Here is a 54995-nt window from a genome sequence, read left to right on the forward strand (position 1 = left end):
GCGCGGCGGCCACCTGCGTGGCGGTCTCCGCGCGCAGTTCGGCGAGCTGCCGTTCCACACCGGCCGGGGACAGTTCGGCGTGCAGCGCCTCGGTGAGCGTCTCCACGATCTGGTCGAGCCGGTCCACCGCCTCCCAGGTGCGCGCCACCTGACCGGGCAGGCCGGGGGAGTTGCGGTGGCGCATCCGCGAGTTGCGGGCGGCCCGCTGGCAGGCGCCGTCGTTGTCCCGGCAGTAGCGGAACGGACGGCCCGCGCCGACACGTTGCGGCACGTCGCGTCCGCAGTGGGCACAGGGTCGGATGTCGGTGGCGGGCTCGGCGTCCATCGGGGGCGAAGTCTATCCGGCGGCGTCCGCGCGGGCCGCGCCGTCGAGGGTGTAGCGGCGTTGCAGCAGCACCGCCACCACCATCACGACGGCGGGCAGCAGCCCGAAGCCGTAGCGCAGCGCGTCCAGCGCGGCCGGGGACTGGGTCACGCTCTGCCCGGCGGTCGAGGCCACGAATCCGCCGGCGGCCAGGCACAACGCGTACGCGTAGGGGCCCAGCGCCGCGCCGGTGGCCTCGGTGGCGGTCCACACCCCGGTGTACGTGCCGGCCCGCTCGGTGCCGCCGGCCGCGCGGATCACGTCGGGCAGCATCGAGAACGGCAGCAGCTGCATGCCGGCGAACGCCACCCCGAGCACCGCCACGGCGGCCACCAGCACCGGCAGCCCGGCCGGACGGCCGATCGCCAGCACCAGCGACCCGGCGGCGAACGCGGCCTGCCCGGCGAGCAGGGCACGTTGCTTGCCGATCCGCCGCGCCACCGCCAGCCAGCCCGGGGTGACCAGCAGTGCCGGCGCGACGAACGCGGCCACCAGCACCGTGGTGAGGCCGGGGCGGCCCAGCTCGTACTCGGCGTAGTAGGGCACCCCGGCGAGCACCAGGTGGGTGGTGGTGGACATGGCCAGGTACGCGCCGACCAGCCAGCGGAACTGCCGGTCCCGCAGGCTCGCGGCCAGTGCCCGCCACCCGCCCGGGCCGTGCGGCGGGACCGCGTCGGCGGCGGTACGGCGCAACCGGCCGATCCCGGCGACGCCCACCAGCATCGCGGCGAGCATCCCGGCCGCCAGCACCACGCCCATCAGCAGGTACCCGTCCCGGGTGGCGTCGTCGCCACCGGCCAGCAGCGGCGCGAGGAGCCCGGAGACGAGGATGCCGAGGGTCAGCACCACCATCCGGAACGCCATCAGCCGGGTCCGCTCGTGGTAGCCGATCCGCAGGTCCGCCGGGGTCGCCAGGTAGGGCACCTGGTAGGCGGCGAACAGCAGGTTGCCGGCGACGAAGAAGACCGCCACCCAGCCCGCGGCGGCGGCGCCGGTGAGGCCGCCGGGCACCGCGAACAGCGCGGCGAACGCCAGCGGCAGCACGCAGCCGGCCAGCAGCAGCCGGCGCCGGTGTCCCCGGCGGGCCTGCTCGACGTCGCAGCGGTGCCCGATCCACGGGTGCAGCAGCACGTCGGCGATCTTCGGCAGCAGCAGGGTGAGCCCGGCGAGCCACGGCGCGACCGCCAGCACGTCGGTCAGGAAGTAGAGCAGCAGCAGGCCGGGCACGGTGACCCAGACGCCCATGCCGAGCGAGCCGGTGGCGAACCCGACGAGCGGGCCGCGCGGCAGGGTGACCGCGTCGGAGCGCTGATCCAGCCCGGTCATGGCGGTCTCCTGTCCTCGGGGCACGCCTGCCCCAATCCAACGGTTGCTGGATTGTAGGGGGAACAATGGCCGGATGACCACGCCTCGCCGCCGTCCGGGCCGGCCCCGCCGCGACGACCAGCGGCCGACCCGTGACCTGGTGCTCGCCGCCGCCACCGCGTTGTTCGCCGAGCGGGGCTTCGACGCGGTGAGCGTCCGCGACGTCGCCGCCGCCGCGGGCGTGGACGCGGCCACCGTCGCGCACCACACCGGCACCAAGGCGCAGCTCTACGACGCCTGCTTCGCCCGGGTGTTCAGCGCCGAACGGGAGGTGATCGAGGCGGCCGGGGAGCGCGCCCGGGCGGCCCTGGCAGCGGGCCCGCAGGACGCGCTGCGGGCGCTGCACGACCTGGTGGACGTGTTCGTCGACTTCCTGGAGGACCGGCCGGAGACCACCGCGCTGTGGCTGCGCCGCTGGCTGGAGCCGCAGCGGCACGGCGAACTGGACCGCCGCTACGCCGCGCCGCTGTACGGGCTGGTCGAGGAGCTGCTGCTGGCCGCGGCCGAGGCGGGCGCGCTGACCGAGCCGACCCCGCACGTGACGGTGCGGTCCCTGGTCTGGGCGGTGCACGGGCACGTGGTGACGCTGGCCGCCGGGGCCGGGTCCGGCGCGCGGGAGCGGCGCGAGTTCCGGGCGTTCGTGCACCGGTTCCTCGACGCGCTGTACCAGGGCGGCCCGGACGGCACCCGGGCTTGACGCCGGCCCGCGCTCCGGAGATTATCCATCGGTCGTTGGATTAAGGAGGCGGGCATGGCCACACCGAGGGTCGCTGTCGTCGGCGCCGGGGCCGCCGGACTGGCCACGCTCAAGGCGCTCGCCGACGCGGGTGTCCCGGCGGTGGCGTTCGAGGCCGCGGACACGCTCGGCGGCCTCTGGGTGTACGGGTCGCCCGGCTCGCCCGCGTACCGCACGCTGCACCTGAACACCAGCAAGGGGCGTACCGAGTTCGCCGACCACCCGATGCCCGCCGACTGGCCGGACTACCCCGACCACACCCGGATCGCGGGCTACCTCGGCGACTACGCCGACCGGTTCGGGCTGCGCGAGGCGGTACGGCTGCGGCACACAGTCGACCGGGTCACCCGCACCGGAGACGGCTGGCGGGTACGTGCCACCGGGCCGGACGGCCCGGTCGAGGTCGACGTCGAGGCGGTGGTGGTCGCCAACGGGCACAATCGGGTGCCGAAGCGACCCGAGCCGTACCCGGGCGAGTGCACCGCCGAGCAGATGCACAGCCACGACTACCGGGGGCCCGAACAGCTCGCCGGACGCCGGGTGCTCGTGGTCGGCGGCGGCAACTCCGCCATGGACATCGCCGTCGACGCCTCGTACGCCGCCGAACGCACACTGCTGTCGCTGCGCCGGGGCGTGTGGGTGGTGCCGAAGTACCTGCTCGGCCGCCCCTCGGACACGCTCAACGGCGCACTGGCCCGGCGGCTGCCGTGGCGGCTGCGGCAGCGGATCAGCCAGACCATGATCACCACGGCGGTCGGTCCGCCCAGCAGGTACGGGCTGCCCGCACCGGCGCACGGCTTCCTCCAGGACCACCCGACGCTGTCCGACGCGCTGCTGTCCCGGCTGACCCACGGCGACATCCAGGCCCGGCCCGGCATCGCCCGCCTCGACGGCCACCGGGCCGAGTTCACCGACGGCCGCCACGACGAGGTCGACCTGGTGATCTGGTGCACCGGCTACCGGGTCGAGGTGCCGTTCCTCGACCCGGCGCTGCTCGGCGACGGCGCGGACCGGCTGCCGCTGTACCGGCACGTGTTCCACCTGGACGCCCCCGGGCTGGCGTTCGTCGGGCTCATGCAGTCCACCGGCGCGGCGTTCCCCCTGGTCGAGGCGCAGGCCCGGCTGGTGGCCGCGCGCCTGGCCGGCACCTGGGCGCCACCGGATCCGGCCCGCCAGGCCGCCGCCTGCCGCGACGAGCTGCGCGCCGCCACCGCCCGGTGGGGCCAGCGCCGCCCGCACATGCGCGTCGACTTCGACGTCTACCTGGCCGAACTGGGCCGGGAACTGGCCGCCGGTCGGCGTCGCGCCGGAGCGGCCCGATGAGCGGCCGGGACCCGGCCGCCGGGGCGCGGCGGACCGGAACCGGCGCGGTGCGCGGGCTGGCCGGGCGGCGGGTGCTTGTCACCGGCGCCCGGGGCACGTTCGGGCAGCACCTGGGCGCGGCACTGACCGCCGCCGGTGCCCACGTGGTCGGGCTGGACCTGCACGCCGACCCCGACGCCACCCCGCCGGTGCTCGGCGTCGACCTGACCGATCCGGCCGCGACGCCACCGGCCGTGGCGGCGGCCGTCGACCGGCTCGGCGGGCTCGACCTGCTCATCAACAACGCCGGTGTGGGCGGGCCCGCGCCCGCCGAGCTGCCACCTGACGAGGTGGTACGCCGCCAGATCGAGGTGAACCTGCTCGCCGCCTGGCGGACCACAGCCGCCGCGATGCCGGCCCTGGAGGCCGCCCGCGGCCGGGTGATCTTCGTGGCCAGCCGGATGGCAGTCCTGCCGCTGCCGCTGGCCGCCGCGTACGGGGTGAGCAAGCGGGCGCTCGTCGCGTACGCCGACGCGCTGCGCCACGAGGTCGGCACGCACGTCGGCGTCAGCGTCGTCTACCCCAGCATGGTCGCCTCCCCGATCCACGACAGCACTGTGGCGGCCGGGCTGTCGCTGAACGGGGTCTCCCGCCCGGAGCCGGTCGACGGGGTCGTCGCGGCGATCCTGCGCGCCGCCACCGCCCGGCGCGCGCCACGCGACGTGGCCACCACCCGGCGCGGCCGGATCGAACTGGCGCTGGCCCGGCACGCTCCGGCGCTGGCCGACCGGATGGTGCGCCGTACCGTCGCCGGGCGGCTGGCCGCCGGTGACCTGGACGGCGCGACGCTGGCCGAGGGGATGGTCCGGCGGCACCGGCAGGACCGCCGGTAGCGTGCTCGTATGGCCGTCTCGCCCTACATCGCCCGGCTGCGCCGGCACGTCGGCCACGACCTGCTGATGCTGTACGGCGTCAGCGGCGTGGTCACCGACGACGCGGGACGGGTGCTGCTGGCCCGCCGCTGCGACAACGGCCGCTGGTCGGTCCCGGCCGGCACCGTGGACCCGGGTGAGCAGCCCGCCGACGCGCTGGTGCGCGAGGTCCGCGAGGAGACGGGCGTGCGGGTGGCCATCGACCGGCTCGCCGGCGTGGCCACCCACCCGGTGGTCTACCCCAACGGCGACGCCTGCGAATACCTCAACATCTGGTTCCGCTGCCGTGCGGTCGGCGGGGCGCCGACGGCCGACGGCGACGAGTCGCTGGCGGTGGCCTGGTTCGCCCCGGACGCGCTGCCCGACCTGGACGACTGGTCCCGGCTGCGGATCGGCACCGCGCTCACCGACGACGCGCCGCCCTGGTACGCCGCGCCGGGGCAGCGCCACCCGGCGCTGCGCCAGCCCGACAACATCTAGCCGAACACCACCTCGTAAGCCCGGTCCGGAACCAGATCGACCGCGTGACGGCCGCTCGGGCCGTACACGGTCACGCGCTGCGGAACCGGCGACACCAGCCGCGCCCGGACCCGGCCCGGCGCCCAGGTCAGCTCCTCGACGGTGACCCGGCCCCGGCAGGTGATCCCGCGTAGCGTCCCGGCGGGCAGGTCCGGCAGCGGCGCGGGCAGCAACCGCAGCATCCCCGGACGGGACCGCACCAGCGACTCGATCAGCACCGCCGGCAGCGCGTGCGCGGCGTCGGCGTTGTACGTGGTCCGGCCCGGGTTGTGCGCGCTCATCAGCGACCGGAAGAACATGTCCGCGCCGACGATCTCGCGCACGTTCGCCGCTACCAGCCCGCCGTCGCGCAGCCGTGCCGCCGCCAGGGCCCGGTGCAGGCTGCCGTGCGCGGACCGGTCCTCGTCTCCGCGTAAGGTCAGCGCCCGGTGCGCGGCGGCGGCCAGCTCCGGGGTGTCGTCCGGATCGATCTCGTCCAGCGGCCACACCGGATACAGGTGGCTGACGTGCCTGTGGTCCTCGTCGCCGGCACTGCCGGGCCACGCCCACTCGGCCAGTGCGCCGCGCCCGTCGACCAGGTAGCCGGGCGGCCGTACCCCGGCCCACCTGTCGTCGCCGGTCACCTCGGCGGCCAGCCGCAGCGCGTGCCGGGCGGCGGCGACGTCCATGGTGGCGTTGACGGCGACGGGCGCGACGCGGCCGGTGTCGTCGTAGGGGCCGGTCTCCGGCGAGTACGACGGCACCAGCGCCGGCCGGCCGTCCACGACGGTCAGCACGTCGGCGAAGAAGTCCGCCACCTCGGCCAGCCAGCCGGCCACCTCGCCCAGCGGCTCACCGGTGACCAGGTGGTGTTCGTGCAGCGGATGCAGCAGCCAGTCCGCGCCCGCGAGCCACGCGGTGAACGGCCAGTCCGGGTGGACGTGGAACAGGTGCCCGTGCTCGCCGTCGGTGCGGCTGGGCGCCAGCAGCCCGCGTGCCCCGTACACGGCGCGGGCGTTCGCGCGCCAGTGGTCCACCTGGGCGGCGACCAGCCGGGCGTGCGCGGCGCTCACCTCCGGCAACGCGCCCACGTTCGCGCCGGCGAGTTGCAGGTTCAGGTTCGCGTCGGTGGTGAAGTCGCCGGCCCACGCCGCGTCCCAGGAGCCCAGCCACAGCCCGGTCAGCCGGGGCGGCAGCACCCCGCTGGCGCTGAACAGCAGGTACCGGCCGGAGTGGAACAGCCGTTCCAGCAGCGCCGGGTCCAGCCGGTCCGGCGCGGCGGCCTGCCGGGCCAGCAACTCACCGACTGGTAACGCCCGGTCGGCGGCGGGCACGCCGAGGTCCAGGCCGACCCGGGTGTACGGTCCGGCGTGGCGGGGCACGTGCCGGGCCAGCAGTTCGTCGTAGTCCCCGGCCAGCGCGGCGAGTCGCCGTTCCGATCCCCGGGTACGCCAGGGCGGCGCGTCGGGCCGGTCCACGAGCGTGGTGAGCAGCGCCGGTCCGCGTACCCGCACCCGGTCGCCGTCGACGCTCACGTCGCCGCGCAGCAGCGTCAGCCCCTCGAAGCCGTACGCGCCGCCGGCGTCCGGGTAGCGGGCGCGTACCCGCAGGAACACCAGCCCGTCACGGCGGTACGCGGCGTGCTCGTAGACCACGTCGGCCGGCCGGCCGGGCAGTTCACCCGTCGCCCCCACCACGCAGTCGCCCTGGTCGAGGTGCAGCACGGCGACGCCGTCGGCGCGGGAGGCGAAGCAGCGCCGCCGCCCGCCCGACCACTCGACTGTCACCTGCCCGGTGGTGAAGTCGGTGTCGCGCCGGTAGTCGCGTACCGGTCCGGGCACGGCGTCGACGGTGAGCGCGTACCCGGGGTGGAACGACTGGGTCCACTCCAGATCCCGGCCGCCGGTGAGCAGCCGGGCGGCCTCGGCCCGCCGCCCGGCGAGCACGAGCGCGCGGATGTGCGGCATCCGGCCGGCCAGCTCGGGCGCGCGGGCGTGCCGGCTGCCGTTGGGCAGGACGAGCCGGTGGTGGTTGACCACGATCCGTTCCGCGTGCGGCAGCCCGTGGACCATCAGCCCCAGCTCACCGTTTCCGGTGAGGAACGCGTCGGTCCAGTCGGCGGCCGGCGCGGTGTCGTGGATGCCGTGCGCGGTCACCTGCTGGTGTCCCGCACTGTGAGGTGCGGTTCCAGCAGCGTCACCTCCGGCACCGGCTCGCCGCTCAGCCGCCGCATCAGCAACGCCACCGCCTGCCGGCCGACCTCCTCGGCGGGCACCGGTACGCAGGTGAGCCCTGATTGCTCGGCCAGCTCGTCCGGGCAGATCGCGACGACCGAGGTGTCCCCGGGCACCCGGCGGCCCAGCAGGGGCAGCGTGGCGAGCACCGGCCCGACCGCCGACTCGTTCTGCACCACCAGCCCGGTGACGTCCGGATGGTCGGCGAGCAGCGCCTCCAGGTCGCGGCGTACCGCGGCCGGCCCCTCCTCGCAGGGCCGGGTCACCGCGTCGACGCCAAGCCGCTCGGCCGCGGCGCGTACCCCGGCACGGGTGCGGTGGGCGAACCCGGTGCCCCGGTCGTAGACGGCCGCCGGGGCGCCGAGCAGCGCGATCCGCCGGTGCCCGGCGGCGGCCAGGTGTTCCACGCACAGCTCGCCCGCGCGCCGGAAGTCGAGGTCCACGCAGGCCAGCCCGGTGCTGTCGGCGGGATGCCCGATCAGGACGCCGGGTAGCGCCAGCTCGCGCAGCAGCGGCACCCGGGAGTCCTCCAGCTCGACGTCCATCAGCAGCACGCCGTCGACGAGCGCGCTGCCGGCGATCCGGTGCAGCCCGGCCGGTCCCTCGTCGGCGGTGACCAGCAGCACGTCGTGGTCGTGGCGGCGGGCCGTGGTGACCACCGCGGTGGCGAAGCGCATCACCACCGGCACCTGCATGCCGGTACGCAGCGGCAGCACCAGCGCGATCACGTTGGCCTTGCGGCTGGCCAGCGCGCGGGCCCCGGCGTGCGGGTGGTAGCCGAGTGCGCGGACGCTGGCGAGCACCCGGCCGCGGGTGGTGGCCGAGATGGTGCGTTTGCCGCTGAGCACGTACGACACGGTGCTGGCGGCCACCCCGGCGTGGCGGGCCACGTCGGCGATGGTGACCTGCTCACCGGGGCTCCGGCCGGTCACCGGGCCGCCCCGAAGCTGGCCCCCGCCGGTTCGGCTGTCGCGTCGCCGCCGGTCACGGTGAGCGCGCCGACGAGCCGGATGTCGCGCGCGGACCGGCCGACCAGCACCGAGTGGACGGCGTCCTCCACCACCATCGCGGCGCGCGTCTCGTCCCACCAGGCCAGGTCGGCGGTACGCACGCGCAGCGTCACCCGGGTGGCGCAGCCCGGATCCAGCGTGACGCGGGCGAAGTCGCGCAGCTGCCGCAGCGGCTGCTTGACCCGGGAGTGGCGCTGCCGGGTGTAGAGCTGCACGACCTCGGTGCCCGGGCGGCGGCCCGTGTTGGTGACCTCGACGCTCACCTCCACCTCCTCGCCGGCGCGCGCCGTGGCGGTGCTCAACCGGAGGTCAGCGTAGTCGAACTCGGCGTAGCTGAGCCCGTGGCCGAACGGGTACAGCGGGTCGCCCCGGTGGTAGAGGTACGTGGCGTCGGCGCCGATGACGTCGTAGTCGAGCAGGTCGGGCAGTTCGGCGGCGTCGGCGTACCAGGTCTGGGTGAGCCGCCCGCCCGGGTCGGCGGCGCCGAGCAGCACGTCGGCGAGCCCGTTGCCGTGTTCCTGACCGCCGTGGGCGCTCCACAGCACGGCCGGCAGGTGCTCCTGCGCCCAGCCGGCCGCGTACGGGTAGCTGCTGGTCAGCGCCAGCACGGTACGCGGGTTCGCGGCGTGCACCGCCCGCAACAGCTCCGCCTGACCGGTGGGCAGCGCCAGGTCGGCGCGGTCCTCGGTCTCCCGGCCGTTGACCATCGGGTGGTTGCCGAGCACCACCACCGCCACGTCGGCTGCGGCGGCGAGCGCGGCGGCGGCTGCGGCCCCGTCCGCGAGCAGCGTCACCGTGAACGCGGCCGGGTCGCCGGTGGCGACGCTCAGCCGTCCGTGCGGGTCGACGGCGACGTGCCGGCCGGTGGCAAGGTGGTGCAGCAGCGCGGTGCCGTCGGGCCGGTGGTGCAGGCGGAACGTCTCGCGGACCACCCAGCCACCGGGTCCGTCGCGGTCGGCGACGAGCGCCCCGGCGTCGTCGGCGCCGACGTACCGGCCGGTGTCCACGGCGCGCAGCGCCACCACGTCCTGTCCCCAGTCGACCACGTCGAACTCGGCCGCCGTGCCGCCGAGCGTCAGCGCGCCACCCTCGTCGTGGCGTACCGCCCGGTCGCCGGCGTGCAGCGTGATCCGGTCCGTGCCGGGGTGGGTGGTCACCTCGGGCAGGCGCCCGAGCAGCCCGGCGTAGGCGCTGATCGCGTACGGCGGGGTGCCGCTGTACCAGTCGGTGAGCACGGAGTCGGCGAGCGGGCCGAGCACCGCGACCCGGGTGCCGGGGCGCAGCGGCAGCAGGCCGTCGTTGCGCAGCAGCACCACCGACTGGCGGGCGGCCTCGCGGGCGAGTTCCCGGTGGGCGAGGCTGTCGAGCGTGTCGGGCGGCACGTCGTCGTGGGGGTCGGGGTCCAGGTCGCCCAGGCGCAGCCGCACGGACAGGATCCGGCGCACCGCCCGGTCCACGTGGGCGGGCTCGATCAGACCGCGTGCCAGCGCCTCGCCGAGCCGGTCCACTGTGGGGGCGCTGTCCTCGTCGTCCTCGGTGAAGCTGTCGATGCCGGCGCGCAGCGCGGCGGCGAAGCCCGCTACGTGGTCGGGCAGGTACTCCTGCACTCCGGCGATGTTGCCGACGGCTCCGGCGTCGCCGACCACCATGATGTCGTCGTTGGCGTAGCCGCGCAGCTCGCCCTCGATCAGCGGGCTCAGGTGCGCCGGTACGCCGTCGACCAGGTTGTACGACGCCATCACTGCCACCGCCGCGCCGGCGGCGAGGGGGGCGCGGAAGGCGGGCAGCTCGTACTCGTGCAGTACCCGCGGCGGCAGGTCGCTGGAGGTGGTGGCCCGGTCGGTCTCGTTGTTGTAGCCGAGGAAGTGCTTGAGGGTCGGCGCGGTACGCAGCCGGATCGGGTGGTCGCCGCGCAACCCGAGGCCGTACGCGGTGGCGAGCCGGCCGGTCAGCCACGGGTCCTCGGACCAGCCCTCCTCGTTGCGTCCCCAGCGGGGGTCGCGCAGCGGGTTGACCACCGGCGCCCACACGTTGAGCCCGACGCGGTCCGGGTCGGCCCGGTGCTTGACCCGCACCTCGTCGCCGACGGCGGCGCCGACCGCCCGGATGAGGTCCGGGTTCCAGCTCGCGGCCAGGCCGATCGCCTGGGGGAAGACGGTGGCGGTGCCGAGCCACGCGACGCCGTGCAGCGCCTCGGTGCCGGTGCGGAACGGGCGCAGGCCGAGCCGGGGCACCGGCGCCTGCCACTGGTGCAGCAGGCCGAGCTTCTCCGGCAGCGTGAGCCGGGCCAGCAGGTCGTCGAGACGGTGGGGGACGGGGTCGGTCATGGTGGGCGCCTCCGGTCGGCGTACGGGTCGCCGCTCGACCGTCGAAGCGCTTCGACGATCGAGCCGGTGGGACGGCGGCGCGCACGCGAGTCAAGGGTGGTGGTGGCCGGTCGGCGGGGTCGGCCCGGAGCGGTGGTGAAGCGCTTCGACAACCGCCGAAAAACACGCCGCTTCGGGATTGCCCGGTCCCGGAACGCGGCGCTACCGAGGTTGACACCTTCCGGCCGGTGCGGTCAAGAGGTCATCCGGCGGGCAGCCGCCCCGCCTCCACCCCGGCCAGCGCGGCGGTGGCCCCGCCCAGCGCACCCGCAGCGGACCCGAGCGTGCTGGCCTCCAGCCGCACGCCGGGCGGGACCGGTGCGCGGGACGCGATCTCGGCGTGGGCGGCGGGCAGCAGCCACGGCGCGAGCGCCGCCAGGTGGCCGCCGACCACCACCACCTCCGGGTCGAGCAGCCCGGCCAGCACCGACGCCGCCTGCCCGAGCAGCCTGCCGATCTCGGTGAGCCCGGTGCGTACCGGCTCGTCCCCGGCGCGGGCCAGGGCCTGGACACGTTCGATCTCCGGCAGATGGTCGGTGACCCGCCCGGCGTCCGGCAGCAGACGGCCGATCACCGCGTCCACGCCGAGCAGCGCGGTGAGGCAGCCGCGCCGTCCGCAGTCACACGGCGGGCCGTCGGCGGCCAGTGGCAGGTGGCCGATGTCCCCGGCGAAGCCCCGGCCGCCGCGCAACAGCCGGCCGCCGCTGATCAGGCCCGCGCCGATCGCCGGGCCGCCGGTGAGGTGGACCAGGTCGGTCGTGGCGGCGTACGGGCCGTGCCGCCGCTCGGCCAGCACGGCCAGGTTGGCCTCGGTGTCGACGGCGACGGGGAAGCCGGGATCACGCAGCGCGCGGCGGACCGACGCGGCCAGCGGCACGCCGCGCCAGCCCAGCGCCGGGGCGGCCGGCACGTCGCCGTCGGGGTCCACCAGCCCTGGTACGGCGACTGTCAGGCCGAGCACCGTACGGTCCGCCCCGACCCGGGTGACGGCACGCCGGGCCAGCGCGGCGAGCGCCTTCACCGTCTCCTCGGGAGCGGCGGTGGCGGCGGGGAACGCGCGCCGCCAGGTGAGCACCGGGTCGCCACCGAGTCCGGCGGCGACCGCCACCAGTTCGTCCGCGCCCACGCGCAGGCCGAGCCCGACGTAACGCGCGCCGTCGAGGACGAGCATGGTGGCCGGGCGGCCCACCCGGTTCTCGGTCAGCCCGGTCTCGCGCAGCAGGCCGTGCTCGATCAGCTCGGCGACCAGGCTGGAGACGGTCGCCTTGTTCAGGCCGGTCCGCGCGGCCACATCCGCCCGGGAGCAGGGGGCGTGCCGGCGGACGTGCCGGAGCACGGCGGCCCGGTTGGTCACCCGCACGTCGCCGAGGTCGGCCGTCGGCCGGTCGATGCTGATCACGTACTGCCCGCCTCCTGCGCCCGGCCGTGGGTTCGGCTACAGCTTAAACTAAATAGGGGAGATCCCGGCCGGCCGGTCCCCGCCGCCGAACCACTGCGCGAACGGTGTCAGCGGCACCGGTTCGCCGTCGAGCACGACCCGGCGCGGCGGGTCCGTCCCGACCACGCTGACGCGCCGCACGTCCAGCGGCCCCTCCACGCGTACGCGCAGCGTGTCGCCGTCGCGCACGGCGGTGACTGTGGTGTCGCCGTCGGGGTCCCGCACCACGCTCACGCCGTCGACGCCGCCCCAGGCCACGAGCGTGACGTCCCGGAACGGGCCCGTCCCGACCGTCGCGGCGGGCGCCACCACGGGGACCAGCGCGCCGTGCCGCACGTACAGTGGCAGCCGGTCCAGCGGCACGCTCACCCGCAGGTGCCGTCCGCCGGGGTGCTGCTGCCCGGTGTACGCGTCGAGCCAGTCGTCGCCGGCCGGCAGGTAGACGGCGCGCTCGCCGGACGGGTCGAGCACCGGCGCCACCAGCAGGTCGGGCCCGAGGCGGTACTGGAGGTCGGTGGCCCACGCGACAGGGTCGTCCGGGGTGTCGACGAGCAGCGCCCGCATCATCGGACCGCCGGTACGGGCGCTCGCCACCGCGGCCGACCAGAGGTACGGCAGCAGCCGGTAGCGCAACCGCAGCGCGTCCACCGCGTGCCGTTCCGCCTCGGGCGGGAACTCCCACGGCAGCCGGCTGGTGGTGCCGTGCAGCCGCACCAGCGGGGAGAGCGCGCCGAACTGGGTCCAGCGCACGTAGAGGTCCGGCTCGGGGGTGCCGTTGAAGCCGCCGGTGTCGTGGCTCCAGAACGGCACCCCGGACAGCCCGTGGGACAGGCCGCCACGCAGCGTGCTGGCCATACCGGGCCAGGTGGCGTTGACGTCGCCGCTCCACTGCGCGCTGTGCCGCTGCCCGCCCAGGTACGACGAGCGCGCCCACACCGCGCGGTGCCCGGCGACCTCCTCGGTGACATCGGCCACCGCGTCGTTGTACAGCAGCGCGTACACGTTGTGCAGTTCGACGCCGGTCAGGCCGTTGTGTGCCACCGCGTCGGCCGGCACACCCTCGGCGAAGTCGGTCTTGAACACCGCGACGCCCTGGGCCAGCAGGGGCCGCAGCAGCCCCTGGAACCAGCGCACCGCGGCCGGGTTGGTGAGGTCCACGATGGCCCCGGCCGGGTAGCTGCCGTGCCAGGTGTCGGCGACGTACGTCTCGCCGTCGGGGCGGCGCAGGAAGTACCCGGCGGCCTCGGCCTCGGCGTAGAGCGGGCTGCCGGTCATCAGGTACGGGTTCATCCACAGGCACACCCGGAAGCCCTGCTCGGTGAGGTCCTTGAGCATGCCGTCCGGGTCGGGGAAGGCGTCGGCATCCCAGCGCAGGTCCGACCAGTGCCCGGCGACCTGCCAGTAGCAGTCCAGGTGCAGCACGTCGCAGGGGATGTCCCGCTCGCGGAGGCGCCGGGCACGTTTCAGCACCCGCTGCTGGCTGTCCGGGAAGAAGCCGGAGGAGATCCACGCGCCGAACGCCCACCTCGGCGGCAGGTACGGCCGCCCGGTGAGCGTGTCCAGCCGGTCGAGCACCTGGGCCGGGGTGGGCCCGGCCAGCACGTAGTAGTCGAGCAGGTCGTCCGGGACGAGGATCTGCACGGTGCTGTGGGTGCTGGCGCACATGTCGAACTGCACCGGCAGCCCGCTGTCGACCAGGACGCCGTAGCCGCGGTCGGACAGGTAGAAGGGGACGTTCTTGTGCGAGCGGTCGGACTCCCCGCCGAAGGCGTCGAAGTTCCACATCAGCGGGCGCTGGCCGCGCTTGTCCAGCGGCGTGAACTTCTCGCCGAAGCCGACGAACCGTTCGTCGCCGGGCGCGACGAAGCTCTCGTGCCAGGCGACCGGCTCACCGTCGACTGTGGAGCGGCCCAGCGGCAGCGTGCGGCGCCGGCCGCTGATGTCCCGGGTGCCGCCGTCGGAGGCGAGCAGCAGCCGCCCGTCGGGAGTGCGGAACCGCAGTTCCCACGGGTCCAGGCGCAGCTCGGCGACCACGCCGCCGGCGCTCACTCGCACCCGGTCACCGTCGACTGTCACGGTGGCCGGGTGCGGCTGCGGGTGGACCATCGTCAGCGCCGCGGCGGAGCGGCTGCGGACCGAGAGGTCGTCGGCGAGGCGTACCCGGATGATCCCGTCCCCGGCGGCCTCGACGCGCGCGACGAGCGTGCGGCCGGACGTGCAGGTCGCGGTGAGCGTGACGCCATGCGCGTCGGTGGCGGCTACCTCGGCCCGCAGCACGTCGTCGGCGCCCTCCTCGCCGGGGGCGCGGACCGGCAGGTCGGGCGGGTCGGCCACGAACGTCTCGTACGGGACCAGCGGCGGGCGGTACGGCATGGGCGTCTCCTCGCGGCGTCCACGGGCGGTCCCGCCAGTTTCTTTGGAATCCCAACTAACTGTCAATGATCGACGGCATTGACTTTCCGTCGCACCTGTTCCTATTTTGGCCGGGATGCCAACTAAAGCGCTGTGGGGCGACGGCCGGCTCTGCTACGGCGGGGACTGGAACCCGGAGCAGTGGCCGCCCGGGGTGTGGCGCGAGGACGTCGCCCTGATGCGCGCCGCCGGAGTCAACCTGGTCACCGTCGGCGTGTTCGCCTGGTCCCGGCTGGAACCCGAACCCGGCCGCTACACGCTCGGCTGGCTCGACCGCGTGCTGGACCTGCTGCACGCGGGCGGCATCCGGGCCGCGCTTGCCACCCCCACCGCGTCGCCGCCACCGTGGTTCTCGCTGCGCCACCCGGACGCGCTGCCCGTCACCGCCGACGGCGTACGGCTGACCCACGGCAGCCGGGACACCTACTGCGCCGCCGCGCCCGCGTACCGCGACGCGGCCCGGAACATCACCGAGGTGCTGGCCGCGCGCTACGCACACCACCCGGCGCTGGCGCTGTGGCACGCGCACAACGAGTACGGCACCACCTGCCACTGCCCGCACGCCGAGGCGGCGTTCCGCCGCTGGCTCACCACCCGCCACGGCGACCTCGACGCGCTGAACGACGCCTGGGCCACCAGCTTCTGGAGCCAGCACTACTCCGACTGGGCGCAGGTCGGCGCGCCCCGCGCCACCCAGTACCTCGCCAACCCCGGCCAGCTGCTCGACTTCCGCCGCTTCTGGTCCGACACGCTGCTGTCCGCGTACACCGAGCAGCGGGACCTGCTGCGCGCGGCGAACCCGCAGGTGCCGATCACCACCAACTACGTGCTCGGCGACTGGGTGCCTGTCGACCACGCCCGTTGGGCGCGCGAGGTGGACCTGGTCGCCGTCGACCACTACCCGTCGGCGACCGGCAGGGGCGCGGAGGAGCAGACCGCGTTCGCCGCCGACCTGGCCCGCGGCTGGGCCCGCCACGGCGCCGGGAAGCCCGCGCCGTGGCTGCTGATGGAGAGTGCCCCCAACCAGCTCCACACCGCCGGGCGGATGCACACCAAGGAGCCCGGCCGGATGACCCGGCACAGCCTCGCCCACGTCGCGCGCGGCTCCGCCGGGGTGATGTTCTTCCAGTGGCGTGCCCCGGCCGGCGGCGCGGAACGCTTCCACTCCGCCGTGGTGTCGCACGCCGGGGCGGACACCCGCGTGTTCCGGGAGGCCACCGCGCTCGGCGCCGCGCTGGGCCGGCTCACCGGGACCGCGCCGGGCCGCGTCGAGGCGACGGTGGCCATCGGGTACGACGCGGCGAGCGACTGGGCGCTGCGGCACCCGGGGATGCCCCGCGCCGGACTCGACCACTGCGGCGAGGCGGCCGCCGCGCACCGGGCGCTGTGGCACGCGGGCGTCACCGCAGACGTGGTGCCGCCGGGCACCCCGCTCGACGGTTGCCGGCTGCTCGTGCTTCCCGCCCTCTACCTCGCCTCGGACGCCACTGTCGACTGGGTACGCCGGCACGTCGACGCCGGTGGGCACCTGCTGGTGACCTGGCTCAGCGGTGTCGCCGACGAGCACGCCCGGGTACGCCTCGGCGGCTACCCGGGCGCGTACCGGGACCTGCTCGGCGTGCGGGTGGAGGAGTTCCACCCCCTCGCCGACGGGGAGCGGGTGCCGCTGACCGGCGGCGGGACCGGCCGGATCTGGTCCGAGACGGTGCACCCGGCCGGTGCGGAGACGGTCAGCGCGTACGCCGGGGGAGTGCTGGACGGCCGGCCCGCGATCACCCGGCACCGGGTCGGAGACGCGTACGCCTGGTACGTCTCCACCCGCCCCGACGACGACACCTACCGGCGGCTGCTCACCGAGGCGGCCCGGCTCGCCGGTGCCGTCCCCACCTGTCCCGGCGCACCGCCGGGCGTCGAGGCGGTACGCCGCCACGACGGCGACGGAAGCCTGCTCTACCTGCTCAACCACACCGACGAACCGCAGCGGGTGCCGGCAGCGGGGGTCGAGATGCTGACCGGCGAGGCGGTCGGGAGCGCGTTGACTGTGGCACCGGGTGGCGTGGCGGTGGTGCGCGAGGAGCCGTCGTGACGCCGCCCCGGCGGTGTGCGCGCGCGTACCCCCGTCAGGGAGTGGCGACGGCGGCGCGGGAGCGGTCGGCGGCGATCCGCACCGCGAGCGCCGCCAGCACGGTGCCCATCACCCACCGCTGGAGACGCGCCCAGCCCGGCCTGCGGGTGAGGAACGCCGACACCGAGCCCGCACTGAGCACGATGAGCGCGTTCACGGTCAGCGCGACCACGATCTGCGTCAGGCCGAGCAGCAGACTCTGCACCGCCACGTGCCCGCGCGAAGGGTCGACGAACTGCGGCAGCAGCGACACGTACAGGATGGCGATCTTCGGGTTGAGCAGGTTGGTGACCAGGCCCATGGTGAACAGGCGCCGGGGCCGGTCCGGCGGCAACGGCGCCGGGGTGAACGCCGACGTGCCGCCCGGGCGTAGCGTCCGCCAGGCCAGCCACAGCAGGTACGCCGCACCGGCCAGCTTCACCGCCGTGTACAGCGGCGGCACCAGCACGAACACCGTCGCGATGCCGGCCACCGCGGCGGCCAGGTAGACCAGGAACCCGGCGGCCACGCCGAGCAGCGACACCAGCCCGGCCCGCCGCCCCTGCGTCACCGACCGGGACACCAGGTAGACCATGTTCGGCCCGGGCGTGAGCACCAGACCGAGCGCCACCAGGGCGATTCCCATGACCGCGCCGACAGTCACCATGTCGCCTCCCCGTTGCCGCCAGTGAACCGGACCCTACGCCCACCCTCCGACGCCCACCGTCCCGCCCCGTCCCGCCCCGGGCCGGGGGCCGGGAGCCGGGGCCAGGCCGGGGCGATGGCGGGCGCGGGCGTTCGGGGACCGCGCGGGACGGGGGCGGTGGACATACTTGTCGCATGTCGATCGTGCTGTCCGCGCCGGCCACTTCGACCGCGCCCGGTCTGCTGCTGCGCCCGTGGCGCGACGGTGACGCCGACGCGCTGATCGAGGCGTACCGGGATCCGGTGCTGCGCGCCTGGACGAGCCATCCGGTGACCGGGCCGGCGCAGGCGCGGGTGTTCCTGCGCCGCAGCCACCAGGGCTGGGCCGCCGGGCACCGGTTCATGTTCGCGGTGCTGGAGGAGGACCGGGTGGTGGCCTGCGTGGTGCTCAAGGACGTCCGCCCGGGCCGCCCGGCCGCCGAGGTCGGCTACTGGACGGCCGCGCCGGCACGCGGCCGGGGCGTCGCGCCACGAGCGGTGGAGGCGGTCACCGCGTGGGCGTTCGCCCGGTTCGCCGCCACCGGGCTGACCCACCTGGAGCTGCTGCACCAGGTCGACAACGAGGCCTCCTGCCGGGTGGCGGAGAAGAGCGGGTACGCCTTCGCCGAGGTGCTGCCGGCCCGCCCGCCGTACCCGCGCGACGGCCACCGCCACGTCCGCCACCGGCCCTGACGCCGGCGGCGCTCACCTGTCGGTTCGGGCGGCAGCGGCCGGGCCGAGCAGGCGCAGCAGCAGACGCGGTTCACCCGGCCACGCGTCGAGCAGCACCTGCCGGGGCACCTGCCGGGCGGCGTAGCGCAGCGCGAGCGCCACCACCACGATGTCGTCGAGCGGGCCGATCACCGGCAGGAACTCCGGGATCAGGTCGATCGGGCTGGCCACCCAGAGTCCGGCGACGACAATCGCGACCCGGGCGCGGCGGGGCACGCGCGGGTCGCGGCGCAGCCGCCGCACCGCCGTCACGCAGTCGGGCACGAACGCGGCCAGATCGCGCAGCAGCCCCGGCGGCAGACGCCGGGCCAGCAGCACCAGCACCCCCCAGCTCACGACCAGGCAGGCCGTCGCCACAGCGAGGCCGATGAGCCACTCCCGCACGCCGTCACCCCTTTCGTACCCGGTGGCACGCTACGCGGCGGCGTCGCCCGGCGCCCGGGAACAGCCCGGCGCCGCGCGACGCTGACCTTGTCGGACGGTGGCGGCTACCGTGGGTACGGGAGGTGACGGCGGTGACGACAGGCTGGGAGGCCGCGGTCGAGGCGCAGATCCGCTCGGCCCAGGAGCGCGGCGAGTTCGACAACCTGCCGGGCGCCGGCAAGCCGATCCCGGGGCGCGACATGCCCTACGACGAGGGCTGGTGGATCCGCAGCTTCATGGAGCGCGAGCAGATCCCGTCCGACCTGCTGCTGCCCACCCCGCTGCAACTGCGCCGCCGCATCGAACAGCTTCCGGCCGAGCTGCGCGACCTGCCCACCGAGGAGGCCGTCCGGTCGTACGTGGCGGCGCTCAACACCGAGGTGGTGGCCTGGCTGCGTACCCCGACCGGGCCACGCGTGGTCGTCCGCCCGGTGAACGTCGAGGAGGCGGTGCGCCGCTGGCGTGCCGACCGGGAACGCGTCACGCCGCTCGTCACGGCGCCCGCGCCGCCGCACGCCGCCCGGACCCGCCCGCGCCTCCGTTGGCGCTGGTGGCGCCGCTGACACGCGCTCAGGGGCGCGCTGCCTGCCAGGTCCACGCGGTACGCCGTGGCCGGTGGCCGAGCGGTGCGCGTCCGGTCAGCCACAGCAGCACCGGCGCCGGGTCGCAGCTCGGCCAGCATCGCCTCGTCCGGCTCGACCGCCGTCACGTCGCCGCTCACCTCGGCCAGCGTCATGGTGAGCTTGCCGGTGCCCGCGCCGAGGTCGAGCACCCGCGTACCGGGCGCGGGTTCGAGCGCCCACCGCACGGCGGCGCGCGCGTAGTCCGGACGGTGTTCGGCGTACGCGGTCGCCGCCGCGCCGAACGACGACGAGTGCCGGCGTCGTGCGTCTTCGTCCATCCGGTCACCCTATCGACGACGGCGATCATCGCGCCGGGCTAACCGTCCACACTGCGCGAGAGCTCACCGATGCTCGTCTCCAGCGCCTACGGCTTCCAGGTTCGCCGCGTGCGCCCGGAACTGTTCCGGGTCGGCCGGAGGTTCCGGCTGGTTCTTGATCACCGCGGCATGGTATTCGCCGTAGCGACGGCACTACCATGTGCGAATGGGCTCCAGTGGAGCGTCGGTCGAGTCCACCTTCTTCGGCACGTCGACAGTCCACGTGTCCGACGGGACCTCGGGCATCCTGATCGACGGCTTCCTGAGCAGACCCTCTCTGCTGCGCGTCGCGCTTGGACGCGTGGCTCCCGACCTCGGGCGGATCACCGCCGCGCTCTCCCGGGCCGGCGTGTCCCGCCTCGACGCGCTCTTCGTCTCCCACTCCCACTACGACCACGTCATGGACGCCCCCGCTGTCGTCAAGCACCTCGGCGGCAGGCTGTTCGGCTCCGAGTCGACGCTGAACGTGGGACGCGGCGCGGGCCTCGGCGAACAGTCGATGACCCGGATCGCCGACGGCGACGAGTACCGCGTCGGCGCGTTCACCGTGCGCGTATTCGGCGGCCTCCACAGCCCGGGCAACAGGTTCCCCGGCACGATCGAGAAGCCGCTCGTCCCGCCGGTCCGGGCGAGCAGGTACCGCGACGGCGGATGCTTCTCCTTCCTCATCACCCACCCCGACGGCTCGCTGCTGATCCACCCGAGCGCCAACTTCGTCCCGCACGCGTTCGACGGGCTCGACGTCGACGTCCTCCACCTCGCGATCGGCGCGCTGGGTGTGCAGTCCGAACGGTTCCGGGACGACTACTGGCGGCACGTGGTGGACGCGACCCGGCCCGCCCTGATCGTGCCGATCCACTGGGACGACTTCTTCGTCTCCCTGGACCGCGGGCTGCGGCCGCTGCCAGGGTTCTTCGACAGGTTCGCCGTGGCCAGGGCGTTTCTCGACGGCAAGAGCCGGGAGAGCGGCATCGCCGTACGGTTCCCGGAGCCCTTCGAGGTCGTCAGGCCGTTCGTACGCTAGGTGCTGTCATCACACGCGGCGCCTATCGCGAGACGCACCTCGACCTGCCGTCCCTGGGAGCGGATCACCAGCGGCACGCACGCCGGGCCCGCCACCCAGGTGCCGCCGGTGTAGACCGACCACGTGGCCGAAGCGGCCGGGCACGCCCCGACCTGCACCGTGGTCGCCGGGACGGCACCCGGGCCCCACCCGATGCGGGCGCGATCCGCCCAGCCGGGCGCCACCTGTATTTCCACTGCTGTTCCGGCGCGCACGTACAGGCCCCATTTGGCGAAGAGACGCGTCGGCCCTCGTGCGTCGGATGAGTCGTCGGGTCGCACCACAGTCGACGGCACCGCCACGGCGTCGGCCACGACCCGGTACCCCTCACCCGGAGCCGGAGTCGTGGCAACCGCATCGGCGCACCGCAGGCGCTGTCCGCCCTCAGGCATCGGTGGCAGCGTCGCGGCCGGCGCGCCGGGGGAGGTGGAGTCGGAGCCGGCAGGTTCAGGTCGCTCCGAATCGTCCTCACTGGTGCAACCGATCGTCGCGAGCAGCAGACAGGGGATCAGGACGAGGTGCCCCCATCTCCGGCTCGCGGCTCGCATGCCTCGATCCTGCCCAAACCTCGGCGCCGAGGGAACCCCGCGCCGAACCTGATTAACACATTATCGGTAATAGCAATCCAATAAATGGGTCCGACAAAGGGTGCAAAACATCACTGCACCATAATGACAGTTATGTGCGCGCAGGCTCCGTGGGCGCTGTCGGCGTACGATCACGCCACCGCAGCCGACCCCAGGGAGCAGGCGATGGTGTTCGACGCGACGCTGACCCGGATCAACGACGGCGTACAGATGCACCACCAGCACGGCCGACGGGAGGACGCCCGCGACCTGTTCGCCCGGATCTGGGACGAGATCGGCGGGGAACAGGGCGACCCCCTGCACGTCTGCGTCCTCGCGCACGCGATGGCCGACGTGCAGGACGACGTACGCCAGGAGCTTGTCTGGGACCGGCGGGCGCTCGCGGCGGCCGACCTGCTCACCGACGAGCGGGTCGCGCAGGCCGGGGTGCCGATGTCGGTCGCCGGGCTGTACCCGTCGCTGCATCTCAACCTGGCGGAGTGCCACCGCAAGCTCGGCGAACTCGACCAGGCCCGGGACTACCTCCGGCGGGCCCGGGAGAGGATCGGCGCGCTCGGCGACGACGGCTACGGGAATCTGATACGGGACGGACTCGACCGGATGTCGCAGAAACTGGCCGCCGGATAGGCCGCCCGCGACAGGCCGCAGGCGACTGGCTAGCCGCGGGCGCTCGCTGACGGGGCGACGGCGGCGACCACCAGGTCGACGATGCCGTCGGCGTAGTCGTCGGTCAGTGGGCCGTTGCGCAGCAGCCAACGGTGGTACAGCGGGCCGAACAACAACTCCACCACCAGGTCCAGGGGAGCGTCGGGGCGGACCTGGCCGGCCTCGCGGGCGGCCTCCAGGCGTACGCGGACCGCATTCAGTTGGGGACGGAGCAGCCGGTCGCGCGCCTGGGCGGCCAGGTCCTCGTCGGCGAGCGTCTCGATGGTGACGGCGCGGGTGGTGGCGGACAGCCGTGGATCGGCGAACTCGGCGACGGTTGCCCGGAGCACCTGACGCAGGTCGGCCCGCAGGTCACCGGTGTCGGGCAGGGCGATGACCTCCGGCATGTCGTCGGCGAGCGCGTCCAGGATGACCGCGCCCTTGCCACGCCACCAGCGGTAGATGGTCTGCTTGCCGACTCCGGCGCGGGCGGCGATCGCCTCGACGGTCAGGGCCGGGTAGCCGGTCTCGGTCAGCAGCTCCAGCGCGGCGGCGAGGATCGCGCGGCGGGACTGCTCGTTGCGGCGGGTGGGCTGCGGGATCACGCCGCGAGCCTACAACGAGACGAGACGTGTCGTCTTGACGGGGATGGCGGCCCCGTGCTCTGCTGTGGCGAGACGCAACGTCTCGTCTCAGCGAAATCTCAGGAGACCCCGTGCCGTACATCGCCATGGTCAGCATTCCGTTCCACGGCCACGTCAACCCGAGCTTGGAGATCATTCGTACCCTCGTGCGGCGCGGCCACCGGGTCACCTACGCCAACGACCCCGCCTTCGCCGAGGTCATCCAGGCCACCGGCGCGGAGCTGAAGCCGTACGCCTCGACGCTGCCCGCCGACGGCGGCGCCGGCACCGACGACCCGATCGAGCAGCTCACGCTCTTCCTCGACGACGCGATCGCCATGCTGCCGCAGCTGCGGGCCGCCTACGACGACGACCGGCCGGACCTGTTCCTCTACGACATCGCCGGCGCGCCGGCCCGGCTGCTCGGCGAGCAGTGGGGGATTCCGGCCGTACAGCTCTCCTCGACGTTCGTCGCCTGGGACGGCTACGAGCAGGAGATGGCACCCGTGGTCGAGGCGATGCGGGCCGATCCGCGCGGCGCCGACTACTACCGACGGTTCACGGCATGGCTGACCACGGAGGGTTCGTCTGTCACCGACAGCATGGCGTTCCAGGGACGGCCGCTCCGCAGCCTCGTCCTGCCGCCGGAGGCGCTCCAGCCAAACGCCGACCGGGTGGACCGGTCGGTCTACAGCTTCGTCGGCCCGGTCCTGGGCGACCGCGCCGACCAGGGCTCCTGGGTACGGCCGGAGCACGCCGAGAAGGTGCTGCTCGTCTCGCTCGGCTCCGCCTTCACCCGGCGGCCCGAGTTCTACCGCCGCTGCGTCGCCGCCTTCGGCGACCTGCCCGGCTGGCACACCGTGCTGCAGATCGGCACGCACGTCGACCCGGCCGAGCTCGGTCCCGTCCCGGACAGCGTGGAGGTCCACCGGTGGGTACCGCAGCTGGCCGTCCTGGAACAGGCGGATGCCTTCGTCACCCACGCCGGCATGGGCGGCAGCAGCGAAGGTCTCTACTGCGGGACCCCGATGATCGCCGTACCGCAGGCGGCCGACCAGTTCGCGAACGCCGAGCAGCTGGCCGCCCTCGGCGTCGCCCGGGTCGTCGACTCGGCCGGCGTCACCGCCGCGGAGCTGCGCGCGACGCTGCTGGCCCTCACCTCGGACCCGGCGGTGGTGGCCCGCAGCGCCGAGCTGAAGCGGCAGGCCCGCGCCGCCGGGGGCGCGGACCGGGCCGCCGACCTGATCGAGGCCGAACTCAGCGCGGCGCGCCGCGGGTGAGACACGGCGTGGTCGCGGTGGGATCCCGCCGCGACCACGCCTCGCTCAGTCCTCCGCCAGCACGGTGAAGGTGAACGCGGTGCTCGTCGGACGCTTCAACGGGATGTCGCACTTGACCCGGCGCAGCACCTCGGGCCGGGTGAGGCCGAACCGGTTGGCGATGAGCCGGTCCGGGCGTACCGGCACCGGATCGTCGAAGGTGACGTCCACCCGAACCGGCCAGCCGTCCAGCGGCACCGTGGGCGCGTCCACCGTCCACGCGTCGGTCCAGTCCAGGGTGAAGCGGCAGCGCCGGGCGAACGCCGGGTCCAGCAGGGTGGCCGCCACCAGGGCGGGATCGTTGAGCTGGTGGCCGTGCAGCTCGACGGGGTCGAACGAGCTGACGGTCGCCCGCTCGCGGACGGTGAGCTTGCTGGTCCGGTCGCAGGACACGCAGTGCACCAGCAGCCACACGTCCAGGATCTTGCCGTTGGCGTTGACGCGGAACCTGCCCCGGGCGGCGGTGGCCGACTCCGCCCGGCAGGTGACGCAGCGCAGCGACAGCAGCGGAAGGCGGGTCCGGCGTACGACCCAGGGCAGCACGATATGAGGTTGGGATGACATGGAGACCTGATCTCTGAAGACCTGACGCGAGGCCGATTACGCGCGGCCTCGGACGCTGTGGCCGGGCGCGCGAGGGCAGCCCGGGGAGCCGGCGCGCAACGGCCGGCTACAGGCGTGGGGAACGTGTCAGGTTCTAGAGAGCAGGAGGGGTCACGCGGAATCGTCCTTCTTCGCTGCGACGGGAGTGCGGGGAAACGTACAGGACGTCCGGAACCGCTCTCAACCCGTTTTCCGGCGCCGCCGCGATGCGTCGCCCGTCACTTCACTCACTAAAAGTTTGCACTCTCTGCAAGATCGCTCGTAGAGTCGTGGCGTGACCCCGGATCAGAGCCGCCCCGGCCTGCGTGACCGCAAGAAGCGCCAGACCCGCGCCGCCCTCAGCGCCGCCGCGCTGCGCCTGGTCGCCGAGCGCGGCCTGGACCAGGTGACGGTGGAGGAGATCAGCGAGGCCGCCGACGTGTCGGCCCGTACCTTCTTCAACTACTTCCCCAGCAAGGACGAGGCTTTGCTCGGCGACCAGCCGACCGACCGCGAGGTGCTTGCGGCCCGCATCGTCGCCGCGCCGCCGGAGCTGTCCGCGTTCGACGCGCTGCGCCTGGCCTTCGACGACGTGGTCGAGGCCGTCGAGGCGGACCGGGAGGTGTGGCTGCTGCGCCTGCGGGTGATCGCGGCGAACCCGTCGCTGCTTCCGCGTCTGATCAGTGGCAACGCGGAGACGGAACAGGTGATCGTCGCGGCGGTGGCCGCCCGGCTCGGCCTCGACCCGTGCCATGGCCACCCGACGCTCGTCACCACTGTGGCTGGCGCGGTCCTCCGTACCGCCCTGATGCAGTGGGTCGAGCGACCCGACACGACGACACTGCGCGAGCTGACCGCCGAGGCGTTCGCCGCCGTCGCCGCCGGCCTGCCCGATCCGCACGCCGCGACCTGACCCATTCGTACCGGCGGCCGCAGTCGCGCGGCCGCTCGCACGTGCACACGACAAGGAGTTCGATGACCACCGCCACTGTCGCGCCCGCCGAGGCGGGTACGCGGATGTCTCGCCGGGAGGTTCTCCAGGCGTTGTCCGGCCTGATGGTCGGCATGTTCGTGGCGATCCTCGCCTCGACGGTGGTGGCGAACGCGCTGCCCCGGATCATCGCCGACCTCAACGGCAGCCAGACCGTCTACACCTGGATCGTCACCAGCGAGCTGCTGGCGATGACCGCGACGGTGCCGCTGTGGGGCAAGATGGCCGACCTCTACAGCAAGAAGCTGCTGATCCAGCTGTCCCTGGGCCTCTTCGTGGTCGGCTCGCTCGTCGCCGGCTTCAGCCCGAACGTGGAGATGCTGCTGCTCAGCCGGGTCATCCAGGGCATCGGCGCAGGCGGCATGACGGCGCTCGCCACGATCGTCATGGCGGCCATGATCCCGCCGCGCGAGCTGGGCCGGTACGCCGGCATCTTCGGCGCCGTCTTCGGCGTCGGCACCATCGCCGGCCCGCTGATCGGCGGTGTCCTGGTCGACACGTCCTGGCTCGGCTGGCGCTGGTGCTTCCTCATCGGCGTGCCGTTCAGCCTGTTGTCCATCGCGCTGCTGCAGAAGACGCTGCACCTGCCGGTGGTCCGCCGCAAGGTCCGCATCGACTGGCTCGGCGCCCTGCTGATCACCTCGGGCGTGTCCACGCTGCTGATCTGGTCGTCGCTGGCCGGCAACAAGTTCGACTGGGCCTCCGGCTGGACCGCCCTTCTGGTCGGCGGCGGGCTGGCGCTGCTCGCGCTCGCCGTGTTCGTGGAGGCCCGCACCGAGGAGCCGATCATCCCGCTGGGCATCTTCCGCAACCGAACGGTCAGCCTCACCACAGTGGCCAGCATCCTCGTCGGCGTGGCGATGTTCGGCGGCACCGTGTTCCTGTCGCAGTACTTCCAGACCTCCCTGGGCAAGTCGCCGACGGTGGCCGGCCTGATGAGCCTGCCGATGGTGCTCGGCCTGCTGGTCTCCTCCACCGTCGCGGGCCAGCTCATCACCAAGTACGGCCGGTGGAAGATGTTCCTGGTGGCGGGCGCCGCGGTGATGACGGTCGGCATGCTGCTGCTGAGCACCATCGACGCGAACACGAGCGTGCCGGTGCTGTCGGTGCACATGGCGGTGCTGGGTGTCGGCGTGGGCATGCTCCTGCAGAACCTGGTGCTGGCCGCGCAGAACGACGTGCCGGCCGCCGAGCTGGGCGCGGCCACCTCGGTGCTGACGTTCTTCCGCAGCATGGGCGGCGCGGTCGGGGTCAGCGCGCTCGGCGCGGTCCTGGCCAACCGGGTGACCTCGCTGACCGTCGAGCGGCTGGGGCCGGTCGCGGCCGGCGGCGGGTCGGCCGAGGTGCCGGACCTGTCCACCCTGCCGGAGCCGGTGCTGCGCATCGTGCAGGACGTCTACGGCATCGCCACGTCGGAGATGTTCCTCATCGGCGCGCCCTTCGCGCTGCTCGCCCTGATCGTCGTGCTGTTCATCAAGGAGAAGCCGCTGAACACGCTCAGCGGCGACGAGCGCCGGGCCCGCGAGGAGGCGGCGGCCGCCGCCGGCACGCACTGAGGCGTCCGAGCGGGCGTGGGGCCGCCCCCGGGATCACCGGGGGCGGCCCCTTGTGCGTACGGTCAGCGTTGCGTGCGGTCGTTGATCTCGGTGCCGGACTCGCCGGGCATGGCACCGATCGCCTCCTCGGCGGCGCGTCCGCCGGTGCTCTCGTCGCCCTGCGTCAGCGAGCTGCGGGGCAGCCCGGCCAGGTGCGCCGGATCCTCGACCGGCTGGGGCGGCCACTGGTCCTGCGTACCGTTCGTCACCCCGGCGCGGCGTAGCGCCTCGACCAGTTGGTCCGGCGACAGGCGGTCGACCTCCTGCATGCCGGCCCCGCGCGCAATCGCCTGCAGTGTCTTCAGGTCTTCGCTCACGAATGTCTCGGCCATGCCCGAGCCTTCCCGGCGCTCAAGACAAGGAAACCCGGCCGGTGCCGCGGCCCGCCCCACCCACCCCGCCGATCATGACGTTGAGCCGGGCAAAACGGACACCTAGCACCGCCAACTTCATGATCGGCCCGAATGGGGGGGCTGGTCAGCGGCGGGCGGGTTTGCGGTCGGGGCGAGGGCGGTCGCGTTCCGGGTCGACCCCGACCTGCACGGCGAAGGCCGGGTCCACGGCCAGCAGCGGCCGGGGGCCGAACAGGGCCATGCCGGTCAGCAGCGTGTCGGTGTCCCGGCCCTGCCAGACCGGGCGGCGCTCCGGGTCCAGGTCGGCGTGTTCGCGGCGCAGCCGCCGCAGCAGCGCGCGGGCGGCGGCGCCGGTCTCCGGCACCTCGGTCAGCCACCAGCCGCCGAGCGCGGTGGCCAGGCAGCACAGCAGCAGCCCGGCGACCGAGGCCGGACCGCCGGCGGAACGCCCCTCCACCGCGCTGTCCACCAGCCGGGTCAGCCCGACCGCGGCCACCGCGAACAGCGGCACCGTGCCCAGCGCGATCCGCCGCCGCTGCGCCCGGGTGAGCAGCCAGCCGTCGCGGACCAGCCGCCCGACCGTACGGCGCAGCGCCCGGCCCACCTCCGGGTCGGCGAGCACGGCCGCCCAGGTCTGCGGGCGGCGCAGCGCGGAGTGCAGGGCGCGCACCAGCGCGGGCGACCCGGCCGGTGGCCGCCCCTGCGCCTGAAGGGTGGCGAGTTCGCCGACCTCGACCCCGCCGGCGCGGCGCAGCGCCGCCACCCCCACCTGGCAGGCCAGCAGCGCCCGGTCGGTCAGGTACGCCAACTCGACCCGGTCGGGCCTCGCGCCCCGGGTACGGCGGCCGGTCAGTTCGCGTACCGCCAGGGCGATCACGACTGCCACGGCGACCGCGCCGAGGTAGTCGAGGAGGAAGATCGGCCCGCTGACTCCCCAGAGCATGACGGCAAGTATCTCAGGAGCCGTGGCGTACCTCGGTGTCCCAGATCTGGGACCACCGACGCCGCAGGCCCCGGCCCAGGAAGATCGGCTCGCCGTTGTCCACATCGGCCCGTCTGGTCGACCCGGCCGGCGCCGAACTGCCGGGCGATCGCGGCGACCAGGACCACCGCCGCGCCGTCGTAGCGGCCGGCCAGCGACAGCAGCACGACGGTGCCGACCGGCCCACGACCAGGGGCGCGACGGTACGCGGACCGGCGGGCGGCGGGCCACCGGGTGCGGCGGCCTCGCTCCGATCGATGCCGGCGACTGATTCGGCCACCTGCCCATGATGGACCGCATCGGCGTGCCGTCGATGCCCCGCGACCCTCGGCCGGGTGGACGCAAACCGCTGGCCGGACGGCCGGGCCGGCGGCTAGCCTCCCTCGCGATGCGGATCCGTGACTACACCGACGCCGACTGGGCTCACGTCTGGCCGATTCTCTCCGACGTTCTGGCCACCGCCGACACGTTCGCGTACGACCCGGACTGGCCGCCGGAGACGGCGCGCGAGGTGTGGGTGGAGCGCCCGCCGGGGCGTACCTCGGTCGCGGTGGACCACGACGGCGTGGTGCGCGGCACCGCGAAGATGGGCCCGAACCGGCCCGGGCCGGGATCGCACGTGGCGACGGCGAGTTTCATGGTCGCGGCGGAGGCCCGCGGGCGGGGTGTGGGCCGGGCGCTGTGCGCGGAGGCGCTGGACTGGGCCCGCCGGCAGGGCTTCGCCGCGATGCAGTTCAACGCCGTGGTGGAGACCAACACGGCGGCCGTGGAGCTGTACCGGCGGCTGGGTTTCGCCGTGGTCGGCACCGTGCCGGAGGCGTTCGCGCACCCGACGCGGGGACGGGTCGGGCTGCACGTCATGCACCGGCGGCTGTGAACCGCGGCGGCGGTGACCGGAAAACGCCTCGCCGGATCCGGCGGTTGCTGACAGGCTGCCCGCCATGACCGCTCATGCCCTCGCCGGGGCGCTCGCCGACGAGCGTCGCCGGACCGTGTTCGCCGCGATCGTGCTCGGTGCCCGCGACGTGCCGGCCGTGGTGGCCCGCACCGGGCTGCCCGCCCGTGACGCCGCAGTGGCCGTACGCCGTCTCACCGACGCCGGTGTGCTCGACGACGGCGGCGGCGGGCTACGGGTCGACGCCGAGCGGCTGCGCGAGTTCGCCCGGGCCGGGGTGGCGGCACCGGCGGGCCCGGCCGCGAACCCGCGCGAGACGATCCTGCGCACGTTCCTGCGCGACGGCGCGCTGACCCGGCTGCCCGCGCAGCGGGGGCGCCGCCGCGTCCTGCTGGAGCACATCACCGAACGCGCCTTCGAGCCGGGGCGGCGCTATCCGGAGCGCGAGGTGGACGACGCGCTGCGCCGGTGGTGCGAGGGCGGCGAGGCCGACCACGTGACGCTGCGCCGCTACCTGATCGACGACATGCTGCTCACCCGCGAGCAGGGCGTCTACTGGCGGACCGGCCCGTGAGCGGCTGGAGCACGCAGCTCGCGCTCCCCGACGAGCCGGACGCCACGCTGATGCTGCGGGAGTACATGGCCGAGATGGTGCGCCGCTGGTACGGCCGCCCGGAGCAGCCCGACGAGGTGGACGCCGCGCTGGCCGAGAACCCGAGCGACGACCTGACCCCGCCGACCGGGTTGCTGGTGCTGGCCCGCCGCGACGGACGGCTCGCCGGGTGCGCCGGGTTGAGGTGGCAGCCGGGCTGGGCCGAACTGACCCGCATGTACGTGCGCCCGGAGCACCGGGGCGCCGGGGGCGGCGCGGCGCTGGTCGGCGCGATCGAGGCGTACGCGGTCGCCGGCGGTGCGGGGCGGATCTGGCTGGACACCCGCTCGGATCTGGTCGAGGCGCGTGCCCTGTACGCCCGGCTCGGCTACCGGGAGATCCCCGCCTTCAGCAGCGGTCCGTACGCCCAGCACTGGTTCGAGAAGGCGCTCGCGGGCCGGGTTGACGACGTGGCGGGGGCGCGCTAAAACAGAAGCAGGAACTTGAGTCTCCAAGACTCAAGTTGAGACCTTGGGCCAGGAGAACCGAGGAGGCAAGAGCCATGTTGATGCGTACCGACCCGTTCCGCGAGATCGACCGGATCGCCGAGCAGTTCTTCGGCACCACCGCCCGGCCCGCCGTGATGCACCTGGACGCCTACCGCGACGGTGACCACTTCTACGCGGCGTTCGACCTGCCCGGCGTGGACCCGGACAGCATCGACTGCACCGTCGAGCGCAACGTGCTGACCGTCCGCGCCGAGCGGCGCCGCCCCACCGGCGAGAACGTCGAGCTGGTCGCCGCCGAGCGGCCGATGGGCACGTTCACCCGGCAGCTGTTCCTGGGCGACACGCTCGACACCGACCGGCTGGAGGCCGGCTACGACAACGGGGTGCTGACGCTGCGCATCCCCATCGCCGAGCGCGCCAAGCCGCGCCGGATCGCGGTCAGCACGCCCGCCGAGGGCAACGGCCGCCGTCAGCTCACCACCGTCTGAGCAGGTCACGCCGACGCGGGGGAGGCCGGAGCACCGGCCGACCCCGCGTCGCCGTAGAGCCGGGTCAGTGCGTGCGCGGTCGCGATGAACCGTTCGCGCAGGTCGGCCGGGCTCAGCACCTCGACCTCCGCGCCGAGCTTCAGGAACTCGGTGTGGGCGTGCCGGACCGACTCGATCGGCACTGTGGTCTCCAGCCATCCGTCCGGGCCGGGCTCACCGGCTGCGGCCCGGGCGGCGCGGCTCATCTCCGGCGGGAACACGTACGGCATGAACTCCAGCGCCGCCACGGTGAGCCGGATGCGGGCCTGGTCACGGTAGACGTCGCGTTCGTAGCGGGCGGTCCACTCCCGCCAGTACGCGGCCAGGTCGAAGTCGTCGGGCCGCGCACACGGCTCGGCGGTGACCTCGGCGTCGAGCACCGCGCCGACCCGGTAGGTGCGTATCTGCTCCTCGCAGCGGCCCACCAGATACCAGCGGCCCGCCTTGAGCACCACGCCCAGCGGGGCGACCAGCCGGGTCACCTCCCGTGGGGCACGCCAGCGCCGGTACCGCAGCCGCACGAGCCGGTCCCGCCAGACCGCGCCGGCCAGCGTCTCCAGGTGCGGGGTGGCCTCCGGGTGCCGGAACCAGCCGGGCGCGTCCAGATGGAACCGCTGCCGGATCCGGCCGCTGCGGTCGGCCAGCTCACCGGGGAGCGCGGCGCGCACCTTCAGCTCGGCGGCGGCCACCACCGACGCCAGTCCCAGTTCGGCGGCCGGGCCGGGCAGGCCGGCGAGGAACAGCGCCTCGGCCTCTGGGCCGGTCATCCCGGTGAGCCGGGTCCGATAGCCCTCCAGCAGCCGGTATCCGCCGGCCGGCCCCCGATCGGCGTACACCGGGACTCCGGCGGCGCCGAGCGATTCGACGTCGCGGTAGACGGTCCGCACCGACACCTCCAGGGCGTCGGCGAGTTCCTGGGCGGTCATCCGCCCCCGGGTCTGCAGGAGCAACAGCAGGGAGACCAGCCGGCTGGCACGCACCCGGTGACGCTAACCCGGACCCGGGTGACCGGGGACGGGCGCGCCTCGTCGCCAAACCCCCCACTTACTGAGAACCTTTCTCACATGCTTCGCCCCGAGGTGCTGCCCCGCGCCCGTACCGCCGCCCTGCCCGCCGGCCCGGCCGACGTCACCGAGGCGTGGCTGCGCAACCGGCGGCTGTCCGAGCACACCCGCGACGCGTACCGGAGGGACGTCACCGGCTGGCTGAGCTGGTGCGCCGAGCGTGGGCTCGACCCGCTGCGGGCGACCTTCCTCGACGTCAACGCCTACGGCCGGGAACTGGAGTCCACCCCCCGCGGCCGGGCCGGCCGCCCGCTCACCCCGGCCACCGTCGCGCGCCGGCTGTCCGCGCTGTCGAGCTGGTACGACTTCCTGGTCAAGCTGGGCGCGATGGCGGCCAACCCGGTGTCGGCGGCGGACCGCCCGCGCGTGGACCGGGACCACTCCGCCACCGTCGGCCTGACCCCCGAGGAGGTCGACGCGCTGATCGCCGCCGCCGACGCCGACACCGGTCCGGCCGCCGCCCGCAACCGGGCCGCCGTCGCGCTGCTGGCCGACCTGGGCCTGCGGGTCGGGGAGCTGGTCGCGCTGGACGTGTCCGACCTGGGCACGGAACGCGGTCACCGCAGCGTCCGCTTCGTCGGCAAGGGCGGCAAGGTACGCCGGCGCGCGCTCACCCCGGGCACCGCGTACGCGGTCGACGCCTATCTGGCCGTACGGGCCGCCGCGCAGGGTGTCACGGTGCCGGAGCTGACCGGCCCGCTGCTGATCACCGCCACCGGCGGGCGGCTGGACCGGCATGCCGTGTTCCGGCTGGTGCGACGGCTGGCGCAACGTGCCGGGATCGCGGCGTGGGCGAAGCTGTCGCCGCACTCGCTGCGCCACGCGTTCGCCACCACGGCCCGCTCCGAGGGGGTGCCGCTGGAGGACGTGCAGGACGCGATGGGGCACGCCGATCCGCGTACCACCCGCCGCTACGACCGGGACCGGCACAACCTGGACCGCGACCCGGCGTACACCATCTGGGCTGCTCGGGCCCGCCGGCGCGGCTGAGCCGTCGGAGCGGGTGACCCGGCAGCGATGCGGGCCGCGGTGGTTCGCGGCCCGCATCGCTGACGGTCAGCCCTGCGGACGGGGGCAGAGGCAGAACGGCTGCCCGATCGGGTCCAGCAGGACGGTCCACCGCTCACCGCCGGGCTGGAAACCGGGCCGGGTCGCCCCGGCCGCCACCAGATCCTTCTCCGCGGCCGTCACGTCGTCGACGTAGAGGTCGAGGTGGTAGCGCTTGTCGCCGCTCTCGTCCGGCCAGGCCGGCGGCGCGAAGCCGGGCACCAGGCCGAAGCCGATCGACGTGCCGTCCTTGGTGATCATCGCGTACTCGGCCTCGCTGTGGGTGATCTCCCCACCGAGCGCGTGGGCGTAGAAGGCCGCGTGTGCGGCGGGGTCGGAGCTGTCCAGGTTGATCATGGCGATGTCTGCGTGACTGGTCATGCCGGGAGTCTGCCGTGCATACCTGCCACCTGTCGTCAGGTATGACGGCGAGGCCGAGCTGAGAGCGGAAACGACTCACCGACACGCGGCACCGACCGTCTAACCGGGCGACACGGAGTGACCTGCGCGCCGTAACTGCCTGCGCGCCGCTGCCCGGTTGCCTAGCGTCGTCGGTGATGGGCAGGCAGCGGGATTGGCACCACCCGGCCCGGCGTCGCCGGCCGCTACGCGCGGGCGTGCTGATCGCCGGTCTCGGCGTGGGCACCTGCCTGATCGGGGTGGCCGGGCTGGCGGTGTGGAACGCGCAGGTGGTGTTCCAGGCCGACGGGCCGGTGCGGGAGACCGCCGACGGGTTCTTCCGTGACGTCGCGTCCGGGGACACCGACGCGGCGTACGAGCGGCTGTGCGCCGAGGCCCGAGGCAAGTGGAGCAAGGCCGGCTTCGGCAGCTGGGTGCGGACGCCGCCGCAGGTCAGCGGATACGAGATCGTCGACGTCTCGGTGGCGACCCGGTCCGGCCGGCCGCACGGGACGGTGCTCGTGCGGATCAACCGCGACGGCGGCGGCAGCGAGGAACGTGAGCTGCCGGTGGTACCGGAGGGCGGCGGCTGGCGGGTGTGCGGGGATCCCTTCTGATGCTCAGGCGCGCGGGCCGAGGTCGCCTGCGCGGTAGTGGCGGCGGCAGAGCACCTGGTAACGCACGTCGGCGGTGTCGACGGTGTCGCCGATGACCACCTGCGCGCCCTCGCGGACCACCCGGCCGTCCACCACGCGGGCGTTGAGCAGCCCTTCCCGGCCGCACCAGCAGAGCACCTCGACCTGGATGCGGGCCACCTCGTCGGCCAGCTCGAACAGCCGCTGCGCGGCCGGGAACAGGCAGGAGCGGAAGTCGGTGGCCAGGCCGAACGCGTAGACGTCGACGTCGAACCGGTCGACCAGCTCGGCCATCTGCTCGATGTGTTCGAGGTTGTAGAACGACGCCTCGTCGCAGATCAGGTAGTCCACCCGTACCCCCTCGGCCCACGCGTCGCGGACCAGGACGCGCAGGTCGAGGTCGTCGGTGACCTCGACGGCCTCGTGGGCCAGGCCGATGCGGGTGGTGACCTGCGGGCCCAGCGAGCGGTCGATGCGGGTGGTGACCAGGCCGCGGCGGCCCTGCCGGGCGTGGTTGTGGTTCATCTGCAACGCCATGGTGGACTTGCCGCAGTCCATCGGCCCCCAGAAGAACTTCAGCGCGGCGGCGTGCAGCGGCCGGCCGTCGACGCCGCGCGCGGCGGCGCAGCCGGCGGCTCGGTCGTCACCGGGCCCCGGCAGGGGGCGGGCCAGGCAGGTCGGGGCGGCGTCGTCGGTCACGTCGGGGCAGCCTAGCCGATCGACGACGCCCGATCAGGCCCGCGATGATCCACCCGCCGGGGCACGGCGGGTCAGAGCACCCGGGGCGGGGTGTTGCCGGCGGCGATGATGGCCCGGCGCATCGGCACGGCGGCCAGCAGCGCGAAACCGACCACGAAGAAGATCAGCAGCGACACCAGACCCACCCGGTACGACGAGGTCAGCTGGAAGACCAGGCCGAACGCCAGCGGGCCGAGCCAGCTGGTGCCCTTGTCGCTGATCTCGTAGAAGCCGTAGTACTCGCCCTCCTTGCCGGCCGGGATGAGCTGGCTGAACAACGACCGGCTCAGGGCCTGGCTGCCGCCGAGCACCAGGCCGATGCAGCCGCCGAGGATCATGAACGGTACGGGCGCCTCGGCGGGAAGCCGGAACGCGGCGATGATCACACCGGTCCAGAGCACCAGCGACAGCAGCACGGTCTTCCAGGCGCCGATGCGCTTGGCGAGCGCGCCGAGGGCCAGCGCGCCGCCGAAGGCGAGGAACTGCACCAGCAGGATGGTCACGATCAGGGTGCTCTGCTCCAGCCGCAGCTCCTCGGTGCCGTACTGGCTGGCCAGGGTGATGACGGTCTGGATGCCGTCGTTGAAGACCAGGAACGCGAGCAGGAAGTACAGCGTCAGCGGGTACGTCTTGATCTCCCGCAGGGTGCGCCCGAGCTGCCGGAACCCGTCGGTGAGCACGTTGACACCGCTGCCGCCCCGGCGGGCCGCCTCGGTCGGGTGCTCGCGCAGCCAGCGCAGCGGGACCAGGGTGAACGCGGCCCACCACACGCCGGCCGACACGATCGACCAGCGGGCCAGGTCCAGCGTGCGCTGGGCGTTGCCCTCCTCGCTGAGCATGGTGACGGCGACCAGGTTCAGCGCGAGCAGCAGCCCGCCGCCGAGGTAACCGATGGCCCAGCCGCGGCTGGAGATGCCGTCGCGCTCGTCCGGGCCGCCCAGTTGCGGCAGGAACGAGTTGTAGACGACCACGGCGGCGCCGAAGGAGATGTTCGCGATCAGGAACAGCGCGCCGCCGAGCAGGTAGCGCTCGCCGGTGACGAACGCGAACGCGATGGTCGCGCCGGCGCCGGTGAACGCCGCGGCGGCGAGCAGCCGCTTCTTGTGCGCCGACCGGTCGGCGATCGCGCCGACCACCGGCAGCACGAACACGGTGAGGAAGACCGACAGCGAGATCAGGTACGGGTAGAACGAGCCGGCGGCGACCTTGATGCCCAGCGGGTACACCGCGCCGTCGCAGCTGTCCGCGCCCAGTTCGCAGCCGGCGGCCAGCTCGGTGACTGTGGTGAGGAACGGCCCGAGGAAGACCGTGATGACTGTGGTCTGGAACGCGGAGTTCGCCCAGTCGTAGAAGTACCAGCCGGTGCGCTCGCGGCGGGTGCTGCCCGGTCCGGCGGGGTCGGCGACGGCGGGGGTGACCGTATCGGCCATCGGGGGTCGTCCTCGGGGGGTCAGGCGGCCCAGTGGCCGCGACTGCGGTAGACGTCACGGAGCACGCTGACGTGATCGGTCATGATGCCATCCACACCAAGATCAAGTAAGTGGTGCATCTGGGCAGGTTCGTCGATCGTCCAGGCGTGCACCTGCAACCCGATCCGGTGGCAGTACGCGAGGAACCGCCTGTCGACCACCGGCAGCCGCCCGAAGGAGACCGGCACCTGCGCGGCCACCACGGACGGGGGCAGCCGCAGGGGCCGCCCGTGCAGCGAGGCCAGCCGCACCCGGGCCACCCCGCGCATGCCGAGGCTGGTGGCGACCTCCGGCCCGGCCAGCGCCCGCAGCCGGGCCAGCCGGGCGTCGCTGAACGAGGCGAGCAGCACCCGGCCGCCCGCGCCGACCCGGGTGACGGTGGCGACAGTGGGTTCCACGCCCCCGTCGGCCTTCACGTCGATGTTGAACCGCACCTGCGGCCAGGCGTCGAGCACCTCGTCCAGGCGGGGCACCAGGGCGGCCCCGCCGACGCGCACCGAGGACAGGTCGGCCCAGCGCAGGTCCGCGATGCGGCCCTGTTCGCCGGTGACGCGGCGCAGCGTCGGGTCGTGGAAGACCACTGACACGCCGTCGGCGGTGGCGTGCACGTCGGTCTCCACGTACCGGTAGCCGAGGGCGACGGCACGGGCGAACGCGGCGGTGGTGTTCTCGTCGCCGTCGGCCGCGCCGCCGCGGTGGGCGAACGCCAGCGGCGCGGGCGCGTCGAGGTAGCCGTGACGGGGCTGCACGCGGGCAGTATGCCCGCCCGGGGTGGCCCGCAGATGGCCGGGCGTTGAAATTCCCTATCGTTCCCTAACTCGATTAACATAGGGTGCGATGAGTAACGACATGTACTCGGTGGAGCAGGTCGCGGACCTGCTCGGCCTGCACGTGCGCACCGTGCGCGGCTACATCCGATCCGGGCGGCTGCGGGCCACCCGGATCGGTAAGCAGTACCGGATCGCCCGCGCGGACCTGGACGCGCTGACCGGCCGGCCTGCCCCGGCCGCCTCGGCGCCGGGAGCGGAGGTGTCCAGCGTCGTCCGCCTCGACGGCGTCGACCGGACCGCCGCCGACCGGCTCGCCACGCTGGTGCTGGCCGGCGTGAACACCCACCACGACCCGGACCGTCCGCTGCGCGTGCAGACGGTCCACGACGAGGAGCGGCACCGCATGACCATCATGATCCTGGGCGACCTCACCGCCACCGCCGACCTGCTGCGCCTGCTCGACGGGGTGCTCGACGGCGGCAACGGCCTGCTCGGCGGCGGGGAGCGCGACCATGGCTGACCTGATGCAGGAGCGCGCCGGCGAGCAGGTGCTGGTCTGCGACCCGGACGGCCCGCCGATCGCCACCGAGCGCGACGCGCTGGACCTGATCGGCGCGGCGTTCCTCGGCGCGACAGTGGTCGCGGTGCCGGCCGGCCGGCTCGACCCCGCCTTCTTCACCCTCGGCACCCGCTTCGCCGGTGAGGTGATGCAGAAGTTCGTCAACTACCGGCTGCGCCTTGCCGTCGTCGGTGACATCTCCGCCCACCTGGAGCGCAGCGGCGCGTTGCGCGCGCTGGTGGCCGAGTCGAACCGGCACGACCAGGTGTGGTTCGTGCCGGACCTGGACGCGCTCGAAGAGCGGCTGCGCAACACCACCTGACCCACCCGCCCCACCTCGCCGATCTTGCACTTGCGGCCCTCGTCAGGGGTGTTTCGCCGGGTTTGCCGGGGCACCAACTGCAAGGTCGACGGGCGGGAGCGGGCCGAGGTCGGGGTTGGGGTGTGCCGGGTCAGCCCGGGTGGCTGCTGGTGCCGGTGCCTGCGTCACGGGATCCAGGTGGCGGGTACGGCTGTTCCGCGAGCAGCCGGGCCAGGTGGGCGCTGTTGAGCGCCAGCGCGGCGGTGGTGCGGCCGGTCGTGTCGGGTTTGGGGCGGGCGTCGATGTAGTCGGTCTTGTGCAGCGCTTCCCCGACCCAGTAGGTGGCCCCGGCGGCCGGGCAGGTGAACCCCACCTCGTTGAGGGCCTGCTGCACCTCGGCGATGGTGTGGTGCGCGCCGTCCTCGTTGCCGACCACGGCCACCCCGCCGACCTTGCCGTAGGTGCGCAGGCGGCCCTGCTCGTCGGTCTCGGACAGCTCGGCGTCCAACCGTTCGAGGACCATCTTGGTCACCGACGAGGGCTGACCGAGCCAGATCGGCGTGGCGATGATCAGGATCTGGGCGGCGAGCAGCTTGGCACGGATGTCGGGCCAGCCGTCTCCGTCGCCCTCGTCGACGGAGACCCCGAAGCGCACGTCGTGGTCGACCACCCGGACGATCTCGCCGTCGACGCCCTGATCGGCCAGCGCGTCGAGCACCTCCTGGCCGAGCACCTGTGAACTGGACGTCGCCGGGGAACGCTTCAGGGTGCAGTTGAGTACGAGTGCTCGGACAGTGGTCATGACCAGGTCCTCTCCGCCCAAAGGGTGCGGGACTTGATACCCGCCACCGGGGCCGGGATGCCTCAGCCGGCGCGGTGGCGGCGGTGGGCGCGGGTGGTCTCGACGGGCCGCCCCGGGTCGACGTGGCGTGGCAGGTCCGGCTCGTCGGGGCGCAGCGCCACCAGGTCGTCGGTGATCGCGTCGATGATCCGGTCGGTGGCCTGCCGGGCCGCGCCGGGGGAGCCGGAGCGCAGGTCGTCCAGCGGCACCGGGGCGCCGAAGTGCACCCTGATGGCGGGCCGGCGGACGATCGCCCGGGCGACCGCGCGCAGCATCCCCTTGGGCGCCCGGTAGGGCAGCACCTCGTGCGAGCCCCACTGGGCGACCGGCACCACAGCGGCGCCGCCGGCGAAGGCGAGCCGGGCGGCGCCGGTCTTTCCCCGCTCGGGCCACATGCCGGGGTCGAGCCCGATGCGCCCCTCCGGGTAGACCAGCACCACCGAGCCGCCGGCCACCGCCTCGGCGGCGACCTCCAGTGACCGGTGCACCGCGGCGGTGCCCCGGTCGACGCGGATGTGCCCGGCGTGGCGCATCAGCGCCCCGATCACCGGGGTGCGGAACAGCCCGCCGGTGGCCATGATCCGGGGCGCGACCCGCCGGACCCGGCAGGCGGCGGCGAGGACCACCGGGTCGAACGGGCTGATGTGGTTGGCGGCCAGGACCAGCGGGCCGTGGCGCAGCGCGTCGGGCACGTCGCCGGTGACCTCCAGCCGGCCGACCAGCCTGACGGCGGCGCAGGCGAGCGTCTGCGCGGCCCGCCACAGCAGCGGCGCGCGCCAGGGGGTGCTGTTCATCAACGCTGGATGGTCGCACGAGCCAGGGCGATCCCGGCACCCGGGCACGGTGATCCGGGGACCGCAGGGTCCTCCGGCAAGGGTGAGCCCGGGACCGCAGGTCCTCCGGCAAGGGTGATCAGGGTCATTGGTCCCGGGCCGGGTGGGGCCCTGCGGCCCTGCTGGTCTCCCTACGACGACGAGTAGTATCTACTACGTCTCGTAGTATGCGCAGCTGGGGGTTTTCAGGTGGACGCGTTGGACGTCGCCCGCTGGCAGTTCGGTGTCACCACCGTCTACCACTTCTTGTTCGTGCCGTTGACCATCGGCCTGTCCGTGCTGGTGGCGATCCTCCAGACCATGTGGCACCGCACCGGCAACGAGCGGTACCTCAAACTCACCAAGTTCTACGGCAAACTGTTTCTGATCAACTTCGCGATGGGTGTGGTCACCGGCATCGTGCAGGAGTTCCAGTTCGGCATGAACTGGAGCGACTACTCCCGCTTCGTCGGCGACATCTTCGGTGCGCCGCTGGCCATCGAGGCCCTGGTCGCGTTCTTCCTCGAATCCACGTTCATCGGTCTGTGGATCTTCGGCTGGGACCGGCTGCCCAAGCGCCTGCACCTGGCCTCGATCTGGGCCGCCGCGATCGGCACCAACCTGTCGGCGTACTTCATCCTCGCCGCCAACTCGTTCATGCAGAACCCGGTCGGCTTCCGGATCAACCCCGAGAGCGGCCGCGCCGAGCTGACCGACTTCGTCGCCGTGCTCACCAACAAGGTCGCCCTGATCACCTTCCCGCACACCCTGGCCGGTGCGTTCCTGGTCGCCGGGTCGCTGATGGTCACCGTCGGCCTGTGGCACGTGATGCGCAACCGCGACAGCGCCGACACCGGCGCGTACCGCTTCGCCACCAAGCTCGGCTCCTGGGTCGTCCTGGTCTCCTCGGCGCTCGTCATCCTCACCGGCGACATCCAGGGCAAGATCATGACCGAGGTGCAGCCGATGAAGATGGCCGCCGCCGAGGGCCTCTACACCACCGAGAGCCCCGCCTCGTTCTCCGTGCTCACCGTCGGCAGCCTCGACGGCAGCCGCGAGCTGTTCGCCATCAAGATCCCGTACCTGCTGTCGTTCCTCGGCACCGGCGACCCCAACGGCACCGTGCAGGGCATCAACGACCTCCAGGCCCAGTACGCCAGCCAGTACGGCCCCGGCAACTACGCCCCGATCATCCCGGTCACCTACTGGAGCTTCCGCTTCATGATCGGCTTCGGGCTGGCCGCCGCCGCGATCGCGCTGCTGGTGCTCTGGAGCCAGCGCAAGGGCCGCACCCCCACCAGCAAGTGGCTGCTGCGCGCCGGCCTGGTCATGCCCGTGCTGCCGCTGCTCGCCAACTCCTTCGGCTGGATCTTCACCGAGATGGGCCGCCAGCCGTGGATCGTCTTCGGCGAGATGCTCACCCGCGACGGCGTGTCCCGCAGCGTCTCCCTGACCGAGGTCCTCACCTCCTTCACCGCGTTCACCCTCATCTACGCCGTCCTCGCGGTGGTCGAGTTCAAGCTGCTGGTCCGCTACGCCCGCGCCGGCGTCCCGGACGTCACCCCGCAGACCGACGACGACACCGACGACGCCGAGCGCCCGCTGGCGTTCGCCTACTGACACCCCGGAGCCCAACCGTGGAACTGACGACCGTCTGGTTTCTCCTCGTAGCAGTGCTCTTCACCGGCTACTTCATCCTCGAAGGCTTCGACTTCGGCGTCGGGATGCTGCTGCCGGTGCTCGGCCGCGACGACAGGCAGCGCCGCGTCCTGATCAACACCATCGGCCCGGTCTGGGACGGCAACGAGGTGTGGCTGATCACCGCCGGCGGCGCCATGTTCGCCGCCTTCCCCGAGTGGTACGCCACCCTGTTCTCCGGCTTCTACCTGCCGCTGCTGCTCATTCTGCTGGCCCTGATCGCCCGCGGCGTCGCCTTCGAGTACCGCCACAAGCGGCCCGAGGCGTCCTGGAAGCGCCGCTGGGACCAGGCCATCTTCTGGGGCTCGGCGATCCCGGCCGTGCTGTGGGGCGTGGCGTTCGCGAACATCTTCCGCGGCGTGCCCCTGGACGCCGACCACGAGTACGTCGGCGGTCTGTTCGACCTGCTCAACCCGTACGCGCTGCTCGGCGGCCTGACCACGCTGGGGCTGTTCCTCACCCACGGCGCGGTGTTCCTGGCGCTCAAGACCACCGGTGACATCCGGGAGCGCGCCGGCGCCCTCGCCGTCAAGCTCGGCGTCGGCACCGCCGTGGCCGCCGTGGCGTTCCTGAGCTGGTCGCTGAGCATCCGCTCCAGCGCCGCCGCCGTCGTGCTCGCCGTCGGTGCCGCCCTCGCCCTGCTCGGCGGTCTGGCCGCGGCCAAGGTACGCCGGGAGGGCTGGGCGTTCACCGGCACCGCCGTGGCGATCGCGCTGGCCGTGGCGACGCTGTTCGCCGCGCTGTTCCCGAACGTGATGCCGTCCACCCTCGACGCGGCCGGCACGCTCACCGCCACCAACGCCGCGTCCACCCCGTACACCCTGAAGATCATGACGTGGGTGGCAGTGGTGTTCACGCCGATCGTGCTGGCGTACCAGGGTTGGACGTACTGGGTGTTCCGCCGCCGGATCGGGGTACAGAACATCCCGCAACACTGATCGACCTGTGGGCGCAGGGGCGCGGGGCCGGTGCGAGGGGGTCGCACCGGCCCCGCGGGGCGTCCAAGGGTCAGCGCGCCTCGCGCAGCTCCGCCAGCCGCGCCTCGATCTCGGCCAGCTCGGCGCGCAGCTTCTCCGCCTGCTGCTCGGCCTCGGCCCGCTCGGCGGCCAGGATCTGCTCCACCGCCTCCTGCACGCCGGGCACGTCGACAAGCGCCACCATCCGCAGCGCCTCGGCCGGCTTCACCACGTACGGCCGGGCCAGCGCCTTCGTGCCCTGCTGCGCGGCCACCGTCCACTCGCCCTCGGCGTAGGCCAGCGTCACGGTCAGCCCCGGCGGCGTCTTCGGCTTCGCGGCCTTCACCGCCCGCTTCGCCGGCTTCGGCTCCGCCGGCGGCGCCTCGGTCTTCGTCTCCTCCCGCCGCGGCGCCGGCACCCGCGGCGTGTCCAGCACGAACGCAGGCTCCGGCGCGGCCGGCGGCTGCTCCGGCTCCGGCTTCGCCTCCGTGGCCGGACGCCGCCCGGCGCCCTTGGGGGCGATCGCCACGTCGGCGGGGGAGAACGGCAGCTCGTCGCGGCCGAACCGAACCACCACGAACTCCTCCGACGCCGCCGGGTCGGTCAGCTCCACCACCTGCCCGAGCTGCCCGGCCATCTGCCCGGCCGCCTCGGTGAACACCACCCGGGGCTTGCGGCCCGCCGCAAGGGCCTCCCGGATTCCCTGAACCTCGTCAGTGGACAAACCCTGACCCGCCATCACGCCCTCTTCCGTACACCTGTTTGACGCAGCCTTGATACCAGCCGGCTGCGACACCGCGATGATCAGCCCCCGAGGGCGCGCAGCGCCGCGTCGGCGTGCTCGTTCATGCTCAGCTCGCTGTGCACCACGGCGAGCACCCGCCGGTCCGTGCCGATCACGAACGTCATCCGCCGGGTGCTCAGCGCGCCCAGCGGCAGCCGCCGCCGCACCCCGAACGCCCGCGCCACCTCGCCGTCGGCGTCGGACAGCAGCGGATAGCCGAGCCCGTGCCGGCGGGAGAACTCCGCCTGCCGCTGCACCGGATCCCGGCTGATCCCCACCCGTTGCGCGCCCACCGCCGCGAACTCCGCCGCCAGGTCCCGGAAGTGGCAGCTCTCCGCCGTGCAGCCCCGCGTCATCGCCGCCGGGTAGAAGAACAGCACCACCGGACCAGCGGCCAGGAACTCCGACAGGCGCCGTGGCGTACCCGTCTCGTCCGGCAGCGTGAAATCCTCGACCAGGTCACCGACACCCACCGCGTCACTCATGACGCGAGGATATGTAGACATCGGCGATCCCGCTCCGTCGTACCGGGCGAGCGGCGGGGAGACACCGCCGCACGACGCGAAGGACAGCCAGTGAAGTACGTGATCATGATCCACTCCAACCCGGAGCCGTGGGGCCACCCCACCTCCGAATACCTCGCCGCCCACCAGGAGCTGCCCGCCGAGGTACGCGAACAGCTCAACGCCGACTTCGAGCAGGTGATGACCGAGCTGCACGCCAACGGTGAGCTGGTCATGGGGGAGGCGCTCGCCGACCCCGGCACCGCACGGCTCTACCGGTGGCGCGACGGCGCACCCCTGGCCACCGACGGCCCGTACTCGGAGGCCAAGGAACACCTCGCCGGTTTCTTCCTCGTCGACGTCGAGGACCAGGCCCGCGCGGAGGCCGTCGCCGCGAAGTTCGCCGGCCCGGGCGAGACGGTCGAGCTGCGGCCCCTGATGTGGCCGGGCGGCTCCGATCAGTGACGCCGCGCCCCTCGCGGACGTGTGGCGCCGGGAAGCGCCGCACGTCCGCGCCGCGCTGCTGCGCCGCTACGGGCACCCCGACGCCTGCGAGGACGCCCTGCAGGACGCGGCGGAGGCGGCCGCCGCTCGCTGGCCGCTCACCGGTGTGCCCGACGAACCGCGGGCCTGGCTCATCCAGGTCGCCTCGCGGCGGCTGATCGACCGGATGCGCGCCGAGGCGGCCCGGACCCGCCGCGAGCGGCTCGACGCGGCCCGGCAACCCGGCGCCGGCGTGGTACCGCCCGTCGACGACGACACGCCCGTGACCGGCGCCGACGACACGCTGCGGCTGCTGTTCCTGTGCTGCCACCCGGCACTGAGCCGCCCCTCCCAGGTCGCGCTGACCCTGCGCGCGGTGGCGGGACTGCGCGTGGAGCAGATCGCCGCGGCCTACCTGGTGCCGGCCCGGACCATGACGCAGCGGCTGAGCCGCGCCCGCACGACCCTGCGCGAGGCCGGCGCCCGGTTCACCATGCCGCCGCCGGACGCGCTGCCCGACCGGGTGGCCGCCGTGCTGGACGTGTGCCACCTGGTGTTCAGCGAGGGCTACACCCGCACCTCCGGTGACCAGCTCGTCGACGTGGAGCTCGCCGAGGAGGCGATCCGGCTCACCCGGCAGGTCCACGCGGCGCTACCCGGCCACCACGAGGCCGCCGGCGCGCTGGCGCTGATGCTGCTCACCCACGCCCGCTCACCCGCCCGCACCGACGCCGCCGGTGACCTCGTGCCGCTCGCCGAGCAGGACCGCACCCGCTGGCGTCGCGACCTCATCGACGAGGGAGTAACGCTGCTCGACCGGGCCCTGCCGCACGGCCCGGTGGGCCGCTACCAGCTCCAGGCGGCCATCGCCGCCGTGCACGCCGAGGCGCCGGCCTTCCCGGAAACCGACTGGCTGCAGATCAGCGTCCTCTACGACATGCTGAGCCGGGTCGCTCCCAGCCCGTTCGTCACCCTCAACCAGGCCGTCGCCGTGGCCATGGCGCACGGCCCCGCCATCGGACTGGCGCTGCTCGACCCGCTGCTCGCCGACCCGGCGACGCGCGACCACCACCGGCTGCACGCCGTCCGCGCCCACCTGCTGGAACTCCACGGCGATCCGCGGGCCGCCGCCGAGCACTACCGGCTGGCCGCCCGCCTCACCGGCAGCCTGCCCGAACAGCGCTACCTCAACCGGCGGCTGGCCCGCCTGACCAGCGACTCCTGATCGCGGTCACCGCCACACCCCGGCCACCTCGGCGGCCACCGTGTCGGCCTGGGCGAACCCGGCCCGCGCCGACGCCGCCCGCCGCGCCGGATCCAGCACGTTACGGCCGATCGCCGTGCGCGCCGTCCGGTCCGGCGACACCACCGCCACCCGCGCCCCCGCCTCCCGCAACGCCGCGACCTGCGCCGCCGGCCGCGGCATCGGCCCCACCGCCGCACGCGTCGGCGCCAGCACCACCACCTGCCCGCACCCGGCCGCCAGATCCGCGTTCACCGGCGACCGCACCCCGCCGTCGACGTACCGGCGGCCGTCGACGGTCACCGGCGGCCACACCCCCGGCACCGCGCAGCTGGCGCCGACCGCGTCCACGAGCGACACCCCGCTGTCGGCGTCGAACACCACGAACTCACCCGACGCCGCGTCCACGGCGGTGACCAGCAGCCGCGCCGCCGGCCAGTCCGGCGACGGCAGCCGCGCCGCGATCACCGCCCGCCGCGACTGCTCCGACGGGGTACGCGCCGACAACGCCATCGCGCCGATCCGCGCCCGGGCCCGCGCGGCGTCGCGGCCCCGCCCACCGGCCCACGCCCAGCGCAACAGCACACCGGCGCCGAGCCGGGCCGGCACCTCGTCGCGCGGCGGCCGCAACTGCGCCTCGTACAGCTCCGTCAGCGGCGTACCCGAGCGCACCTGCGCCCCGACCACCGACCCGGCCGACGTGCCCACCACCAGGTCCGCCTCGTCCAGCCGCAGGCCGTGCCCGGCGAGCCCGGCCAGCAGGCCCAGCTCCCAGGCCACCCCTGTCACCCCGCCGCCACCCAGCACCAACGCGCGCCCCATGTGACAGTCCTCTCCACCCCGGATGGTCCCGCCCACGGTAACGTCGGCCCTCACCACCAGGTAGGGGAGAGGAATTGAGCTCCGTCACCATCGTCACCGGGGGAGGGCGCGGCATCGGCGCGGCCACCGCCCGCCGGCTCGCCGCCGACGGCCACGACCTGGTCATCGGCTACCGCACCGACCACACCGCCGCCGAGACGGTGGCCGCCGACGTGCGCGCCGCCGGCCGCCGCGCGGTCACCGTCGCCGCCGACACCACCGACCCCGACCAGGTACGCCTCATCTTCGACGCCGCCGACCGGCTCGGCCCGCTCACCGGCCTGGTCAACAACGCCGGCGTCACCAGCCCGATCGGCCCGTTCACCGACCTGCGCGTCACCGACCTGCGCGAGGTCGTCGACGTCAACCTCATCGGGTATGTGCTGTGCGCCCAGCAGGCCGCCCGGCGGCTCACCAGCGGCGGCGCAATCGTCAACGTCTCCTCGGTGGCCGCCACTCTCGGCTCACCCGGCGAGTACGTCCACTACGCCGCCGTCAAGGCCGCCACCGACACCCTCACCGTCGGGCTGGCCAAGGAACTCGCGCCGCGCGGCATCCGGGTCAACGCCGTCGCCCCCGGCATCATCCGTACCACCATCCACGCCCGCTCCGGCGTGCCCGACCGCCCCGACAGCGCCGCCGGCCGGATCCCGATGGGCCGTGCCGGGGAACCCGAGGAGGTGGCCGGCGCGATCGCGTACCTGCTCGGCGCGGACGCCTCGTACACCACGGGCGCGGTGCTGCGCGTCGGCGGCGGTCTCTGACCCGGCGGCGGCCCGGGGACATCCCCCCGGGCCGCCTTCTCGCCTGTGCTACTCGGTGAACAGCTTCGCCGCCGTGATCGCCGTCTGCACCACCCCGTAGCCCAGCAGCGCCGACACCAGCAGCCACGACACCACCAGACGGGCTCCCTGCCCGCCACCGGTCCGCTCGTTCACGATCCGCTCCTCTCCGTCGCACCCGGTGCTGTCCCGTCCCGCCCGGACGCCGGCTCGTGGTAGCGCTCCGGCACCGGCCGCACCAGAAGGTTCGCCACCAGACCCACGACCAGCACGCCGACCATCGTGAACAACGCCGGCCGGTACGCCGCCGCGGTCAACGTGCCCGGCTCGCCCTGCGCGTCGAGGAACCCGTTGACGATCAGCGGCCCGGCCACACCCGCCGCCGACCACGCGGTCAGCAGCCGGCCGTGGATCGCACCCACCTCGAACGTGCCGAACAGGTCCCGCAGGTACGCCGGCATCGTCGCGAAACCGCCGCCGTAGAACGACAGGATCACGCAGGCCAGCAGCACGAACAACGCTGTCGCGGTCTGCCCGAACAGTGCCAGCAGCAGATACAGCACCGTGCCCACGCCCAGGTACAGCACGTAGATCGGCTTGCGGCCGATCACGTCCGACGTGGACGACCACACGAACCGGCCCGCCATGTTGAACAGCGACAGCAGCCCCACGAACCCGCCGGCCGCCGCCACCGACACCGCCGACGTCCCGTTGTCCCGGAAGAAGTCCTGGATCATCGGGCTGGCCTGCTCCAGGATCCCGATGCCCGCCGTCACGTTGCAGAACAGCACCACCCACAGCAGCCAGAACGACCGCGTCCTCAGCGCGTTCGCCGCCGACACGTTCGCGGTCGTCACCAGCGGCTTCTCCGCCACCTGCGCCGGGTCGAACCCGGCCGGCCGCCAGCCCGGCGCCGGCACCCGAACGTTGAACACCCCGAACATCATGATCACGAAATAGCCGAGGCCGAGCGTCACGAACAGCCACACCAGCGCCGACCCCGACGCCGTGGAACCGCTGTCCGACGGGTCGTAGCCCGAGTCGTAGAGCGACAGCAACTGGCGGGACAGGGGAGAGGCCACCATCGCCCCACCACCGAACCCCATGATCGCCAACCCGGTCGCCAGACCCGGCCGGTCCGGAAACCACTTGATCAACGTGGAGACGGGGGAGATGTACCCGATCCCCAGACCGATCCCGCCCAGCACCCCGTACCCCAGATACAGCAACCACAGCTGGCCGGTCGCGATGCCCAGCGCCCCGACCAGGAAGCCCGCCGCCCAGAAACACGCCGAGACGAACATCGCCTTACGCGGGCCGTTCGCCTCCACCCACGTGCCGGCCACCGCGGCCGACAACCCCAGCATCACGATCGCGATACTGAAGATCACCCCGATCGCCGTCTGCCCCGTGTCGAAGTGCGCGATCAGGGAGTTCTTGTACACGCTCGTCGCGTAGACCTGCCCGATGCACAAATGGATCGCCAGCGCCGCCGGAGGGATCAGCCAGCGGCTGTACCCCGGCGGCGCGACGGTGTGCCGACGATCGAGTGCGGAAAGCATCGTTGCTTCCTCCGTCCAGATGGCGAGAACCCCTCGGTTCATGCCCCCACCGCACGCCGCGCCCAAACCCGCCGAGCGCCGGACGGTCGGAACACTGAGCCGAACGGTCGCCGCCGCAGCCACCCGGTCATCATCCCACCACCAACCGTCACCACCAGCGGAGATGCGACGATGACCGGGTGAAGATCCTGTCCATCCAGTCGTCGGTCGCCTACGGCCACGTCGGCAACTCCGCCGCCGTGTTCCCCCTGCAACGCCTCCGGCACGAGGTCTGGCCGGTCCTGACCGTGCACTTCTCCAACCACACCGGCTACGGCGCCTGGCGCGGCCCCCTGCTCGCGCCCACCGACGTCGCCGACGTCATCGCCGGCATCGAGGACCGCGGCGTGCTCGGCACCGCCGACGCCGTGCTCTCCGGCTACCAGGGCGACCCCGCCGTCGGCGCCGTCATCCTCGACGCCGTCGCCCGCGTCAAGGCCGCCAACCCGGCCGCCCTCTACTGCTGCGACCCGGTCATGGGCGACGTCGGCCGCGGCATGTTCGTCCGCCCCGGCATCCCCGAATACCTCCGCGACACCGTCGTCCCCCGCGCCGACATCGTCACCCCCAACCAGTTCGAACTGGAATTCCTCGCCGGCCGCACCACCGACACCCTCGACGACCTGCTCGCCGCCGTCGACGCCGTCCGCGCCACCGGCCCCCGGCACGTCCTGGTCACCAGCGTCCTGCACGGCGACCTGCCCGCCGGCCACCTGGAGGTCGTCGCCGTCTCCGACGACGGCGCCTGGGCCGTCACCACCCCGCTGCTGCCGATCACCCCCAACGGCGGCGGCGACGTCACCGCCGCCCTCTACCTCGCCCACCTCGCCACCACCGGCTCACCCCGGACCGCCCTGGAACACACCACCAACTCGATCTACGCCGTACTCGAGGCCACCCTCGAAGCCGGCACCCGCGAACTGCAGATCGTCGCCACCCAGGACGCCATCGCCGACCCGCCCACCCGTTTCACCGCCCGCCGGCTGCGCTGACCGCCCGCCCGGGCGCACCTGTGCGACAGGTGCGCCGGGGCGGCGACTCGCCGCTCGAACAGGTGGACGACACCGCCGCCGAACAGCGAAGATGCACGGGTGCCCCCGGTCACCGACGACCCCGCGTTCGCCCAACGCCTCCGCGACCTGACCCGGCTGCGCCGCGTCCGCGACCGCATCGACCGCGAATACGCGCAACCCCTCGACGTCGAAGCCCTCGCCCGCGGTGAGCACATGTCCGCCGGACACCTCAGCCGCCAGTTCCGTCAGACCTACGGCGAGTCCCCGTACGCGTACCTCATGACCCGCCGCATCGAACGCGCCATGGCGCTGCTGCGCCGCGGCGACCTCAGCGTCACCGATGTCTGCTTCGCCGTCGGCTGCCAGTCCCTGGGCACCTTCAGCACCCGCTTCACCGAACTCGTCGGCGAACCACCCAGCGCCTACCGCGCCCGCCACGCCCCCGACACCGCCGAACCGCCCCCGTGCCTGACCAAACAAGCCACCCGACCGGTCAGGAATCGAGAAGCCCGCACCGGCCGGCAGCACTAGCGTGACCACCATGACGATCACCATTCACTACGCGTTCCTGCCGCACACCGACGCCGACGCCGCCATCGCGTTCTACCGCGACACCCTCGGCTTCGAACTCCGCAACGACGTCGGCCGCGGCGACACCATGCGCTGGCTCACCGTCGGCCCACCCGAACAGCCCGAGACCGGCATCGTCCTGCACCCACCCGCCGCCGACCCCGGCATCAACGACGACGAACGCCGCACCATCCTCGAACTCATCGCCAAGGGCAGCTACGGCGCGCTCACCCTCGCCACCGACGACCTCGACGGCCTGTTCGACAGGCTCGCGGCAAGCGGCGCCGACGTCGTCCAGGAACCCACCGAACAGCCCTACGGTGTACGCGACTGCGCCTTCCGCGACCCCACCGGCAACCTCATCCGCATCAACGAACGGCGCTGACCCACACCACGGACGGAGAGACCATGAGCGAGGCCACCACCGGCCTGCACCGCGCCGACAGCCACGACATCATCCGCGTCCACGGCGCCCGCGAGAACAACCTGCGCAACGTCGACGTCGAACTACCCAAACGCCGCCTCACCGTCTTCACCGGCGTCTCCGGCTCCGGCAAGAGCTCACTGGTCTTCGGCACCATCGCCGCCGAGTCCCAACGCCTCATCAACGAGACCTACAGCGCCTTCGTCCAGGGCTTCATGCCCACCCTGTCCCGCCCCGAGGTCGACGTCCTCGAAGGCCTCACCACCGCCATCATCGTCGACCAGGAACGCATGGGCGCCGACCCCCGCTCCACCGTCGGCACCGCCACCGACGTCAACGCCATGCTGCGCATCCTGTTCAGCCGCCTCGGCGACCCCCACATCGGCCCGCCCAACGCCTACTCGTTCAACGTCCCCTCCGTACGCGCCGCCGGCGCCATCACCGTCGACCGCGGCCCCGGCAAGACCCAGACCAAGAAGGGCACCTTCAACCGCCTCGGCGGCATGTGCCCCCGCTGCGAGGGCCGCGGCGCCGTCACCGACTTCGACCTCACCGTCCTCTACGACGAGAAGCTCTCCCTCAACGAGGGCGCCATCACGATCCCCGGCTACAGCATGGACGGCTGGTACGGCCGCATCTTCCGCGCAAGCGGCCTGTTCGACCCCGACAAGCCCATCCGCGACTACACCAAGCGCGAACTCGACGACCTGCTCCACAAGGAACCCACCAAGATCAAGGTCGACGGCATCAACGTCACCTACACCGGCCTCATCCCCGCCATCAGCAAGTCGATGCTCGCCAAGGACGTCGACGCCATGCAGCCCCACATCCGCGCCTTCGTCGAACGCGCCATCACGTTCACCACCTGCCCCGACTGCGACGGCACCCGCCTGGCCCCCGAAGCCCGCTCCTCGAAGATCAACGGCATCAACATCGCCGACGCCTGCGCCATGCAGATCAGCGACCTCGCCACCTGGATACGCGACCTGCGCGAACCCTCCGTCGGCCCACTGCTCAAGGCACTGGGGGACACCCTCGACTCCTTCGTCGAGATCGGCCTCGGCTACCTCAGCCTCGACCGCCCCGCCGGCACCCTCTCCGGCGGCGAGGCCCAGCGCACCAAGATGATCCGCCACCTCGGCTCGTCCCTCACCGACGTCACCTACGTCTTCGACGAACCCACCATCGGCCTGCACCCCCACGACATCGCCCGCATGAACAACCTCCTGCTGCAACTGCGCGACAAGGGCAACACCGTCCTCGTCGTCGAACACAAACCCGAGACCATCGCCATCGCCGACCACGTCGTCGACCTCGGCCCCGGCGCCGGCACCCACGGCGGCACCATCTGCTACGAAGGCACCGTCGCCGGCCTGCGCGCCAGCGACACCACCACCGGCCGCCACCTCGACGACCGCGCCACCCTCAAGACCGCCGTGCGTACGCCCACCGGCGCCCTGCCGATCCGCGGCGCCCGCACCCACAACCTGCGCGACGTCGACGTCGACATCCCCCTCGGCGTCCTGGTCGTGGTCACCGGCGTCGCCGGCTCCGGCAAGAGCAGCCTCATCCACGGCTCACTGGCCAAACGCGACGACGTCATCAGCGTCGACCAGACCGCCATCCGCGGCTCCCGCCGCAGCAACCCGGCCACCTACACCGGCCTGCTCGACCCGATCCGCAAGGCCTTCGCCAAGGCCAACGGCGTCAAACCCGCCCTGTTCAGCGCCAACTCCGAAGGCGCCTGCCCGACCTGCAACGGCGCCGGCGTCATCTACACCGACCTCGGCATGATGGCCGGCGTCGCCAGCACCTGCGAGGACTGCGAAGGCAAACGCTTCCAGCCCGCCGTGCTCGACTACCACCTCGCCGGCCGCGACATCAGCGAGGTCCTCGCCATGTCCGTCGACGAGGCCGAGACGTTCTTCAGCGACGGCGACGCCCGCACCCCGGCCGCCCACACCATCCTCGACCGGCTCGCCGACGTCGGCCTCGGCTACCTCACGCTCGGTCAGCCCCTGACGACGCTGTCCGGCGGGGAGCGGCAACGCCTCAAGCTCGCCACCCGGATGGGGGACAAGGGCGGCGTGTACGTCCTCGACGAACCCACCACCGGCCTGCACCTGGCCGACGTCGCCCAGCTGCTCGGCCTGCTCGACCGGCTCGTCGACGCCGGCAAGTCCGTCATCGTGATCGAACACCACCAGGCGGTCATGGCGCACGCCGACTGGATCATCGACCTCGGCCCCGGCGCCGGACACGACGGCGGCCGGATCGTCTACGAGGGCACCCCTGCGGATCTCGTCGCCGCCCGGTCCACGCTCACCGGCGAACACCTCGCCGACTACGTCCGCGCCTGAGCGCCGCCGCGCCCGCTGAGGCCCCCGGCCGCGCCGCGGGTCTCAGCGGGACAGGCCGGCCATCCGGGCCGGCGGCGCGGTGCCGGGTTCCACCAGGCCGCACTGGTACGCGGCCACCACCGCGTGCGTCCGGTCCCGCAGCCCCAGTTTCGTCAGGACCCGGCTGACGTGCGTCTTGACCGTCGCGTCGCCGAGCACGAGATGCTCGGCGATCTCCCGGTTCGACATCCCGTACGCCATCAGCACCAGCACCTCCCGCTCCCGCGGGGTGAGCCGGCGCATCTGCACCGGGGTGGGCAGTCCCGGGTCGGGCCGGGCGGCGAGGTCGTCGAGCAGCCGCCGGGCCACCGCCGGATCCAGCCACGCCTCCCCGGCGGCGACCGCCCGGATCGCCGACACCAGCTCGGCGGGCGCGGCGTCCTTGAGCACGAAACCGGAGGCGCCCGCCCGCAACGCGGCGTGCACCGCCTCGTCCACGTGGTACGTGGTCAGCATGATGATCCGTACCGGCCGCTCCGAATCGTCGATGAGCTGCTCGTCCGCCATCAACCGGGTCGCGGCCAGCCCGTCGGTGCCGGGCATCCGCACGTCCATCAGCACCACGTCCGGGCGCAACCGGCGACTGACCTCGACGGCCTGCGCCCCGTCGTCGGCCTCGGCGACGACCTCGATGTCAGGTTCGTTGGTGAGCAGCATCGCGAGCCCCGCCCGTACGAGCGGCTGGTCGTCCGCGAGCAGCACCCGGATCATGAAGGCTCCCGTCGTCGGCGGCCGTGACAGTGGCCCCACCACATGATCATCGACGTCGGCGCCGCCGGCCAGCCGGATGTCGCACAGCGGACACGCGTTCACCCGACAACCGGTGCCCCGCCGTCACCCGACGCCGCCACCAGGTCGCCGCGCTGCGCGACCGGCAGCGTCGCGCTCACCCGGAACCCGCCCTCCGGACGCGGCCCGGCGACCAGGCGGCCGCCGACGCGCTCCAGCCGCTCGGCGAGGCTGGCCAGCCCGTTGCCGGTGGACAGTCCCGCCGCCGAGCCCGGCTCCCGGCCCGTGCCGTCGTCGTCGACGCGCAGCAACAGCACCCGCTCCCGCCACCCGAAATGAACAGTCGCGCAGGCCCGCCGACCGACGTGCTTGAGCGTGTTCGTCAGGCTCTCCTGCACCGTCCGGTACGCCGCCAGCTCGATACTCGGATCCAGCGGGCTCGGGCTGCCGGACACCGACATGGTCACTGTCAGCCCCGCACACCGCATCGACGTCAGCAGCACCTCGATGTCGTCCAGCCGCGGCTGCGGGCCGGGCTCACCGTCCGCCGGGCCCGACTCGGCCCGCATGACCTCCAGCAGCCGCCGCAACTCCGCCATCGCCTGCTGCCCGGCCTGCTGGATGTGCAGCAACGCCTCCCGCGTCCGCTCCGGGTCGGACGCGCTGATCCGCGCCGCCCCGGCGGCCTGCAACACCATCACCGTCACCGAATGGGACACCACGTCGTGCAGTTCCGCGGCGATCCGGCGACGCTCCAACGCCACCGCCTCCGCCCGCGCCACCCGCCGCTCCCGTTCCAGCTGGGCCACCCGCCGCCGGTGCCGCCGCACCACCGACCCGGCCGTCCACGCGGCCGCGTAGATGAGCGCGAACATCAGCGCGGTCACCACGAACTCACCGGCCCGCGCGCCCGGGTTCGGTTCCACCCGGAACGAGTCGAACGCGCTGAGCAGGCTCCGGGCGCACGCCGCCGCGTACGCCACCGCCGACACCACGAGCGGCCGCAACGCCGCCACCGTGTACAGGGCCACGATCAGGCCCACCCACGGCCGGTAGTCGTGCAGCAGGAACCACATCGCCACGCCGTGCACGCACTCGAAGGCGAACACCGCGACCGGCGCGCGGACCCGCCACCACAGGGCACCGACCGACAGCACCGCGGCGAGCACCTGCAACCACTGCCGGGCCGGGCCGACCGGCTCGCTCTGGATCACCACGGACGACGCGGTGAACAGGTCGAGCAGGCCCAGCACCGGCAGCAGCAGAAGATCGTGACGCCACCATCTCGCCGCCCGCGCCGGGTCGGACGGCGCCACCGCACCGGCCACCGAGGTCATCGGCGGGTCAGGAGTCTTCCGCGGGGCAGCCGATCCCGAACAACCGGCACGTCCAGGACAGCGGAGAGCCGTCGTCGTCACCGCCTCCGTCACCGTCGGGCGGCGGCGTGGCCGCGCTCACCCGGTGCGTGGTAACCGGCACCGCCGGCCGGCCCGGCTCACCCCGGCGGCCCG

Annotated in this window: 58 protein-coding genes and 2 pseudogenes (1 of these 60 running past the window's edge); 29 read left to right on the forward strand and 31 right to left on the reverse strand. The window is 73.6% G+C overall.

The window, feature by feature from the left end; all coding sequences use genetic code 11:
- A pseudogene (locus tag AB0D28_RS18755) lies at positions 1 to 325 on the reverse strand (hypothetical protein); the annotation flags it as partial.
- A gap of 12 nt (positions 326 to 337) precedes the next feature.
- On the reverse strand, positions 338 to 1690 hold the full coding sequence (locus tag AB0D28_RS18760; protein WP_357387299.1) for an MFS transporter: 1353 nt from the start codon (positions 1688 to 1690) through the stop codon (positions 338 to 340).
- Between the two features lie 73 nt (positions 1691 to 1763).
- Between AB0D28_RS18760 and AB0D28_RS18765 the strand changes: the two genes are divergently transcribed.
- Genes AB0D28_RS18765 through AB0D28_RS18780 form a run of 4 tightly spaced genes read left to right on the forward strand, consistent with a single transcriptional unit; the run spans position 1764 to position 5179 of the window.
- A complete protein-coding gene (locus tag AB0D28_RS18765; protein WP_357387301.1) occupies positions 1764 to 2426 on the forward strand; it encodes a TetR/AcrR family transcriptional regulator in 663 nt (220 codons plus the stop codon).
- 54 nt (positions 2427 to 2480) lie between these two features.
- On the forward strand, positions 2481 to 3788 hold the full coding sequence (locus tag AB0D28_RS18770) for an NAD(P)-binding domain-containing protein (RefSeq protein ID WP_357387303.1): 1308 nt from the start codon (positions 2481 to 2483) through the stop codon (positions 3786 to 3788).
- Positions 3785 to 4660 carry an SDR family NAD(P)-dependent oxidoreductase gene (locus AB0D28_RS18775; RefSeq protein ID WP_357387305.1) on the forward strand — a complete coding sequence of 292 codons (876 nt, stop codon included), beginning with the start codon at positions 3785 to 3787 and terminating at the stop codon, positions 4658 to 4660. Before AB0D28_RS18770 ends, AB0D28_RS18775 begins: the two co-directional genes overlap by 4 nt.
- Positions 4661 to 4669: 9 nt before the next feature.
- On the forward strand, positions 4670 to 5179 hold the full coding sequence (locus AB0D28_RS18780; RefSeq protein ID WP_357387307.1) for an NUDIX domain-containing protein: 510 nt from the start codon (positions 4670 to 4672) through the stop codon (positions 5177 to 5179).
- Here AB0D28_RS18780 and AB0D28_RS18785 read toward each other — a convergent pair.
- The 5 genes from AB0D28_RS18785 to AB0D28_RS18805 form a co-directional block, all read right to left on the reverse strand.
- Positions 5176 to 7353, reverse strand: coding sequence for a glycoside hydrolase family 95 protein (locus tag AB0D28_RS18785; RefSeq protein ID WP_357387309.1), 2178 nt, complete (start codon positions 7351 to 7353; stop codon positions 5176 to 5178). The two genes, AB0D28_RS18780 and AB0D28_RS18785, sit on opposite strands and share 4 nt — an antisense overlap.
- On the reverse strand, positions 7350 to 8363 hold the full coding sequence (locus AB0D28_RS18790; RefSeq protein ID WP_357387311.1) for a LacI family DNA-binding transcriptional regulator: 1014 nt from the start codon (positions 8361 to 8363) through the stop codon (positions 7350 to 7352). The genes AB0D28_RS18785 and AB0D28_RS18790 overlap by 4 nt, the downstream gene beginning before the upstream one ends.
- Entirely contained in the window at positions 8360 to 10768 is a 2409-nt protein-coding gene (locus tag AB0D28_RS18795) for a glycoside hydrolase family 3 C-terminal domain-containing protein (RefSeq protein ID WP_357387313.1), read from the reverse strand. The genes AB0D28_RS18790 and AB0D28_RS18795 overlap by 4 nt, the downstream gene beginning before the upstream one ends.
- A 241-nt stretch (positions 10769 to 11009) precedes the next feature.
- Positions 11010 to 12206, reverse strand: a complete 1197-nt coding sequence (locus AB0D28_RS18800) for an ROK family transcriptional regulator (protein ID WP_357387315.1) — start codon at positions 12204 to 12206, stop codon at positions 11010 to 11012.
- A 48-nt stretch (positions 12207 to 12254) separates the two neighbouring features.
- Positions 12255 to 14618: a TIM-barrel domain-containing protein gene (locus AB0D28_RS18805; protein WP_357387317.1), complete on the reverse strand. Its 2364-nt coding sequence runs from the start codon at positions 14616 to 14618 to the stop codon at positions 12255 to 12257.
- A gap of 115 nt (positions 14619 to 14733) precedes the next feature.
- On the opposite strand from AB0D28_RS18805, the gene AB0D28_RS18810 reads away from it, so the two are divergent.
- Complete coding sequence (locus AB0D28_RS18810; protein ID WP_357387319.1) at positions 14734 to 16743, forward strand: beta-galactosidase; 2010 nt, start codon at positions 14734 to 14736, stop codon at positions 16741 to 16743.
- A gap of 34 nt (positions 16744 to 16777) precedes the next feature.
- On the opposite strand, the gene AB0D28_RS18815 is transcribed toward AB0D28_RS18810, so the two are convergent.
- Positions 16778 to 17428, reverse strand: a complete 651-nt coding sequence (locus AB0D28_RS18815; RefSeq protein WP_357387321.1) for a LysE family translocator — start codon at positions 17426 to 17428, stop codon at positions 16778 to 16780.
- Positions 17429 to 17601: 173 nt separating this feature from the next.
- Here AB0D28_RS18815 and AB0D28_RS18820 point away from each other — a divergent pair, with 173 nt between their 5' ends.
- Positions 17602 to 18138 carry a GNAT family N-acetyltransferase gene (locus AB0D28_RS18820; RefSeq protein ID WP_357387323.1) on the forward strand — a complete coding sequence of 179 codons (537 nt, stop codon included), beginning with the start codon at positions 17602 to 17604 and terminating at the stop codon, positions 18136 to 18138.
- 12 nt (positions 18139 to 18150) lie between these two features.
- Here the strand turns inward: AB0D28_RS18820 and AB0D28_RS18825 are convergent, their stop codons facing one another.
- Positions 18151 to 18561 (reverse strand): DUF1232 domain-containing protein, encoded by a 411-nt coding sequence (locus AB0D28_RS18825; RefSeq protein ID WP_357387325.1) that lies wholly within the window; start codon positions 18559 to 18561, stop codon positions 18151 to 18153.
- Positions 18562 to 18692: 131 nt separating this feature from the next.
- On the opposite strand from AB0D28_RS18825, the gene AB0D28_RS18830 reads away from it, so the two are divergent.
- Positions 18693 to 19163 carry a DUF1992 domain-containing protein gene (locus tag AB0D28_RS18830; protein WP_357387327.1) on the forward strand — a complete coding sequence of 157 codons (471 nt, stop codon included), beginning with the start codon at positions 18693 to 18695 and terminating at the stop codon, positions 19161 to 19163.
- A 101-nt stretch (positions 19164 to 19264) separates the two neighbouring features.
- Here the strand turns inward: AB0D28_RS18830 and AB0D28_RS18835 are convergent.
- Positions 19265 to 19501 (reverse strand): annotated as a pseudogene (locus AB0D28_RS18835) (rRNA adenine N-6-methyltransferase family protein); the annotation flags it as partial.
- 205 nt (positions 19502 to 19706) lie between these two features.
- Between AB0D28_RS18835 and AB0D28_RS18840 the strand changes: the two are divergent.
- The gene (locus AB0D28_RS18840; RefSeq protein ID WP_357387329.1) at positions 19707 to 20564 is read left to right on the forward strand and encodes an MBL fold metallo-hydrolase; all 858 of its coding nucleotides are present in this window, start codon (positions 19707 to 19709) and stop codon (positions 20562 to 20564) included.
- Here AB0D28_RS18840 and AB0D28_RS18845 read toward each other — a convergent pair.
- On the reverse strand, positions 20561 to 20917 hold the full coding sequence (locus tag AB0D28_RS18845; RefSeq protein WP_357387331.1) for a hypothetical protein: 357 nt from the start codon (positions 20915 to 20917) through the stop codon (positions 20561 to 20563). The two genes, AB0D28_RS18840 and AB0D28_RS18845, sit on opposite strands and share 4 nt — an antisense overlap.
- Before the next feature lie 438 nt (positions 20918 to 21355).
- Here AB0D28_RS18845 and AB0D28_RS18850 point away from each other — a divergent pair, with 438 nt between their 5' ends.
- On the forward strand, positions 21356 to 21817 hold the full coding sequence (locus tag AB0D28_RS18850; RefSeq protein ID WP_357387333.1) for a tetratricopeptide repeat protein: 462 nt from the start codon (positions 21356 to 21358) through the stop codon (positions 21815 to 21817).
- Positions 21818 to 21846: 29 nt separating this feature from the next.
- Here the strand turns inward: AB0D28_RS18850 and AB0D28_RS18855 are convergent, their stop codons facing one another.
- The gene (locus AB0D28_RS18855; RefSeq protein ID WP_357387335.1) at positions 21847 to 22440 is read right to left on the reverse strand and encodes a TetR/AcrR family transcriptional regulator; all 594 of its coding nucleotides are present in this window, start codon (positions 22438 to 22440) and stop codon (positions 21847 to 21849) included.
- A gap of 110 nt (positions 22441 to 22550) precedes the next feature.
- On the opposite strand from AB0D28_RS18855, the gene AB0D28_RS18860 reads away from it, so the two are divergent.
- Positions 22551 to 23738, forward strand: coding sequence for a macrolide family glycosyltransferase (locus tag AB0D28_RS18860; protein WP_357387337.1), 1188 nt, complete (start codon positions 22551 to 22553; stop codon positions 23736 to 23738).
- Positions 23739 to 23783: 45 nt separating this feature from the next.
- Here AB0D28_RS18860 and AB0D28_RS18865 read toward each other — a convergent pair whose 3' ends face one another.
- Positions 23784 to 24320 (reverse strand): DUF1062 domain-containing protein, encoded by a 537-nt coding sequence (locus AB0D28_RS18865; RefSeq protein WP_357387339.1) that lies wholly within the window; start codon positions 24318 to 24320, stop codon positions 23784 to 23786.
- Between the two features lie 334 nt (positions 24321 to 24654).
- Here AB0D28_RS18865 and AB0D28_RS18870 point away from each other — a divergent pair, with 334 nt between their 5' ends.
- Both AB0D28_RS18870 and AB0D28_RS18875 read left to right on the forward strand, forming a co-directional pair.
- Positions 24655 to 25272 carry a TetR family transcriptional regulator gene (locus AB0D28_RS18870; protein ID WP_357387341.1) on the forward strand — a complete coding sequence of 206 codons (618 nt, stop codon included), beginning with the start codon at positions 24655 to 24657 and terminating at the stop codon, positions 25270 to 25272.
- A 62-nt stretch (positions 25273 to 25334) separates the two neighbouring features.
- Positions 25335 to 26906 carry an MDR family MFS transporter gene (locus AB0D28_RS18875; RefSeq protein WP_357387343.1) on the forward strand — a complete coding sequence of 524 codons (1572 nt, stop codon included), beginning with the start codon at positions 25335 to 25337 and terminating at the stop codon, positions 26904 to 26906.
- A gap of 62 nt (positions 26907 to 26968) precedes the next feature.
- On the opposite strand, the gene AB0D28_RS18880 is transcribed toward AB0D28_RS18875, so the two are convergent.
- The 3 genes from AB0D28_RS18880 to AB0D28_RS18890 all read right to left on the reverse strand — a co-directional run bounded on the left by AB0D28_RS18880 (position 26969) and on the right by AB0D28_RS18890 (position 28560).
- Positions 26969 to 27277, reverse strand: coding sequence for a hypothetical protein (locus AB0D28_RS18880; protein ID WP_357387345.1), 309 nt, complete (start codon positions 27275 to 27277; stop codon positions 26969 to 26971).
- A gap of 145 nt (positions 27278 to 27422) precedes the next feature.
- Positions 27423 to 28241, reverse strand: a complete 819-nt coding sequence (locus AB0D28_RS18885; RefSeq protein ID WP_357387347.1) for a TIGR04222 domain-containing membrane protein — start codon at positions 28239 to 28241, stop codon at positions 27423 to 27425.
- 13 nt (positions 28242 to 28254) lie between these two features.
- Positions 28255 to 28560, reverse strand: coding sequence for a hypothetical protein (locus AB0D28_RS18890; protein ID WP_357387349.1), 306 nt, complete (start codon positions 28558 to 28560; stop codon positions 28255 to 28257).
- Between the two features lie 108 nt (positions 28561 to 28668).
- On the opposite strand from AB0D28_RS18890, the gene AB0D28_RS18895 reads away from it, so the two are divergent.
- The 4 genes from AB0D28_RS18895 (at position 28669) to AB0D28_RS18910 (ending at position 30764) form a co-directional block, all read left to right on the forward strand.
- Entirely contained in the window at positions 28669 to 29157 is a 489-nt protein-coding gene (locus tag AB0D28_RS18895; RefSeq protein ID WP_357387351.1) for a GNAT family N-acetyltransferase, read from the forward strand.
- A 64-nt stretch (positions 29158 to 29221) separates the two neighbouring features.
- Entirely contained in the window at positions 29222 to 29749 is a 528-nt protein-coding gene (locus AB0D28_RS18900) for a DUF2087 domain-containing protein (protein ID WP_357387353.1), read from the forward strand.
- Positions 29746 to 30255, forward strand: coding sequence for a GNAT family N-acetyltransferase (locus AB0D28_RS18905; protein WP_357387355.1), 510 nt, complete (start codon positions 29746 to 29748; stop codon positions 30253 to 30255). The genes AB0D28_RS18900 and AB0D28_RS18905 overlap by 4 nt, the downstream gene beginning before the upstream one ends.
- Before the next feature lie 74 nt (positions 30256 to 30329).
- A complete protein-coding gene (locus AB0D28_RS18910; RefSeq protein ID WP_357387357.1) occupies positions 30330 to 30764 on the forward strand; it encodes an Hsp20/alpha crystallin family protein in 435 nt (144 codons plus the stop codon).
- A gap of 5 nt (positions 30765 to 30769) precedes the next feature.
- Here AB0D28_RS18910 and AB0D28_RS18915 read toward each other — a convergent pair whose 3' ends face one another.
- A complete protein-coding gene (locus tag AB0D28_RS18915) occupies positions 30770 to 31783 on the reverse strand; it encodes a YafY family protein (protein WP_357387359.1) in 1014 nt (337 codons plus the stop codon).
- Positions 31784 to 31867: 84 nt separating this feature from the next.
- Here AB0D28_RS18915 and AB0D28_RS18920 point away from each other — a divergent pair, with 84 nt between their 5' ends.
- Positions 31868 to 32857: a tyrosine-type recombinase/integrase gene (locus AB0D28_RS18920; protein ID WP_357387361.1), complete on the forward strand. Its 990-nt coding sequence runs from the start codon at positions 31868 to 31870 to the stop codon at positions 32855 to 32857.
- A 66-nt stretch (positions 32858 to 32923) separates the two neighbouring features.
- Here the strand turns inward: AB0D28_RS18920 and AB0D28_RS18925 are convergent, their stop codons facing one another.
- Positions 32924 to 33295, reverse strand: coding sequence for a VOC family protein (locus AB0D28_RS18925; RefSeq protein ID WP_357387363.1), 372 nt, complete (start codon positions 33293 to 33295; stop codon positions 32924 to 32926).
- A 176-nt stretch (positions 33296 to 33471) separates the two neighbouring features.
- Between AB0D28_RS18925 and AB0D28_RS18930 the strand changes: the two genes are divergently transcribed.
- The gene (locus AB0D28_RS18930) at positions 33472 to 33930 is read left to right on the forward strand and encodes a hypothetical protein (protein WP_357387365.1); all 459 of its coding nucleotides are present in this window, start codon (positions 33472 to 33474) and stop codon (positions 33928 to 33930) included.
- Positions 33931 to 33933: 3 nt separating this feature from the next.
- Here AB0D28_RS18930 and AB0D28_RS18935 read toward each other — a convergent pair whose 3' ends face one another.
- The 3 genes from AB0D28_RS18935 to AB0D28_RS18945 all read right to left on the reverse strand — a co-directional run bounded on the left by AB0D28_RS18935 (position 33934) and on the right by AB0D28_RS18945 (position 36904).
- On the reverse strand, positions 33934 to 34608 hold the full coding sequence (locus AB0D28_RS18935; protein WP_357387485.1) for a thymidine kinase: 675 nt from the start codon (positions 34606 to 34608) through the stop codon (positions 33934 to 33936).
- 110 nt (positions 34609 to 34718) lie between these two features.
- Positions 34719 to 36116: an MFS transporter gene (locus AB0D28_RS18940; RefSeq protein WP_357387367.1), complete on the reverse strand. Its 1398-nt coding sequence runs from the start codon at positions 36114 to 36116 to the stop codon at positions 34719 to 34721.
- Positions 36117 to 36136: 20 nt separating this feature from the next.
- Positions 36137 to 36904 (reverse strand): glycerophosphodiester phosphodiesterase family protein, encoded by a 768-nt coding sequence (locus AB0D28_RS18945; RefSeq protein WP_357387368.1) that lies wholly within the window; start codon positions 36902 to 36904, stop codon positions 36137 to 36139.
- A gap of 88 nt (positions 36905 to 36992) precedes the next feature.
- On the opposite strand from AB0D28_RS18945, the gene AB0D28_RS18950 reads away from it, so the two are divergent.
- Positions 36993 to 37445, forward strand: a complete 453-nt coding sequence (locus AB0D28_RS18950) for a helix-turn-helix domain-containing protein (protein WP_357387370.1) — start codon at positions 36993 to 36995, stop codon at positions 37443 to 37445.
- On the forward strand, positions 37438 to 37806 hold the full coding sequence (locus AB0D28_RS18955; protein ID WP_357387372.1) for a DUF4180 domain-containing protein: 369 nt from the start codon (positions 37438 to 37440) through the stop codon (positions 37804 to 37806). Before AB0D28_RS18950 ends, AB0D28_RS18955 begins: the two co-directional genes overlap by 8 nt.
- A 130-nt stretch (positions 37807 to 37936) precedes the next feature.
- Here AB0D28_RS18955 and AB0D28_RS18960 read toward each other — a convergent pair whose 3' ends face one another.
- Both AB0D28_RS18960 and AB0D28_RS18965 read right to left on the reverse strand, forming a co-directional pair.
- Positions 37937 to 38587 (reverse strand): NAD(P)H-dependent oxidoreductase, encoded by a 651-nt coding sequence (locus AB0D28_RS18960; protein WP_357387374.1) that lies wholly within the window; start codon positions 38585 to 38587, stop codon positions 37937 to 37939.
- Between the two features lie 62 nt (positions 38588 to 38649).
- A complete protein-coding gene (locus AB0D28_RS18965; RefSeq protein ID WP_357387376.1) occupies positions 38650 to 39420 on the reverse strand; it encodes a lysophospholipid acyltransferase family protein in 771 nt (256 codons plus the stop codon).
- 228 nt (positions 39421 to 39648) lie between these two features.
- Between AB0D28_RS18965 and AB0D28_RS18970 the strand changes: the two genes are divergently transcribed.
- Both AB0D28_RS18970 and cydB read left to right on the forward strand, forming a co-directional pair.
- Positions 39649 to 41058: a cytochrome ubiquinol oxidase subunit I gene (locus tag AB0D28_RS18970; protein ID WP_357387378.1), complete on the forward strand. Its 1410-nt coding sequence runs from the start codon at positions 39649 to 39651 to the stop codon at positions 41056 to 41058.
- Positions 41059 to 41075: 17 nt separating this feature from the next.
- A complete protein-coding gene (gene cydB / locus AB0D28_RS18975; RefSeq protein ID WP_357387380.1) occupies positions 41076 to 42074 on the forward strand; it encodes a cytochrome d ubiquinol oxidase subunit II in 999 nt (332 codons plus the stop codon).
- 70 nt (positions 42075 to 42144) lie between these two features.
- Here the strand turns inward: cydB and AB0D28_RS18980 are convergent, their stop codons facing one another.
- Together AB0D28_RS18980 and AB0D28_RS18985 are read right to left on the reverse strand one after the other, a co-directional pair.
- Positions 42145 to 42831 (reverse strand): hypothetical protein, encoded by a 687-nt coding sequence (locus AB0D28_RS18980; protein WP_357387382.1) that lies wholly within the window; start codon positions 42829 to 42831, stop codon positions 42145 to 42147.
- A gap of 65 nt (positions 42832 to 42896) precedes the next feature.
- Entirely contained in the window at positions 42897 to 43361 is a 465-nt protein-coding gene (locus tag AB0D28_RS18985; RefSeq protein ID WP_256487405.1) for a peroxiredoxin, read from the reverse strand.
- Positions 43362 to 43451: 90 nt separating this feature from the next.
- Between AB0D28_RS18985 and AB0D28_RS18990 the strand changes: the two genes are divergently transcribed.
- Both AB0D28_RS18990 and AB0D28_RS18995 read left to right on the forward strand, forming a co-directional pair.
- The gene (locus tag AB0D28_RS18990) at positions 43452 to 43844 is read left to right on the forward strand and encodes a YciI family protein (protein ID WP_262015747.1); all 393 of its coding nucleotides are present in this window, start codon (positions 43452 to 43454) and stop codon (positions 43842 to 43844) included.
- A 19-nt stretch (positions 43845 to 43863) separates the two neighbouring features.
- On the forward strand, positions 43864 to 45087 hold the full coding sequence (locus AB0D28_RS18995) for a DUF6596 domain-containing protein (RefSeq protein ID WP_357387384.1): 1224 nt from the start codon (positions 43864 to 43866) through the stop codon (positions 45085 to 45087).
- Between the two features lie 6 nt (positions 45088 to 45093).
- Here the strand turns inward: AB0D28_RS18995 and AB0D28_RS19000 are convergent, their stop codons facing one another.
- Positions 45094 to 45927: a patatin-like phospholipase family protein gene (locus AB0D28_RS19000; RefSeq protein ID WP_357387386.1), complete on the reverse strand. Its 834-nt coding sequence runs from the start codon at positions 45925 to 45927 to the stop codon at positions 45094 to 45096.
- 74 nt (positions 45928 to 46001) lie between these two features.
- Here AB0D28_RS19000 and AB0D28_RS19005 point away from each other — a divergent pair, with 74 nt between their 5' ends.
- Positions 46002 to 46730 carry an SDR family oxidoreductase gene (locus tag AB0D28_RS19005; RefSeq protein ID WP_357387388.1) on the forward strand — a complete coding sequence of 243 codons (729 nt, stop codon included), beginning with the start codon at positions 46002 to 46004 and terminating at the stop codon, positions 46728 to 46730.
- 48 nt (positions 46731 to 46778) lie between these two features.
- Here the strand turns inward: AB0D28_RS19005 and AB0D28_RS19010 are convergent, their stop codons facing one another.
- Both AB0D28_RS19010 and AB0D28_RS19015 read right to left on the reverse strand, forming a co-directional pair.
- Entirely contained in the window at positions 46779 to 46904 is a 126-nt protein-coding gene (locus AB0D28_RS19010) for a hypothetical protein (protein WP_357387390.1), read from the reverse strand.
- Positions 46901 to 48310 carry an OFA family MFS transporter gene (locus AB0D28_RS19015; RefSeq protein ID WP_357387392.1) on the reverse strand — a complete coding sequence of 470 codons (1410 nt, stop codon included), beginning with the start codon at positions 48308 to 48310 and terminating at the stop codon, positions 46901 to 46903. The genes AB0D28_RS19010 and AB0D28_RS19015 overlap by 4 nt, the downstream gene beginning before the upstream one ends.
- Positions 48311 to 48489: 179 nt before the next feature.
- Here AB0D28_RS19015 and pdxY point away from each other — a divergent pair, with 179 nt between their 5' ends.
- The 4 genes from pdxY (at position 48490) to AB0D28_RS19035 (ending at position 52716) form a co-directional block, all read left to right on the forward strand.
- Positions 48490 to 49341 carry a pyridoxal kinase PdxY gene (gene pdxY / locus AB0D28_RS19020; RefSeq protein ID WP_357387394.1) on the forward strand — a complete coding sequence of 284 codons (852 nt, stop codon included), beginning with the start codon at positions 48490 to 48492 and terminating at the stop codon, positions 49339 to 49341.
- A 99-nt stretch (positions 49342 to 49440) separates the two neighbouring features.
- Positions 49441 to 49893: a helix-turn-helix transcriptional regulator gene (locus AB0D28_RS19025; RefSeq protein WP_357387396.1), complete on the forward strand. Its 453-nt coding sequence runs from the start codon at positions 49441 to 49443 to the stop codon at positions 49891 to 49893.
- Between the two features lie 10 nt (positions 49894 to 49903).
- A complete protein-coding gene (locus AB0D28_RS19030; RefSeq protein WP_357387397.1) occupies positions 49904 to 50317 on the forward strand; it encodes a VOC family protein in 414 nt (137 codons plus the stop codon).
- Positions 50318 to 50340: 23 nt separating this feature from the next.
- Positions 50341 to 52716, forward strand: a complete 2376-nt coding sequence (locus tag AB0D28_RS19035) for an excinuclease ABC subunit UvrA (RefSeq protein ID WP_357387399.1) — start codon at positions 50341 to 50343, stop codon at positions 52714 to 52716.
- 42 nt (positions 52717 to 52758) lie between these two features.
- On the opposite strand, the gene AB0D28_RS19040 is transcribed toward AB0D28_RS19035, so the two are convergent.
- The 3 genes from AB0D28_RS19040 to AB0D28_RS19050 form a co-directional block, all read right to left on the reverse strand.
- A complete protein-coding gene (locus AB0D28_RS19040; RefSeq protein WP_357387401.1) occupies positions 52759 to 53466 on the reverse strand; it encodes a response regulator transcription factor in 708 nt (235 codons plus the stop codon).
- A gap of 98 nt (positions 53467 to 53564) precedes the next feature.
- Complete coding sequence (locus AB0D28_RS19045) at positions 53565 to 54821, reverse strand: histidine kinase (protein ID WP_357387403.1); 1257 nt, start codon at positions 54819 to 54821, stop codon at positions 53565 to 53567.
- Between the two features lie 7 nt (positions 54822 to 54828).
- Positions 54829 to 54995: the 3' end of a hypothetical protein gene (locus AB0D28_RS19050; RefSeq protein ID WP_357387405.1), read on the reverse strand. It continues 403 nt past the right edge of the window; only the last 167 of its 570 coding nucleotides appear in the window; its start codon lies off the right edge, out of view — the gene reads right to left on this strand; its stop codon occupies positions 54829 to 54831.

The organism is Micromonospora sp. NPDC048169, assembly GCF_040652815.1.
Taxonomy (GTDB): domain Bacteria; phylum Actinomycetota; class Actinomycetes; order Mycobacteriales; family Micromonosporaceae; genus Micromonospora.

Bases quoted from the DNA above. Each gene is read 5' to 3' on its own strand.
- AB0D28_RS18805 (WP_357387317.1), bottom strand. From the start codon at position 14,618: ATGCCGTACCGCCCGCCGCTGGTCCCGTACGAGACGTTCGTGGCCGAC.
- AB0D28_RS18930 (WP_357387365.1), top strand. From the start codon at position 33,472: ATGGGCAGGCAGCGGGATTGGCACCACCCGGCCCGGCGTCGCCGGCCG.
- AB0D28_RS18770 (WP_357387303.1), top strand. From the start codon at position 2,481: ATGGCCACACCGAGGGTCGCTGTCGTCGGCGCCGGGGCCGCCGGACTG.
- AB0D28_RS19000 (WP_357387386.1), bottom strand. From the start codon at position 45,927: ATGGGGCGCGCGTTGGTGCTGGGTGGCGGCGGGGTGACAGGGGTGGCC.
- AB0D28_RS18760 (WP_357387299.1), bottom strand. From the start codon at position 1,690: ATGACCGGGCTGGATCAGCGCTCCGACGCGGTCACCCTGCCGCGCGGC.
- AB0D28_RS18900 (WP_357387353.1), top strand. From the start codon at position 29,222: ATGACCGCTCATGCCCTCGCCGGGGCGCTCGCCGACGAGCGTCGCCGG.
- AB0D28_RS18840 (WP_357387329.1), top strand. From the start codon at position 19,707: ATGGGCTCCAGTGGAGCGTCGGTCGAGTCCACCTTCTTCGGCACGTCG.
- AB0D28_RS18780 (WP_357387307.1), top strand. From the start codon at position 4,670: ATGGCCGTCTCGCCCTACATCGCCCGGCTGCGCCGGCACGTCGGCCAC.
- AB0D28_RS18910 (WP_357387357.1), top strand. From the start codon at position 30,330: ATGTTGATGCGTACCGACCCGTTCCGCGAGATCGACCGGATCGCCGAG.
- AB0D28_RS18920 (WP_357387361.1), top strand. From the start codon at position 31,868: ATGCTTCGCCCCGAGGTGCTGCCCCGCGCCCGTACCGCCGCCCTGCCC.
- AB0D28_RS18810 (WP_357387319.1), top strand. From the start codon at position 14,734: ATGCCAACTAAAGCGCTGTGGGGCGACGGCCGGCTCTGCTACGGCGGG.
- AB0D28_RS18925 (WP_357387363.1), bottom strand. From the start codon at position 33,295: ATGACCAGTCACGCAGACATCGCCATGATCAACCTGGACAGCTCCGAC.
- AB0D28_RS18950 (WP_357387370.1), top strand. From the start codon at position 36,993: ATGAGTAACGACATGTACTCGGTGGAGCAGGTCGCGGACCTGCTCGGC.
- AB0D28_RS18980 (WP_357387382.1), bottom strand. From the start codon at position 42,831: ATGGCGGGTCAGGGTTTGTCCACTGACGAGGTTCAGGGAATCCGGGAG.
- AB0D28_RS18885 (WP_357387347.1), bottom strand. From the start codon at position 28,241: ATGCTCTGGGGAGTCAGCGGGCCGATCTTCCTCCTCGACTACCTCGGC.
- AB0D28_RS18985 (WP_256487405.1), bottom strand. From the start codon at position 43,361: ATGAGTGACGCGGTGGGTGTCGGTGACCTGGTCGAGGATTTCACGCTG.
- AB0D28_RS18775 (WP_357387305.1), top strand. From the start codon at position 3,785: ATGAGCGGCCGGGACCCGGCCGCCGGGGCGCGGCGGACCGGAACCGGC.
- AB0D28_RS18895 (WP_357387351.1), top strand. From the start codon at position 28,669: ATGCGGATCCGTGACTACACCGACGCCGACTGGGCTCACGTCTGGCCG.
- AB0D28_RS18815 (WP_357387321.1), bottom strand. From the start codon at position 17,428: ATGGTGACTGTCGGCGCGGTCATGGGAATCGCCCTGGTGGCGCTCGGT.
- AB0D28_RS19040 (WP_357387401.1), bottom strand. From the start codon at position 53,466: ATGATCCGGGTGCTGCTCGCGGACGACCAGCCGCTCGTACGGGCGGGG.
- AB0D28_RS18875 (WP_357387343.1), top strand. From the start codon at position 25,335: ATGACCACCGCCACTGTCGCGCCCGCCGAGGCGGGTACGCGGATGTCT.
- AB0D28_RS19035 (WP_357387399.1), top strand. From the start codon at position 50,341: ATGAGCGAGGCCACCACCGGCCTGCACCGCGCCGACAGCCACGACATC.
- AB0D28_RS18960 (WP_357387374.1), bottom strand. From the start codon at position 38,587: ATGACCACTGTCCGAGCACTCGTACTCAACTGCACCCTGAAGCGTTCC.
- AB0D28_RS19045 (WP_357387403.1), bottom strand. From the start codon at position 54,821: ATGACCTCGGTGGCCGGTGCGGTGGCGCCGTCCGACCCGGCGCGGGCG.
- AB0D28_RS18765 (WP_357387301.1), top strand. From the start codon at position 1,764: ATGACCACGCCTCGCCGCCGTCCGGGCCGGCCCCGCCGCGACGACCAG.
- AB0D28_RS18940 (WP_357387367.1), bottom strand. From the start codon at position 36,116: ATGGCCGATACGGTCACCCCCGCCGTCGCCGACCCCGCCGGACCGGGC.
- AB0D28_RS18955 (WP_357387372.1), top strand. From the start codon at position 37,438: ATGGCTGACCTGATGCAGGAGCGCGCCGGCGAGCAGGTGCTGGTCTGC.
- AB0D28_RS18880 (WP_357387345.1), bottom strand. From the start codon at position 27,277: ATGGCCGAGACATTCGTGAGCGAAGACCTGAAGACACTGCAGGCGATT.
- AB0D28_RS19015 (WP_357387392.1), bottom strand. From the start codon at position 48,310: ATGCTTTCCGCACTCGATCGTCGGCACACCGTCGCGCCGCCGGGGTAC.
- AB0D28_RS18820 (WP_357387323.1), top strand. From the start codon at position 17,602: ATGTCGATCGTGCTGTCCGCGCCGGCCACTTCGACCGCGCCCGGTCTG.
- AB0D28_RS18850 (WP_357387333.1), top strand. From the start codon at position 21,356: ATGGTGTTCGACGCGACGCTGACCCGGATCAACGACGGCGTACAGATG.
- AB0D28_RS18965 (WP_357387376.1), bottom strand. From the start codon at position 39,420: ATGAACAGCACCCCCTGGCGCGCGCCGCTGCTGTGGCGGGCCGCGCAG.
- AB0D28_RS19030 (WP_357387397.1), top strand. From the start codon at position 49,904: ATGACGATCACCATTCACTACGCGTTCCTGCCGCACACCGACGCCGAC.
- AB0D28_RS18795 (WP_357387313.1), bottom strand. From the start codon at position 10,768: ATGACCGACCCCGTCCCCCACCGTCTCGACGACCTGCTGGCCCGGCTC.